Source organism: Streptomyces sp. NPDC047117 (genome assembly GCF_040643545.1).
Classification (GTDB): Bacteria; Actinomycetota; Actinomycetes; order Streptomycetales; family Streptomycetaceae; genus Streptomyces.
In genome coordinates, this window is the sequence record NZ_JBEYUN010000024.1 from 57,672 (window position 1) to 115,168 (window position 57,497).

A 57,497-nucleotide genomic window follows, 5' to 3' on the forward strand; every position below is an offset into this window, starting at 1 on the left:
ACGGTGCCCGACCCATACGCGGGCTGAGCCGCCCCGCACCGCCCGCTTCGCACCGTCCGACCGGCGCACCGCAATGTCCGATATCTCGAACATCGTCCTCCTTCCCGGCCAGCCAGAACGGAGAAGCGTCATGGCCCAAGCCGCAGCCGTGGCCGAGTCACCGCCCAGAAGCCGTCACGGGACGCCCCCGCCGCCCAAGCGCCCCCGCCGCGGCACCGGCACGCACCCCCGCCGGCTGCCCTACCTGCTCATCGCGCCCGCGGCGCTGCTGATGCTGGGCTTCATCGCCTACCCGGTGCTCAGCGTCTTCTGGACCGCCCTCCAGCACGCCAACCCCACCAAGCCGTGGCGGAACGGCTTCGCGGGGCTGGACAACTTCACCGAGATCTTCAGCGGCGACCCGCTGTTCTGGGGCACCCTGACCTTCAGCCTCAAGTGGGTCGTCGTCGAGGTCGGGCTTCAACTGCTCTTCGGACTGGCCCTCGCCCTGATCGTCAACCAGACCTTCGCCGGCCGGGCGCTGGCCCGCGCGCTGGTCTTTTCGCCCTGGGCCGTCTCCGGCGTCCTCACCTCCGCGATCTGGGTGCTGCTCTACAACTCCCAGACCGGCATCAGCCGTTACCTCGCCGACGCCGGCATCGGGGAATACGGCACCTCCTGGCTCTCCGACACCGGCACCGTCTTCCCGGCCGTCGTCGTCGCCGACCTCTGGCGCGGGGTGCCCTTCTTCGCCATCCTCATCCTCGCCGACCTCCAGTCCGTCTCGAAGGACCTCTACGAGGCGGCCGAGGTGGACGGCGCGAGCCGGTTCCGGCAGTTCTTCCACATCACGCTGCCGCACCTGAAGGACGCCATCATCCTCTCCACGCTGCTGCGCGCGGTGTGGGAGTTCAACAACGTCGACCTGCTCTACACACTGACCGGCGGCGGCCCGGCGGGGGAGACCACCACCCTGCCGCTCTACATCGCCAACACCTCCGTCGACGCGCACAACTTTGGCTACGCGTCCGCGCTGACCACCGTCGCGTTCGTGATCCTGCTCTTCTGCTCGCTCGTCTACCTGCGGCTCAGCAAATTCGGAGGTGGCGACAAGTGACCACACTGCTCGTCGGCAGGAAGCGGGCCTGGGACCAGGCGCCCCGCTGGCAGATCCATCTGCCGCTCGCCCTCTACCTCCTCTTCACGCTCGTCCCCTTCTACTGGATCCTGCTCTTCGCCCTCCGCCCGGCCGGCTCCACCTCCCTGGTGCCCTGGCCGGTCACCTTCGAGCACTTCGCGAAGGTGTGGACCGAGCGCAGCTTCGCGACCTACTTCCAGAACAGCGTGCTCATCGGCATCGCCACCCTGGTGCTCACCACGCTCGTCGCACTGGCCGGCGGCTACGCGCTCGCCCGCTTCGACTTCCGCGCCAAGAAGGGCTTCATGCTGGCCCTGCTGTGCTCCCAGTTCGTGCCCGGGGCGCTGCTGCTGGTGCCGCTGTTCCAGATCTTCGCCGAGCTGCGGATGATCAACTCGCTGGGCAGTGTCATCCTCGCGGAGACCGTCTTCCAGCTCCCGCTGTCCATGATCCTGATCAGCGGCTTCATCAAGAACGTGCCGTACGCGCTGGAGGAGGCCGCCTGGGTCGACGGCTGCGGCCGGATGCGGGCCTTCCGCGTCGTCGTCCTGCCCCTGCTGCGGCCCGGCCTGGTCGCCGTGGGCTCCTTCGCCTTCGTACACGCGTGGAACCACTTCCTCTTCGCGCTGATGTTCCTCAGCAACCAGGAGAAGCAGACCATCCCCGTCGGCCTGAACACCCTGATGGGCGCGGACAGCGTCGACCTCGGCGCGCTCGCAGCCGGCGGCGTCATCGCGGCCGTACCCGTGGTGATCGTCTTCGCGTACATCCAGAAGTGGCTGATCACCGGCTTCAGCGCGGGGGCGGTGAAGGGATGACCGCCACCACGCCACCACAACTCCCCGTACCCGTCGTGCTGGTGGGCGCCCGCGGCCACGGCCGGTGGCACCTCGCCCACCTCCGCCGGCTCGCCGCACAGGGCACGGTCCGCCTCGCCGGCGTGTGCGACCTGACCCCGCTCACCGCCGCCGAACTCGACGGTTTCGGGCCCGTCGCGCAGTCCGACGACTTCGAGACACTGCTCGCCGCCACCGGCGCCCGCGTCGCCGTCCTCTGCACGCCCATCCCCACCCACACCGACCTGGCGCTGACCGCGGCGCGGCACGGCGTCCACCTGCTCGTCGAAAAGCCGCCCGCGCCCTCGTACGCCGAGTTCCGACGGCTTGCGGACGGCATCGAAGCGGCCGACGTCGCCTGCAACATCGGCTTCCAGTCGCTCGGCTCGCACGCCCTCCCGGCCGTCCGCCGCCTGCTGGCCGACGGCGCGATCGGCGAACCGGCCGGCATCGGCGCCGCCGGTGCCTGGGTACGCGACGAGGCGTACTTCCGCCGCGCCCCCTGGGCCGGTCACCGCAGGCTCGACGGCACCGACGTGCTGGACGGGGTCCTCACCAACCCCCTCGCACACGCCGTCGCCACCGCCCTCGCCGTGGACGGCAGCACCGCCGCCGAGGACGTCACGCACATCGAGACCGAACTCTTCCGCGCCCACGCCATCGAGTCCGACGACACCTCCTGCGTCCGCCTCACCACCGCACACGGCAGCCGCGTCACCGTCGCCGCCACCCTGTGCGCGGACACGGCAGCGGAGCCGTACGTCGTGGCGCACGGCACCCGCGGCCGCCTCACCTTCTGGTACAAGCAGGACCGCGTCCTGCTCCAGCGCGCCGGACACGCCCCCGAGGAGACCACCTACGGCCGCACCGACCTGCTGGAGAACCTCCTCGCCCACCTCACCGACGGCACACCGCTGCGCGTACCGCCCGCCGCCACCGGCGCCTTCATGCGCGTCCTCGAAGCGGTGCGGTGCGCCCCGGACCCGGCGCCGCTGCCCCCGGACGCCTGGCACACAGCGCCCGGAACGACGGCCGACGGCAGCACCCTGCGCCGCGTCGTCCCCGGCATCGACGGCCTCGTGGCCGCCAGCGCCGACACCCTCTCCCTCTACTCCGAACTCGGCGCCCCCTGGGCGCTCCCGCAGGAGGTGCGCTCGCGATGACCGCGCCCCGCACGACCCCGACCCTCGCCCTGTGCTGCGCGGGGCGACCCGTCGCCCGGTACGCCTACCGGCCGGCGCTCGACGCCCGGCTCGCGCCGCGCCCGTACCTGCACCCCGTGACCACCCTGCGCGGCACCCCCGTCACCGAGCTGATGCCCGCCGACCACCCGCACCATCTCGGGGTGGGCATCGCCGTCCCCGATGTGGCGGGCCACAACTTCTGGGGCGGCCGAACCTACGTACGCGACCGCGGCCCGGCCGAACTGGACAACCACGGCGTCCAGCGCCACACCGCCTTCAACCTCCGCGACCCCGACGGCTTCGTGCAGGAGCTGAGCTGGAGCGTGGCGGAGGACGAGCTGCTGCGCGAGCGGCGCACCGTCGCGGCCACCGCGCTGACCGACACCGCCTGGGCGCTGGACTTCACCTTCTCGCTCACCAACACCACCGCCGGAACGCTGTCCCTCGGCAGCCCCGCGACCAGCGGCCGCGCCGGTGCCGCGTACGGCGGTTTCTTCTGGCGCGCCCCCAAGGAGGCCGACGTGCCCGAGGTGTTCACCGCCGACGCCGAGGGCGAGGCCGCGGTGCACGGACGTCCCGCTGACTGGCTCGCGCTCGGCGGCGCGGGCTGGACGCTGGTCTTCGCCGGTGCCACCGAACCGACCCGTAACGATCCGTGGTTCGTCCGCACCGCCGACTACCCGGGCGTGGGCTCCTCGCTCGCGCACGCCGAGCGCTTACCCGTCGCCCCGGGCGAGACCGTCGTCCGACGCATCGTCACGGTGGTCGCCGACGGGCGTCCGACCCGCGAGGAGGCCGCCGGCCTGGCACGGAAGGCGGTGACGGCATGACCCCCGCCGACCGGCACGCCGCCTGGCTCTCGTCCGACCGCGGCGACGGCACCTACCGCAACCCCGTCCTCGCCGCCGACTGGTCCGACCCCGACCTCGTACGCGTCGGCGACGACTACTACCTCACCGCCTCCAGCTTCGGCCGCGCCCCGGGCCTGCCGCTGCTGCACTCCCGCGACCTGGTCAACTGGACGCTGATCGGACACGCCCTGGAGCGGCTGGAACCGGCGGAGGCGTTCACCGTGCCGCGCCACGACTGCGGGGTGTGGGCGCCCGCCATCCGGCACCACGACGACCGCTTCTGGATCTTCTGGGGCGACCCGGACCACGGCATCTTCCAGGTCAACGCCGAGGACGTACGCGGCCCCTGGAGCCGGCCGCACCTCCTCAAGGCGGGCAAGGGGCTGATCGACCCGTGCCCGCTGTGGGACGAGGAGACCGGCGAGGCCTACCTCGTGCACGCCTGGGCCCGGTCCCGCTCCGGCATCAAGAACCGGCTCACCGGCCACCGCATGCACCCCGAGGCCACCGGCGTGCTCGACGACGGCACCACCATCGTCGACGCCGACCGCATCCCCGGCTGGTTCACCCTCGAAGGACCCAAGCTCCACCGGCACGACGGCTGGTTCTGGATCCTCGCGCCCGCCGGGAGCGTGGCGACCGGCTGGCAGGGCGCCTTCCGCTCGCGCGGCTTCTTCGGCCCGTACGAGGAGCGCGTCGTCCTCGCCCAGGGCGATACCGACGTCAACGGCCCGCACCAGGGCGGCTGGGTACGCACCCCGGCGGGCGAGGACTGGTTCGTGCACTTCCAGGAGAGGGGTGCGTACGGGCGCGTCGGTCACCTCCAGCCGATGCGCTGGGATGCGGGAGGCTGGCCGGTGCTGGGCGAGGACGGCAACCCGGTACGGGCACATCGCAAGCCGGCCCTGCCGCCGCAACGGCCCTCCGCTCCGGCCACCGACGACGACTTCCCCGGCGGGCGGTTCGGCCGCCAATGGCAGTGGACCGCCAACCCCGAGGACGGCTGGGCACCACGCCACTCAGGCGACGGACTGCGGCTCACCTGCGTCCGCGCCGCCGACGCGCACGACCTGCGCCGACTGCCGCACGTCCTCACGCAACGGCTGCCCGCGCGCCCGGCCACGGTGGAGGTCGCACTGTGCCTGGAGAGCGGGGAGCCGGGCACCAAGGCCGGGCTCGCCGTACTCGGTGACGCGTTCAGCTGGATCGGGCTGGAGCGCGGTACGGACGGAACGGTGCGGCTCGTCCACCGGTTCGCGGAGTCGGTGGCCGAAGGGGAACGGGACGCCGCGTACTCCGTGCCCGCACCCGACGGGCAGGCCCGGCTGCGGATCACCATCGGCCCGGAGGCCCGCTGCCGCTTCGCCGCCGACACGGGCGCCGGCTGGACCCCGTACGGGCAGGTCTTCGCCGCCCTGCCCTGGCGATGGGTCGGCGCCCTGCTCGGGCTGTTCGCCACCGCGCCCGCCGACCCGGGAGGCACCGGCGCGGGCCCCGCCGGCACCGCGCTCTTCACACACTTCCGCATCGTTCCGCCGGGCCATTCCTTCACGCGAGCAGAGAAGAGCTGACCATGACCCACACCATCCGCCAGCACTCGCGCGCGACCGCCGCGCTCGCCCTGACGGCGGTTCTCGCGCTGACCGCCACCGCCTGCGGGGACGACGGCAGTGGCGTCGCGGGCGAGTCCGGCGCCGAGGGCTCCGGCAAGGGCACGATCACGTTCTGGGACAACAACGGCGGGGTCCGTACCGATGTGTGGAAGGAGATCATCAAGGACTTCGAGCAGGCGCACCCCGACATCGAGGTCGACTACGTCGGGGTCGCCGCGACCGAGGTGCAGTCCAAGTACGACACCGCCATCCAGGGCGGCGGCCTGCCCGACGTCGGTGGCATCGGCGCGGCCATGCTCGCCGGCATCAGCGCCCAGGGCGCGCTGGAACCGCTCGACGGGCGCCTGAAGGACAGCGCGCTCGACGGCAAGCTCAACACGCGCATGGTGAAGAGCGTCCGCTCGGCCGCGGGCGGCAAGCAGCTCTACACCGTCCCCATGCACGCCACCAACGGCGTGCTCTACTACCGCACCGACCTGTTCAAGGCCGCCGGCCTGCCCGCGCCCACCACCTGGTCGGCGTTCTACGAGGCCGCCGGGAAACTCACCGACAAGGGCGCCAACAAGTTCGGCTACACCATCCGCGGCGGCGCCGGCTCCATCGCGCAGGCGCTGGACGCCATGTACGGCCAGTCCGGCATCACCGGCTTCTGGAAGGCGGACGGCCTCCACACCACCGTCAACGACCCGAAGAACGTCGCGGCGCTGGAGAAGTATGTCGCGCTCTACAAGAAGAACACCCCGGCGGCCGACATCAACAACGACTTCACCAAGATGGTCGCGCAGTGGGACAGCGGCGAGATCGGCATGCTCAACCACAACATGGGCTCCTACCAGGACCATGTGAAGGCGCTCGGCACGAAGAAGTTCCGTGGCATTCCGAACCCCACGCTGGACGACGGGACGCGGGTGATGGTGTCCAACCCGGTCGACGGGCTCGGCCTCTTCAAGTCCGGCAAGAACAAGGCCGCCGCCTGGAAGTTCATCGAGTTCGCCGCCTCGCACGAGTCCAGCAGCAAGTGGAGCGAGTCGGCCGGCACCGTCCCGGCCAACCTCGAAGCCGCCGAGGACGACTGGGTGCAGAAGTCCGAGACCACCAAGCTCGGTGCCGAGGCGCTGAACAGCGACCGGACGAACATCGTCGACCTGCCGTACTACCTCCCCGACTGGAACACCATCTCCAAGGCCGACAACGAACCCGCCTTCCAGAAGGTGCTGCTCGGCAAGACCACGCCCAAGGCGTTCCTGGACGCGCTCGCCGACCAGTTCAACGTGGCCCAGGCCGAGTGGAAGCAGCAGGAAAAGTGACCCTCACCGGACACCGGCCGGCCGCGGCCCTCGTGGCGGCGGTCTGCGCCCTGCTCGCGTTCACCGCGCCCGCCCCGGCCCAGGCCGCCCCGCCCGGCCCGGATGTCCCGCTCGGCCGTGACGTTCTGCCGCCGCGTGACGGCTGGGCGTCCGCCGCCGGTGGTACCACGGGTGGGGCCCGGGCCGATGCGGCGCACACCTACACCGTGACGACCTGGGACGGGCTGCGGGCGGCGCTCGCCGACGACCCCGGTGTCCCGCGCATCGTCCAGGTCAAGGGCGCCCTGGACGCCACCGCCGACGGCTGTGCCTCCTTCGCGGCCGACGGCTACGACTTCGCCCGCTACCTTGCCGACTACGACCCCGCGGTCTGGGGCCGGGACCGGCCCGTCAGCGGCGTCCAGGAGGACCTGCGCGCCGCTTCGCAACGCAATCAAGCAGCCGCCATCACGGCGTACGTGCCGTCGGACACCACCCTCATCGGCGTCGGCGCGCACGCCGGGATCACCGGCGGCAGCCTGCGGATCGAACACGCCGACAACGTCGTCGTCCGCAACCTCACCGTGGAGAGCCCGCTGGACTGCTTCCCGCAGTGGGACCCCACCGACGGCGCGACGGGCGCCTGGAACTCCGAGTACGACGGCGTGGTCGTCACCGGCTCCACCCACGTCTGGCTGGACCACAACACCTTCACCGACGGCGCCCATCCCGACAGCTCACTGCCGTCGTACTACGGCGAGGTCTACCAGCGGCACGACGGCGAGCTGGACATCGTGCGGGGCGCCGACCTGGTCACCGCGTCCTGGAACGTCTTCGCCGACCACGACAAGACCCTGATGATCGGGAACAGCGACAGCGCGGGCGCCACCGACCGCGGCAAGCTGCGCGTCACCCTGCACCACAACCTCTTCCGCGACGTCACCGAGCGCGCGCCGCGCGTCCGCTTCGGCAAGGTCGACACGTACAACAACCACTACGTGGTGGGCCCGGAAGCGGCGTACGCCTACAGCCTCGGCATCGGCATCGAGTCCCGGCTCGTCGCCGAGAAGAACGCCGTCACCCTGCCGGCCGGCACCGGCGCCGGCCGCGTCCTGAAGAAGTGGAAGGAGGCACCGGTCACCGCGGTGGGCAACCGCGTCAACGGCCGCCCGGCCGACCTGATCGCCCTGCACAACGCGGAGTTCCCCGACGAGCCGCTGGCGTCCGGAGCGGGCTGGACGCCCACCCTGCGGACCCGCGTGGACGACCCGCGAGCCGTCCCCGGACTCGTCGGCCACCGGGCGGGCGCGGGCCGACTGCGCTGACGGCTGCCGGGGGCGCGGACACCCGGCCGAGGCCGGTGATTCTGCCGATGTGCCGGGAGCCGCACGGCACGAGAGTGGCAGCCGTCATCGACCGCGACCGAGAGGAACGTCGCCGTGCAGCAGCACAGCAGTGTGTCCGTCAGCGCTCCGGAACGCCGGGGGCCCGGCCGGCTCAGAACCCGCCTGACGCGGTGGGGCCTGGCCGGACTCCTGGCCGCGGGCGGCCTGCTCACCGCCCAGGCGGTGCCCGCCGGGGCCGCGGACAACCCGTACGAGCGGGGACCCGCGCCCACGGAGTCCAGCATCGAGGCCTCCCGCGGCTCGTACGCCGTCTCCCAGACCACCGTCTCCTCCCTGAGCGTCACGGGCTTCGGCGGCGGCACCATCTACTACCCGACCTCCACCGCCGACGGCACCTTCGGGGCCATCGCGATCTCGCCCGGCTACACCGCCTACCAGTCGTCCATCGCCTGGCTCGGCCCGCGGCTGGCCTCCCAGGGCTTCGTGGTGTTCACCATCGACACCAACACCACGCTCGACCAGCCCGACAGCAGAGGCAGGCAACTCCTCGCCGCACTGGACTACTTGACCGAGAAGAGCTCGGTGCGCACCCGGATCGACAGCAGCCGGCTCGGCGTCATGGGCCACTCCATGGGCGGCGGCGGCACGCTGGAGGCCGCCAAGAGCCGGCCGTCCCTCCAGGCGGCGATCCCGCTGACCGGCTGGAACCTCGACAAGTCCTGGCCGGAGATCACCACTCCGACCCTGGTCGTGGGCGCGGACGGCGACACGGTCGCCCCGGTCGCGTCCCACTCCGAGCCGTTCTACGAGAGTCTGCCCGGCTCGCTCGACAAGGCGTACCTGGAGCTGAACGGCGCCACGCACTTCACGCCGAACACCTCCAACACCACGATCGCCAAGTACAGCATTTCGTGGCTCAAGCGGTTCATCGACAACGACACCCGCTACGAGCAGTTCCTCTGCCCGCTGCCCCGGCCGAGCCTGACGATCGAGGAGTACCGGGGCAACTGCCCGCACACCTCCTGACGGGAGGCGGTGGAGCGACCGACGGGGCCGGTGAGCCGGCCGGACGGAGGGGTTCCGTGACCGGTTACACGCCAGTAACGTGACGGACGTGACCGGAACGCAGCCCGCGCACTGTCCTCTCCGGATCCACGGCAGGGACACCGAACTGTCCACCGCGCACACCTTCATGAGCGGCCTGGAGCACGGTACGGGAGGCGCTCTGGTGTGCGCGGCCGACCCCGGCCTCGGCCGTACCGCCTTCCTCGAACGCGCCGTCCAGGACTTCCGGCCGGGCCGCGCCCTGCTGGTGCGGGCCGCCGCCGCGGACGGCGCACGGCCGCACGGAGGAATCCGCACCCTCCTCCGTGCGGTCACCGGCATGTGGCCGCCCGCCCGCCCGGCCGCCGGCACCGGACAGGGCGGCGAACGAAACGCCCTGCTCAGGGCGTTACGCACCGCGGCCGCCGGCCGCCCCCTCCTGCTGTGTGTCGACGACCTCCACCTGTGGGACCCGCCGTCCCGCGCGGAACTGGGCCGTTGCGCCGCTCTCCTCCGTACCTCGCCGGACCCCGTCGGCCTGCTGCTGTCGGTCGCCGACCACCGCGCCCACGACCCCGCCCTCGCCGGGCTGCCCCGCCTCCGGCTCGGCCCCCTCGACGGCCCCGCGGCGGCCGCGCTCCTCGGCGACCTCACCGACGGCCGTGCCGCCCCGGCCGTCCGGGAGGAACTGGCCCGCGCGGCCGACGGAAACCCCCGGCTGCTCGGCGAACTCGCCGCCGGCCTCACCCCGCCCCAGCTCACCGGCCTCGCCCCGCTGCCCCGGCCGCTCGCCGACCCCGCCACGCTCCTCCGCGCCTGCGGAGCACGCCCCGCCGAGCTGCCTCCCGCCACCCGCCGGCTCCTGCTGCTGGCCGCCGCCGCGCAGGAAACCCACCCCGACGGGCCGGGCGCCGACGCGGCACTCGTCCTGCGGGCCGCGGCGGCCGCCGGGCTCGGCGCGCCGGCCCTGGAACCGGCGGAGGATGCGGGGCTGGTGCGTACCGAGGGGGAGCGCCTCCGCTTCGGCAGCGCGCCGCTGCGCCGCGCCCTGTACGAGTCCGTGCCGCTCGCCCGGCGCCGCGCCGCCCACGCGCTCCTGGCCTCGGTGTGCGAGGAGGACGCTGCCCTCCGGCTGCCGCATCTGGTCCACCGCGCCCTGGCGGCCGAGGGGCCCGATGCCGGACTCGCCGGGCGGTTGGCCGCCGCCGCGCGGGCCGAGGGGCCGTATCTCTCGCACGAGGAACGCTCGGTGGCGCTGGCCGTCGCGGCGCGCCACACCGAGGACGGCACCGACCGCGCCACCCGGCTGACCGAGGCGGCCGACCACGCGCGGCTCGCGGGCAGGCCCGCGCGCGCCCGCGAGCTGCTGGTGCCGGTGCGCGCGCTGCCCGCCGCCCTGCCGGTACGCGGCCGGGCCGAACTGGTCCACGGCCTGCTGTCCCTGCGGGACGGCCCGGTCGCCGACGCCAGGGAAGAACTCCTGCTGGCCGCCGCCCTGCTCGGCCCCCACGACGCGGCGGCGGCCCTGACCGCACGTCTCGCCGCCACGGAGGCCGCCTGGGCCATGGGCGACGCGGCGGCGTACGTGGAGGCGCTGGGCGGCGAGCGGAGCGGGGCGGATACCCCGGCTGACGCGCCCGACGCCCGGACCGGGAACGCCGCCCCGGGCGGGCGGCTCCCCGACGACTACCGCACCGGTATGGCCGCCGTGCTGAGCGGGCGGCTCGATGCGGGGGTCGGGCCGCTCCGCCGGCTGCTCGCACACACCGAGCAGGCCGAGGACCCCGAGGTGCTGCTGCGGGCCGGGGTCGCCGCGCTGGTCGTCGGCGACCTCGCGGCGGCCTGCCGGGTCAACGCCCGCGCCCTCGCGGCCGCCCGCGCGCTGGGCCGCGCCACGCTCGTACCACAGGCCCTGGAGCACCTGGCGTACGGCGAACTCCGGGTCGGCCGGCACCCCCGGGCCCGCGTCCACGCCGAGGAGGGGCTGCGGACCGCGCATCGCACCGGACAGCGCAACATCGCCGCCCACCAGCACGCGATCCTGGCCCTCGTCGCCTCCGTCGAGGGCGACACCGACGCGCTCACCACCCACGCGGCAGCGGCCACCGCCGTCGCGGCGCCGCACGGCCTGGTCCAGGTTGCCACCCTCACCGGCTGGGCGCTCGCCCGGGCCGACCTGGGCGCCGGCCGCGTCGACGAGGCCGCTGCCCGGCTCGGCCCGCTGGTGCGCCCGGGCCCGCGCCAGGGCCATTTCGCCGTCCGCATGCTGGCCGTGCCCTGTTATGCGGAGGCGGCGGTGCAGGCGGGCGCGCCCGACGCGGCGCGTGCCGCCGTTGCGGAGTTCGCCGTCTGGGCCGACCTCGGCGCCGACCCCGCGGCCCCCGCCCAACTGGCGCGCTGCCGTGCGCTGCTGGCGGGGGCCGGTGGCGGCCGGCCGGCGGCGGCCGACGCGTACTACGAGGAGGCCCGCGCCCGGCACGAGGACACCGTCAACGACTTCGAGCGCGCCCGGACCCTGCTGCTGCACGGCAAGTGGCTCCGGCGGCGCCGCCGCCCCGGCCCCGCCCGGGGGCTGCTGCGGGACGCGCTCGTCGCCTTCGAGGGGTGCGGCGCCCGCGCCTGGACCGATCAGACCCGCGCCGAACTGCGTGCCACCGGGGACGCGCCGGCCGGCGCGGAACCGCCGGCCGCCGGGCGGGCGGGGCCGCTCGCGGAACTCACCCCGCAGCAGCTGCGGATCGCCCGCTGCGTGGCGGAGGGCGCCACCAACCGCGAGGTCGCCCTCCGGCTCTCGGTGAGCCCCCGGACCGTCGACCACCATCTGCGGAACGTCTTCGCGGTGCTGGGCGTGCGCTCGCGGCTGGAACTGGCCCGCCTGGTGGACCGCGCCGGGGACTCCACCGCGGCCCTGTGACCGTCCGGCCGCCGACCGCCGTCCCACACTCCCCGGCTCAGGCCGCGAACGGCGGGGTGAGGCCGGCCGGTGGCGGGTTGAGCCGGGCGAAGCCCTCCTGGCGCTGGTACGGAAAGTGGGGGTACGGCGCGGTCCGCGCGCTCGCCGCGTCCAGCCGGGCCACCTGTTCCGGCATCAGTTCCCAGCCGACGGCGCCGATGTTCTGGCGGAGCTGCGCCTCGTTCCGCGCGCCGATGATCACGGAGGAGACGGTCGGCCGCCGCAGCAGCCAGTTCAGGGCGATCTGCGGGACGCTCCGGCCCGTCTCCTGCGCCACGTCGTCGAGCGCGTCGACCACCCGGTACAGGTGCTCCTCCTCGACCGGCGGGCCGTAGTCGGCGGTTTCGTGCAGCCGGCTCCCGGCCGGCGGTCTCGGCGCCGCTCTACTACCGCGTGCTGGCCAGCGGCGATCCGCTGGACGAAGCGGCGGCGGCGCGGGCGGCCGGAGCCGCGGCGGCCGCGGCCCGGGCAGGCGTGTACGTACGCGGCGGGAATCCGGAGGTCTGAGGCCGCCGGGCCGGGCCGGTCACCGTACGACGCGCAGCCAGAGGTTGGTCGACATCGGCCTCTCGGACACCTCCAGGCGCTCCAGCCGGACGTCGGCGCCGCCCGGCTGCGCGAAGAACCGCACCCCGTCGCCGAGCAGGACGGGGTGCACGAACACCAGGATCTCGTCGAGCTCCCCCGCGGCCAGGCACTGCCGGGCGAGGTCGGCGCCGAGCACGCTGACGTACTTCTCGCCCGCCGCCTCCTCGGCCGCGGCGATGCCGCTGGGCAGGTCGCCGACGAAGGTCACGTCCGGGACCGCCTCGCGCGGCGGGTGGTGGGTGACGACGAACTGCGGCCCCTCCCAGCCCCCGCCGAACGCCTTCCCTTCTGCCTCGGTGCCCTTGTTCGGATCGTCGCCGTGGAAGGTGCGATTGCCGATGAGCAGCGCGCCGACCTGCGGGATCAGCCGTTCCACGTCCGGATCCGGGCCGAAGAACGGGACCAGCCAGGACATGTCCCCGCCGGGCCCGGCGATGAAGCCGTCCAGCGACATGCTCGCGGAGTACAGCAACGTGGCCATGCCCCCACGCTAGCCCTCGGCGCCTGCCGGTGCCTCGGCGGACGCGCCCGTGTGCCGCGCGACCCCGCCGCACGTATCGCTCCGCTCATCCCTCGCGCATGACGATCCGTCGGGCGAAGTGCAGGGAGTACGTGAAGAGGTCCGCGACCCGGTCGTCGGTGAGGCCGTACCAGCCGTGGTCGGCCCCCGGTTCCCGCCGCAGTTCGGCCGGTGCGCCGGCGGCCCGCAGCGCGTCGGCGAGGGCTTCGCTGTGTGTGCACGACACCATCGTGTCCGCGTCGCCGTGCACGAGGAGGAACGGCGGGGCGTCGGCGTCCACATGGGCGAGCGGACTGGCGTCGCGGGCCCGTTCCGGGCAGTCGGCCGGGGCCGCGCCGAGCAGCAGCGCCTCGGGCGTACCGGCGTCGTGCGGGTCGAAGGGCCCGCGGTGCGTGGTCAGGTCGCTGGGGGCGTACCAGACGACGGCGCCGACGGGGGCCGGGGTGGCGGGGCCCGGGGAGAGGGCGAGGAGGGAGGCCAGATGGCCACCGGCGGACTCGCCCCACACCACCGTCCGGCCGGTGTCGATGTCCAGTTCGGCGGAGCGGAGCGCGAGCCAGCGCAGCGCGGCACGCAGATCGTCGAGCGGGGCAGGGAAGGCGGCCTCACCGCTGAGCCGGTAGTCGGCGCAGGCGACGGCGAGGCCCGCCGCCGCGAGGCGCGTGAACGGCCCCGGCTGCCAGTCGCGCGTCCGCATGCCCATGTCGTCGCGTCGGCCGCGCCGCCAGGCGCCACCGTGCACGAACAGCACCAGCGGGGCGGGCCCGGCCCCGCTGCTTTCCGGCAGCCACAGGTCGAGTTCGAGCGCACGGCTGCCCGCGAGTTCGCCGTAGGGCACGCCGCGCAGGACACGTACTCCGGGCGCGCACGGGGCGGCCGGCGGCAGCGGGGCGACGTCCGGGTGCGGCGCGGGGATCAGCTCCCGGACCGTCGGGGCGGCGCCCGTCACCGGGCCCGCCACTGGTGGTCGGGGAGGAACCGCACGTCGTACTCCTGCGGGACGGTGCCGAACTTGTGCGGCGCGGGGACGACCGGCTCCCGTGGCAGCCCCGGCTGTTCGGTGGGCGCACCGAGGGTCTCGAAGAACCGCTCGAAGGTGCCGCCGGGGCCCGCCGCGACGCCGACGACCTGGCTGTGGTGGCGCTCCATGCGGTAGGCGTGCGTGCAGTTCTTCGGCACGAAACCGAAGTCGCCCGGGGTGAGCAGCTTCTCCTGCTCCTCGCCCCCGGTGTCCACGACGAAGAGCCGGACCGCGCCGGCGGTGACGTAGAAGACTTCGTAGGTGTCGGCGTGCACGTGGGCCGGGATGATGTCGCCCTTCGGGCCCTCGACGGTGAAGAAGTTGAAGGTGTTCTCGGTCTGCTCGCCGCCCGCGTAGACGGTGATCAGATCGCCGAAGAGGTGGGCCCGGTCGCCCTCGCCCTTCTCGATGAAGTACGGCCTGCCGGGCTCGGGCGGTATGCGGGAGGCGCTCCGGTAGCGGGTGGCGTATTCGATGGTCATCGTCTCTCCTTGGACGCGGCAGACGAGTGTCAGGCAGGCTGACATTCGTTGTGTCAGGTAGGCTGACATAGAAATCCGGGCCATGGCAACCGGCCTCCCGGCGCCCGGCACGAGTCCGACAGGAGAAAGGGGCGGACGTGACGGCGGACCCCCATCGCAGCCTTCCGCAGCTGCTCGGCGACGCCCGGCGCTGGTTCGACGAGGGGCTGCTCGCGGCCATGGCCGCCGACGGCGCGACCCCGGTCTCGCTGCCCCAGCTCCAGCTCTTCGCCGTACTGGACGAGGCGGGCACCACGGTGTCCGAGCTGGCGCGGCGCATGGGTGTCACCCGGCAGACCGCCCACCAGGCCGTGCACGGCCTGGTCGACGCCGGGCTGCTGGAACAGACCGCCCACCCCGCCTCCGCCCGGCAGCGCCTGATCCGGCGCACCCGGGCCGGCGCGCACGCGCACGAGCAGGCGGAGCGCGTCCTCGCACGGCTGGAGAGCCGGCTCGCCGAACGCATCGGCCGGGAGACGGCCGACGCCCTGCGCGCTGCCCTCGAAGCCCCGTGGGGTGACCCGCCCGACCTGGGCCCCGCGTAGGACGAACACGTCCGGGCCCCGTACCCGCTTCCGGTGTCGGCTCCGGCGCGACGCCGATTCCGGTGTCGGCTCCGATCCGGCGATGATCTGTAGCCGTGACGAAGTGGGCGCCGCCCTGTCAGTAGGCATCAAGAAGCGACAAGCCGTGCCCCCGCCCAGGCCGGGATGCTGCGATGGCAGATATCCCGAGAGAGCAGGCAACAGGACGCCTCACCTCGACGAGGAGCGGATGATGCCGGGTGGGACGGTGGGGGCCGCCGGGGGCGGGCAGGGACTCTTCCGGGGGCTCCTGGAGGCGGCGCCGGACGCGATGGTCATCGTGGACGACGAGGGCATCATCCAGCTGGTGAGCGCCCGGATCGAAACACTCTTCGGGTACGCGCGCGCCGAATTGCTGGGCCGGCCCGTCGAGACCCTGGTACCGGAGCAGTTTCGCGCCCGGCACTCCGTACACCGGGGCGCCTACGTGGACCGTCAGGAAGTCCGCGCCATGGGCGCCGGGATGGAGGTGCACGGACTGCGCAAGGACGGCAGCCGGTTCCCCGTCGAGATCAGCCTCAGCCCGCTGGAGACCACCAACGGGCTGCTCATCTCCGCCACCGTCCGGGACGTCAGCGAACGCAAGGCCGCCGAGGCACGCATCAACGAACTCGCGGACCTCGTCGAGTCCTCGCACGACGCCATCCTCGCCAAGACCCCCGACGGCCGCATCACCTACTGGAACGCCGCCGCCCAGCGCCTGTACGGCTATACCGCGGAGGAGGTGATCGGCCGGCACGTGTCATTGCTCGTCACCGAGGAACGCAAGGACGAGATCGCCCGGATCCTGCACCGGCTGCGCCGCGGCGAGAAGATCGAACACTTCGAGACCATCCGGGTCAGCAAGAGCGGTCGCCTGCTGGACGTCGACGTGACCGTCTGGCCGACCCGCGACGCCGACGGCACGGTCAACGGCGCCTGTGCCATCGCCCGGGACATCAGCGACCGCAAGCGGACCGAGGAAGAACTCACCAGGCTCTACAAGCAGCAGCGCGACATCGCCCTGACCCTCCAGCACAGCCTCATGGGCACCCCGCCCGAAGTGTCCGAACTGGACACCGCGAGCCGCTACCTCCCGGCGACGCAGGGGGCCGGAGTGGGCGGCGACTGGTTCGACCTCGTACCGCTGGGCGCCGGGCAGGTCGGCGTGCTCATCGGCGACGTCATGGGCCGCGGGCTGGAGGCGGCCGCCGTGATGGGGCAACTGCGGTCCGCCGCCAACGCCCTGGCCAGAACGGGCATGGCACCGGACCGGCTCATGCAGGTGCTGGACACGGTCGTCGCCGACCTCCCCGGCCAGCTCGTCACCTGCTGCTACCTGGTCATCAGGCCGGACGCCGGGCAGCTGACCATCTGCTCGGCCGGACACCTCCCCGTCCTGCTGGCCGCGCCAGGCGAGGGTGTGCGCACGCTGCCGGCCCCGGTCAGCGTGCCACTCGGCGTCGGCGGCATCCCGCACCAGCAGGCCGCCATCACCGTCCCGCCCGGCTCCGTCCTCGCCCTCTACACCGACGGTCTGATCGAGACCCCGGGCAGTGACATCGAGGACCGGCTGGGCGCCCTGCACGAGGAGTTCGCCACCGCCTTCAACGTGGCGCGGGACCTGGAGGCCGCCGCCGACCGGCTCCTCGGCGCGCTGCTGCCGGGCGCCAAGCCGGACGACGACGATGCCACGCTGCTGCTCCTGCGGTTCCCGGCCGGCCCGCTGGCCAGCGTCGTCACCGAGCTGCCCGCCACCCCCTCCGCGGTCTCCGACGGCCGGGCCTTCCTCGCCTCGGCCCTGAGCCGGTGGGGCCGCACCGAGGCGGCCGACGAGGCGTGCCTGCTCGTCTCCGAGCTCCTCACCAACGCGATACGGCACGGGGAAGGACCGCTCCTGCTGCGGCTGCGCATGAGCCGCTCCGAACTCACCGCGGAGGTCAGCGACCGCAGCCCACGCCGGCCACGGCTCCGGCTCGCCGGCACGGACGAGGAGTCCGGCCGGGGCCTCTTCCTCGTCGACGCCCTCGCCGACAGCTGGGGCACCCACCCGACGGACGACGGCAAGACCATCTGGTTCACCCTCCGGCTTCCGCAACGCCGTTGACGGGCGGATCCGGCCGCCGGCCGCGGCGCAGGCCCCGCTTCCGCTCCTGCGGGCCGCTGCCCTCGGGGAGAGGGAGCGCGGACAGTATCCGACGGGTCTCGACCAGCAGTTCGCCCATCGCCGCCGCGGACGGGCCGGTGTGCTCGCCGTAGGCGTCCGCCAGGTCGTCGTAGAGCTGCCAGGCATCCCGCGCCGCCCGGTGCTGCCGCTCCCGTACCGACGGTGTGTCCCCGGCCTCGTCGAACAGGTCGGCCTCGGCCGCGCACGCCTCCGCCGTCCGCTCGGCCAGCTCCGCGTACCGGTCGAGGAACGCGGGCGTGGGACGGGCGAAATGGCTCTCCTCGTCCACCGACGTGGCCAGTGTCCGGGTGATGACCGACAGGTGCTCGGCGATGCCGTGCCAGCGGGCGTCCTCCGACTCCGGCGGGGGATGCGGTCCGGTCCGCCGGAGGTTCCAGGCCGGGTTCAGCCGCAGGCTCTCGTCGGTCCACTGCCGGGCATCGGCCAGCTCGCGCAGGATCGGCTGGAGGCGCCGCGCCCGGTCCCGCCACTCCTCGGCCTCGGCCGTGCCCCAGTCCTCCCGCAGCTCCGCGGACATGTGGCGGAGCAGGTCGGCGCTGTCGCGCGGCAGGCGCTGCAACTGCTCACGGACGTTGCGCAGATGGACGGGCGGGAAGACGAACGCGTTCACGGTGATGCCGATGACGGCGCCGATGCAGGTCTCCAGCATCCGGTGGCCCACTTCGCTGAGCGAGTAGGCGCCGTACGTGATGACGAACAGCGCCGTCGTCGCCCCGTAGACGCCCTGCGCGCCGAAGCGGCGGTAGGTGCCCACCAGGGCCAGCACCGGCAGCGCGATCATCATGGCGCCGAGGGTGGAGCCGTTGGCCAGTGCCATGGCCAGGGACGCCCACACGGCGCCGATGACGATCACACAGATCTGCTGGAGTCCGGAGCGCAGCGAGCGGTAGACCGTCGCGTCGACCAGCGCGAGCGCCGTCCACGGCGCCATCAGCGCCAGCGGGGCCTTCAGCCACCACCCGGCCAGCGCCCACGCGGCGATCGCCGCCCCCGCCATCTTCAGCGCCTGGACCATCGCGTCGCGCTCCGGGCCCGAGGCGCGCAGCGCGAAGCGCACCGTACGCCCGACCGCGGCGACCTCCCGCCGCAGCCATCGCCACCCGGCGGCGATCCGTTCCCACACCGTCAACCGCTCCTCTCCCCGCTGTCCTGCGCACCGGCCGCACGCACGCCGCCTGCCTGGAAGGCAGGCGGCGGCTCCGCACGGGTGCACACATTCCCGCCGAACAAACGGAAGCAAAGCGGCAAAAGATGCGCCGGGCGGGTGCCGGTTTCGGGGGGCGGCCCGGCGGCCGGCCGGTCCGAGCCGATCAGGGCCGGAACGGGGACGGTCCGAGTAAGATCTTTGGACATGTCGATCCCCGATGAGCTGCTCGTCGACATCGCCGCCAGGGTGGAGTCGGAGCAGAGCAATCAGATGTCCCTCACCGTGGTCGTCCGAGGTGCTGTCGTCACCGGCCGGCTGGCTCCCGAAAAGGTGTGGCGACAGCGCGTGGCCGAGGTGCTGGAGGAATCGCAGCAGCTGGGCACCTTCGCCGCCCTCTTCAGTGCGGAGGGCCATGCTTCGGCCGGCCGCGACGGGGCCCCGCCCGACGGCGACGCGGCCCCCACCCACCTGCACTTCCACCTCGCGCGGATTCTGCAGGGCAGCGTGGGCATCCCCGAGACGGGGGGCATGTACCGCGTCGCCATCAAGGACGTGGGCGCCTGGACGGTGGGGGACTTCAGCTACTCCGATCACTGAGCCCGCGAAGGGGTGGCGGGCGGCGGCGCATCGCCGTCGCCCGTGCCCCACGCGGAAGGCTCCGGCCCGGTCGTGAAGGACAGCGTGCCGCCGCGGCGGATGTCGTCCGTCGTCAGCCAGGTACGGGACAGGCCGGCGCCGCCGAGCGAGGCCGACTGCACGTACCGGTCGGTGTCGCTCGTCCCGGTGGCGGTCACGGTGAAGCGGCCCCGCGGGTAGTACGCCCGGTCGAGGGTCAGCTCCACCCTGTCGAAGACCGGCGTGGACAGGCCCCAGGTGTCGGTCCCGGGGAAGACCGGGAACACGCCGATGGCCGAGAGCACCATCCAGGAGGACATGGTGCCCAGGTCGTCGTTGCCGGTGACGCCGTCCGGCCCGTCGGTGAAGAGTCCGAGCGCCGCGTGCACCACGTCGGTGGTCTTCCACGGCGTGCCGGTGGACAGGTAGGTGTACGGCGCTATCAGGTCGGGCTCGTTCTGCGGGTTGTACTTGTCCGCGTTGTAGTAGTCGTACGGGCCGTTGACCCACACCTCGCGGGCGGTCTTCGCGGGGTCCTTCAGCAGCTGGTCGTGGGCGAAGAAGGAGTCGAGGCGCCGCTCGGTCGCGTCGCGGCCGCCGATCAGCGACATCATGCCCGGCAGGTCCTGCGGCACCAGCCACATGTACTGCCAGGCCGTGCCCTCGTGGAAGCCCACGCTCTTGGCCGGATCGGCGGGACCGGTGAACTTCCCCGCGGCGTCACGGGCGCGGAAGAAGCCGGTGTCCGGGTCGAAGACGTCGCGGTAGTGCTGTGCGCGCTTCGCGTAGCGCGCGGCGTCGGCGGAGTGCCCCAGGTCCTTCGCCATGCCCGCCAGCGCGGCGTCGGCGAGCGCGTACTCCAGGGTGGCGGAGGCGCCGTGCTCGAAGTCGGAGTCGCCGGGCTTCTTCGCGTGGTCCGGCTGGTACGGCACGAAGCCGTTCTTCAGGTACTCCGCGTTGCCCATCCGCCCGGAGTAGGGCGAATCGGTCGGCGGCACCCCGTCCGCGTTCTTCTTCAGCGCCCGGTACGCCTCCTCCTCGTGGCCCTTCAGCAGGCCCTGCCGGTAGGCGTTGGTGAGGAAGGGGGTGACCGGATCGCCGGTCATGATGTTGGTCTCGGCCGTGCCGTAGCCCCACTTGGGCAGCCAGCCGCCCTGCTTGTCCACGTCCAGCAGCGACAGCGCCATGTCGCGGGACTCGCGCGGCGCGACCAGGGCGAGCAGCTGGGCCTGGGTGCGGTAGGTGTCCCACAGTGACCAGTTCTGGTAGTACGTGTGGCCCTTCGCGCGGTGCACCTTCCGGTCCCAGCCGGTGTAGCGGCCGTCCACGTCCTGGCCGGTGTTGGGGTGCAGCAGCGCCCGGTAGAGCGAGGAGTAGAAGACCCGCCGCTGTTCCTGGCTGCCGCCGCTCACCCGCACCTTGGCCAGCCGCTCCTGCCAGGCACGGCGCGCCGCGGCGCGGGCCTCGTCGAATGAACCGCGGCCCTCGGCTGCGAGGTTGCGGGCCGCGCCCCGCTGGTCGACGTACGAGATCGCGGTGGTGGCCTCGACGTCCCGGTCGCCGCCGCGGGTGTCGAAGCGTACGTACGCGCCGCGCCGGCCGCCGCCCTCGGAGGACCGGCTGCCGGCCGTCACCGTGTCGCCGCTCCAGGTACCGGCGGACGTGAACGGCCGGTCGAAGCGGGTAAGGGTGTACACCGTGTACGGCTCGGTGTCCTGGCAGAAGCCCCGGCCGGTGATGGCGGCGGCGACGGTGCGGTCGTCGAGGATCCGTACGCTGCTGTCGGTCACCTTGTGCAGGGCCTGCCCGGTGTTCAGCAGGACGTTGGCCTTGTCGGTGGCGGGGAAGGTGTAGCGCTGCTTGCCGGTGTGCCGGGTGGCGGTCAGCTCGGCGCCGGTCCCGCCGTAGCCGTCGAGCGTCACCTTGTACGAGCCGGGGCTCGCGCTCTCCTTCTCGTGGTCGAAGGGCGCGGCGTAGGCCGCGTTGTCGGTGCTGGTGATGTCCCCGGTCGTGGGCATGACGGGCAGATCGCCGCCCAGGCCGCAGCCGACGCCCGAGAGGTGCACGGCGGAGAAGCCGCGGATGCTCTTCTCGTCCCAGTCGTAGCCGGTGCTGTGCCCGGTGTCCGGTGAGAGCTGGACCATGCCGAACGGGACGGCGGCGCCGGGGAAGGTGTTGCCCTCGTTGCGGGTGCCGATGAACGGGTTGACCAGGCCGGTGAGGTCCTCGGCCGCGCCGGGCGGGGCCTGCGGCGCCGCGGTGGCGGGCGGCGTGGCGCACAGAAGGCCCGCGCAGACCACCGTCACGAGCGGTCCGGCGAGGCGCCGAACGCGTGGGGCACGTATCACTTACAGCCTCCGTACGAGGGTAGACAACGTTGTCAGGAACGGCCTTTACAGCGTTGTCATGCCCACCGTCGATGTCAATACCGCGGACCCGCCGGCGCCCGTGTCTCACCCGGCCGGGCGCGCACGGGCGCCATGTGACGCGGTCTCATCCCGCCTGCGGTGACCGAGCGTTGCGCGGACGGAACCCTGGACACCCCTCATGAGGCTGTGCTGTCATTCCGACGGCCCCCTCTTCCAACGTTGTACAAGCTCGGTGACGAGCTGCCCCCGTTCTCGGCAATGGAGGAACCATGCGCACCAGACGCCTGGGCAGACAGCTGGCGTTACTGCTCACCACGGCCCTCGGCGTCACCGGCCTCGCCGCGGTCCCGTCCGCGTCGGCCGCCGGAGACCCGGCCGAACCCCAAGGCCTCAAGGGCGAGTACTTCACCCAGTCCGCGCCCGGAGCCTTCGACTTCCACGAGCTCAAGGCCACCGGCTTCGACCCGGCCATCGACTTCGACAACCTGGAGCCCCGGCTCCAGTCCGCCACCGGGCAGGCCGACGACGTCAGCATCCGGTGGACCGGCAAGGTGGTCCCCGAGAAAACCGGCCCCACCACCTTCTCGATCACCGGTGACAACGGCTTCCGGCTGTGGGTGGACGGCAAGCTCGCCATCGACCACTGGACCGACGACTGGGACAAGGAACAGACCTCCCAGCCCGTCGAGTTGACCGCGGGCAAGGCCTACGACATCAAGGTCGAGTACTTCGAGCACTACGGCGGGTCCAACCTCCACCTGCGGTGGACCGAACCCGGCCAGGCCAAGGAGGCCATCCCCTCCTCGGCGTTCCGCCTGCCGGACGGCTACGAGTACAACGGCGCGCTCTCCGCCGACGTGCTGAAGGACGGCCGCACGCTCCGCCTCGACTTCGCCCAGCCGCTCGCGAAGACCCCGGCCGGCCTCACCGGCCACCTGCGGGCCGTCATCGGCGGCGCCGAATGGCCGCTGGGCACGGCGAAGGCCGACCCCGCCGACCCCACGGCCCTGCTGGTCGGCCTCAAGGAGCCGGTCGTCGGCAAGAAGGGCGGCGGCGCGCGCGGCCTCGCCGACGTCCGCTACGACGGCGAGGGCGGCCTGGACGGTACGGACGGTACGGCCGTCGGCGCGTTCTGGGCGAGCGGCCCGAACCATTCCGAGTACGAGCTGCGCACCAAGTGGGCCGACAAGGTGGGGCCGGGCAATGCCCTTCCCGAGTACCCCCGCCCCCAGCTCACCCGCGACAAGTGGCAGAACCTCAACGGCCGTTGGGAGTTCCAGGCCGCCGAGTCCGGCGAGCAGCCGCCGGTCGGCAAGCGGCTCGACGAGAAGATCCTCGTGCCCTACCCGGTCGAGTCCCAGCTCTCCGGCATCGAACGCCACGAGGACCGGACGTGGTACCGCCGCACCTTCACCGTCCCCAGGAACTGGGACGTCGGTGACGGCAAGCGGCTGCGCCTGAACTTCGGCGCCGTCGACTGGCAGTCCGAGGTGTACGTCAACGGCAAGAAGGTCGCCGCGCACAAGGGCGGTTACGACAAGTTCAGCGCCGACGTCACCGACGCGCTGAAGCCCGGCCGTACCCAGGAGCTGATCGTCGGCGTCTACGACCCGACCGACGCCAAGAACGGTGAGAACCCGCCGGTCGGCAAGCAGCGGCTGGACCCCAGCGGCATCTGGTACACCCCGTCCTCCGGCATCTGGCAGACGGTGTGGATGGAGCCCGTCGCCGCCGACCACGCCGACTCGCTCAAGACCGTCCCGGACGTCAAGAACGGGCAGGTCACCGTCGAGCCGAAGGGGGTGCGCGACGGCGTGCCGGTCACGGCCGCCGCGTACGCGGGCAAGAAGAAGGTCGCCGAGGTGAGCGGCCGTACCGGTACGCCGCTCAAGCTGAAGATCACCAAGCCGCACCTGTGGTCGCCGGACGACCCGTTCCTCTACGACCTCAAGGTCAAGGTCGGCAGCGACCGCGTCGGCAGCTACTTCGGCATGCGTTCCATCGGCGTCGAGAAGGTCAACGGCACCCCGCGCACCGTCCTCAACGGCAAGCCCACCTTCCTGATGGCCACGCTCGACCAGGGCTTCTGGCCGGACGGCCTGCACACCGCGCCCACCGACGAGGCCCTCGCGTACGACCTGAAGATGCACAAGGCGATGGGCTTCAACTCCGTGCGCAAGCACATCAAGGTGGAGCCCGACCGCTGGTTCTACTGGGCCGACAAGCTGGGCCTGATGGTCTGGCAGGACATGCCCGCCATGACCGCGGGCGTGAACCCGAATGCCGCCTCCCGCGCCGAGTACGAGCGGGAGATGAAGGAGATGATCGACGAGCACATCAGCAGCCCGTCGGTCGTCATGTGGGTCACCTTCAACGAGGGCTGGGGCCAGTACGACATCGGCCGCGTCGCCGAGCAGGCCAAGGCCTGGGACCCGACGCGCCTGGTGAACAACCAGTCGGGCCTCAACCTCGGGGCCGACGGCAACGCCGGCGACATCATGGACGAGCACGGTTACCCGAGCCCGGCCCTGCCGCCGCACCCCGACGGCGAACGTGCCCTGGTCGCCGGCGAGTACGGCGGTCTCGGACTCGCGGTGCCGGGCCACGCCTGGTCGGTTCAGCAGTCCTACGTGGACGTCGACCCCACGACGTACACCGACGACTACCTGACCAAGCTCGACGAGGTGCACAAGCTCGCCTGCAAGGGCGGTAACGGCGCCGTCTACACGCAGATCTCGGACGTCGAGGGCGAGCTCAACGGCCTGCTGACGTACGACCGCAAGGTCGTCAAGCCGGATGTGAAGCGGCTGAAGGCGGCCCACGAGGCGCTGATCCACGACGCGTCGCAGGCCGTCCCGGCGGGCTGCCAGGCGTCCTGATCCACCGGCGTCACCGGGCGACCGCGGCCCAGGGTGCTCCGGCCCGTCCTCCGTGCAGCAGAATCGGGGGGCGGGCCGGGGGACCGGGCCGCGGTCCATCTCTTTTCACCTGTCGCCGGAAGGAAACTCGTGCGGGTCAGCCTCAAGGACGTCGCCGCGCATGCGGGCGTGTCGATCAAGACCGTCTCCAACGTGGTGAACAACTACCGGCACGTCACTCCGGAGATGCGCGACCGCGTGCAGCGGGCCATCGACGAGCTGGGGTACCGGCCCAACCTGACCGCACGCCATCTGCGCAAGGGCCGCACCGGCATGATCGCCCTCGCGCTGCCCGAACTGGGCAACCCCTACTTCGCCGAGCTCGCCGCCGCGGTCATCGACGCCGCGGCCGAGCACGACTACATCGTGCTCCTGGACCACACCGGCGGCCGGCGCGCACAAGAGGTCCTGGTCAGCCAGGGTTTCCGGGCCCGGGTGATCGACGGCCTGATCCTCAGCCCCATCGAGCTGGAGGCGGAGGACCTCCGCGACCGGACCGAGAACGTGCCGTTCGTCCTCCTCGGCGAACGCCACTACGACCTGCCGTACGACCACATCGCCATCGACAACGTCGCCGCCGCGCGGCTGGCCGTCCGCCATCTGACCGGGCTGGGGCGGCGCGAGGTGGCCTTCATCGGCGCCCGCCGCGGCAACAGCAGGCCGGCCGAGCTGCGCGTACGGGGCTGGCGCGAGGAGCTGACCGCCGCGGGCCTGTCGAGCGACGAAGGCCTGGTCGCCACCACCGACGGCTGGGGCCACGCGGACGGCGCGGCGGCCATGCACCGCATCCTGGAGACCGGGCGGCGCCCGGACGCCGTGTTCGCCTACAACGACCCGGTGGCGATCGGCGCGATGCGTGCCCTGTCCGAGCACGGACTGCGAGTGCCCGAGGACGTCGCCGTGGTGGGCTTCGACGACGTGGAGGAGGGCCGCTTCGGCACGGTCACCCTCACCTCCGTCTCCCCGGACAAGGAGGCCATCGCCCGGCTCGCGGTCCAGTCGGTACTGGCCCGGCTGAGCGGCGAGGCGCCCGAGCCCCGGCGCGTCTGGGCGGACTACCGGCTGATCGAACGCGAGAGCACACTGGGGCGCCCGGCCCCCCACTGAACTCCGACCCCACCGAACGGGCCCGCCAGCCGTGCGTACGGCCCGCGCGCAGCCGTCGCAGCGGCTGCGTCCCCTGACGCGCGGCCGGGCCGTCGAGCCCCGTAAGCGCCGTTCACTTTCGACACGGAAAACGTTACGGGCTTCCGCGGCCGGAAAAAGCCTTTCCTTCTTAGGGTTCCATAAATTGCGCGTGAGGTGATTTCTTAGGGTTGCTGGGGAATCGTAGGACCGCTCACGCGGAATTTATTACGCCGCCCACTCAGTATTTACCGAGGTAATTGACATGAATTGCGGCCGCCGCGGAGAAGGCGCTCGCGGAGCGCTACGGACCCCTACGGACCGACGGACTCCCGGGCGAGCAGGTCCTCCTGCGTCCGGGGGCGGTGCAGGACCAGGAGGGCCTGGTCGTCCTGGGGGGCGCTGCCGCTGTGCCGGCTCACGTCGCGGGCCAGGAAGTCCAGGACGGCCGCCGGCTCCGGCGGATAGCCGGTCTGGCGCAGGTAGGACCGCACCATGGCCGGGACGCGGTCCGCCGGGTCGTAGAAGACGCCGGCCCGGTCGCGGGCCTCGGTGACCCCGTCGGTGAAGCACAGCAGCATCGCCCCGGGCGGAAAGTCGTACGTCTCCACCGGCGACCGCCACGCGCCCAGCGCGGTGATGCCCAGCGGTGGCGCCTCTTCCGCCGGCTCCAGCACGCGCGCCTGCCCGTCCGCCTGCAGCAGCAGGGGAGCGGGATGGCCGCGGTTGACCAGCTGCACCCGGTCCAGGTCCGCGGTGAACTGGACGATCAGGGCGGTGGTGAACCCCTCCGTCTCGTCCAGCCCCTCCCTGCGCTGCCCCTCGCGCAGCAGTGCCTCCTCCATGCACTGCACCAGAGCGGGCAGGTCGGCCGAGTGGTCGGCGGCGTACCGGAACGCGCCGATGTCGATGCTCACCGCGGTCACGGCGGCCAGCCCCTTGCCGCGTACGTCGCCGACCATGGCCCGGACCCCGTACGGCGTGTCCTGCACGACGAACAGATCGCCGCCGATCAGCGCCATGTCCTCGGCCGGTACGTAGCGGGCGGCGATCCGCAGGGCGCCCAGCCGGCTCGGCGGCCTGGGCAGCACCGCGCGCTGCGCCACCTCCGCCGCGTACCGCGCCCGGCTCGCGCTGACGTGCTGGGAGTGCAGGGAGCGGTTCAGTCCGATGGCCAGTGCGGTGACGGCCGCAAGGGTGACCTGGTTGGCGACGCCGCGCTGCCAGCCGAAGGTGTCGCCCACGTAGGCCAGCGCCGCGTGCACCACCATCGCCAGGAGGCCGGTGCACAGGATGCCGGGCGGCCGGAGGAGTGTCACCGCCGCCACCGGCGCCACGGCCAGCAGGGGAGCGGAGGACACGGAGGGAGGCGTCAGCAGGTCCACCACCGCGGCGAGCACGATCACCAGGGCGGGGATCCACCGACGTGTGTGCGACCAGGCCATGAACTTGCTCACCAGGCCATTTTGCCCTCCAGGTACGCACCCGGCAGCTCACGGCGCGGCGACGGACCGGTCACCGTATTCTTTCCTCGGTAACGCGTGTCACCGGAGAACTGTTGTTCCCCCGCACCTCACGAGAAAGGCTCGTGATGCCGCTGCACACCGCGATCGCCTCGAAGCTGCACCTGCTGGAAGATCTGCCCAAAGGTTTCGACGGCCCCTTGACCCCGGAGCAGGAAGCGCGACTCGCGCAGTTCCACGAAGCGCCCGACTACACGCCGCCCGCGGCGGAAGTGGAGCCGGTAACCCTTCCCGGACGGCACGGGGAAGTGCCGGCGCGCGTCTATTCCGCCGCCGGTTCCACGCCCGTTTCCGACCGCTGCTTCGTCTGGGTGCACGGGGGCGGCTGGGTGTTCGGCGACCTCGACATGGCCGAGGCCGACTGGACGGCGCGCGAGCTGGTGGCGCGGAGCGGCGCCATGGTGGTGAGCGTCGACTACCGCAAGGCCGTCGACGGCACCGCCTACCCGGTGCCGCTGGACGACGTCGCCGACGCGCTCGCCTGGGTACGGGACCACCGCCGCGAGCTCGGCGCGGGGACCGTGGACGGGTCGTTGTCCGTCGGCGGGGCCAGCGCCGGAGCCAACCTCGTCGCCGGTGCCGTGCTCCGGCTGCGGGACGAGGCGGGGTGGGTCCCCGCGCACGTGGTGCTCGCCTACCCGGCCGTCCATGCGGTGCTCCCGGCACCGTCCTCGCAGCTCACCGAGTTGATGGCCGGTGTCCCGAGCGCCGCCAGGCTCCGGGATGACTTCGCGCGGGTCTTCGAGAACTACCTCGGCGGCCCGCTCAGCACCGCCGACGGATACGCGGCGCCCGCCCTGGCGGACCTCCGGGACTTCCCGCCCACCACCGTCCTCAACGCGGAGTACGACGACCTCCGCCCGTCGGGCGAGGCCTTCACCGCCGCACTGGCCACGGCCGGCACCGACGTCGGCCAGGTACTCGTACGGGGCACCCTGCACGGCTTCCTGACCCGCCCCGGCACCGAGGAACCCACGGACCTCGCACTGGAGGTGATGGCACACCACCTGACGACGGACCGGACACCCCGCCCCCGCTGAAGCCCGGCCCGTACGTCGCCATCGGCACGTCACTCCAGCCCCGTGATCTGCCTTCGTGAGTTCAGCCCCAGCTTGTTCAGGATGTGCTCCACATGCGCGTCCGCCGTCCGCTTGGAGACGACGAGCCGCTCCGCGATCTCCTTGTTGGTCAGCCCCTCCGCGACGAGCGCGGCCACCTGCCGCTCCCGGTTCGTGAGCTCGCCGGGACGCCCGGTGCCCGCGCGGTCCCGCCCTCGTGGAACCGCCGCAACGGGCGCGTCCGGCACCCCGAGGGCGGCGTCCGCCACGGGGGGCTCCACCGCGGCGCCGGCCGGCGGGCCCGGAAGCACGTCCCGCTCCTCCACCGCGTACGCCACCGCTTCCGCGAGGTCCAGCGCCGCCCCGCGCGCGTGATGGTCCGCGTACGCGGCGGAGCCCAGCGCGGTACGCGCCGTGGCCACTGCCGCGTCGTGCTCCGCGATCAGCTCCGGCACGTTGAACAGCCACGCGCCGCCGATCCTGACCCAGACCGTCTCGGCGGCACCCAGCAGCCAGGCGGCCCGCTCACACCGCTCCGACCGGGCCGCCGACCAGGCCAGCAGTTCCATGGCGATGGCCGCGCCGAGCCGATCGTCCACGGCCAGCTTCAGGGCCAGCGCCTCGAGGCCGAGCCGGTCGCGCTCCTCGGCCCGGGACTCGTCGTGCGACATCCACAGCGCCAACTGCCGGTACAGCAGGCAGTAGCTGCGCGTCCAGCACTCACCGGTGGCCGTCTCCAGCGCGTCCAGTGCCTCCCCGGACACCTCCCACGCCCGCGCGACATCGCCGACCAGGGCCGCACCGAACGTCTGGATGAAACAGGTGATGGCCAGCCCGTCGCCGTCGCCGAGCTGACGGAAGCCGCTGCGCGCCGCGTCGAAGTCGCGGTTCGCCTCGTCCAGCCGCCCGCTGAGCAGCCGCAGGGTGCCGCGGAACTCGATCGCGTACACCGCACCGCGCCGGTCGCCGATCCGCTCGGCCATCGCCAGCGACTCCATGACGTACGGCTCGGCGTCGTCGTGCCGGCCCAGGACCGTCAGGATCCAGGTGAGGCGGTGCAGCGCCTCGACCCGCTCCGGGCAGTCGTGTGCCACCTTCGCCAGGCCGTGCTCCAGCCAGCGGGCGCCCTCCCGCAGCCGCCCAGTCATGATCCAGTGCGTCCACAGCCGGGTGGCCAGGTCCAGGCCGCGCAGGGTCAGCTCGGGGACGTCGGTGCCGGTGCCGTACTCCAGGGCGACCCGGAAGTCCTGGAGCCTGCGGGCGATGGCCGTCAGGTGCTCCGCCTGCCGGTCGCTGTGGAAGGGGCGGTCGGCGCGCTCCGCGAGCGCCGCGAAGTAGTCGAAGTGCGCGCGGCGGTACGCGTCCCCCTCCCCACTGGCGGCCATCCGCTCGGCGCCGTACTCGCGGAGGGTGTCCAGCAGCCGGTAGCGTGCCCGGTCCGCCTCGACGCGCAGCACCACCGACTTGTCGACCAGTCCGATGAGCTGCTCCAGCACCTCCTCGGCGGGCAGTTCACCGCCCCCGCACACGGTCTCGGCGGCCTCGGCGTCGAACTCCCCGGCGAACACCGTCAGCCGCCGCCACAGCACCCGCTCCTGCGGGGTGCACAGGTCGTGGCTCCAGTCGATGACGTCCCGCAGCGTCCTGTGCCGGGGCACGGCCCCGCGACGGCCGCCGGTCAACGCCTGGAACCGGTGCTCCAGCCGGGCCGCCAGGTCGCCCAGCGGCAGCACCCGCAGCCGTACCACGGCCAGTTCGATCGCCAGCGGCATCCCGTCCAGCCGGCGGCAGACGGAGGTCACGTCCTCGCGGTTGGCTTCGGTGAGGGCGAAGCCGGGCACCACGGCGGCGGCCCGCTCGGCGAACAGCTGCACCGCCTCCCGGTCGGTGGGCAGCGGAGCGATCGCATAGGCGAACTCGCCCGGTACGTCCAGGGGTTGGCGGCTCGTGGCCAGCACCGTGACCCCGGGCGCCATCCGCAGTAGGAGATCGGCAAGCATGGCGCACGCGTCCAGCAGATGCTCACAGGTGTCGAGGACGAGCAGCATCCGCTTGGGTGCGAGGTAGCCGACGAGGAGGCCGACCGGGTCGCGTTCGCCCTGCTCGGTGAGGCCGAGCGCGGCGGCCACCGTGTGCGGCAGCAGCACCGGATCGCGCAGCGACGACAGCTCGACGAAGCAGGCGCGGTCGGGAAAGCGCGGCAGCGCGGCGCGGGTGGCCCGCAGCGCGAGCCGCGTCTTGCCCACCCCGCCGGGGCCGGTGAGCGACACCAGCCGCCCTTTGTCGAACAGCGCGCCGATTTCCCGGAGTTCCTGTTCGCGTCCGATGAATCCAGTGACTTCGAGGGGCAGCCCGCCGGTCTGCTCTCTGACGTGTCCCAGCACCATCCTGTGCTCGCCCCTCCGCCTGTTCTGCGCCGGAGTGGGATTACCTACGCTACGCCTCGGCAGCTCACCGATGTGGTTCCTGACCGAGTGGTCTCGACCGTGTGGTTCCCCGCCGCGTGGTGGCCGCGACCGGCCCTCGCGCGGCGTCTCGACACACGGGCGGAGGTGAGCGGTTCGGAGTCGGGTTCGGGGAGGCCGCGTCGCCTCCGGAGCGGAAGAGCTGGGGCATGACCGGGACCGTCTCGCTGGCAGCACCTGGAGCGAGTCCACCTTAGCCACCCGCCGTCGCGCGGCGCGTGCATACGGCGAATCACGGTGCTGGTCAGGTGTCGCGCAGCAGCCAGGCCAGGCAGCGCCGCCGGAACTCCGGTTCCTCACCTAGCCGGCTCAGCCACTCCGCCCGTGTGCCCGGGTGGGCCACGGCATCCGGTACGTGGCGGCCTGCTGCCCCTTGGGCCGGATCAGCACGTGCAAGCCGGGGCAGCGGCCGACGAGTTCGGTCAGGGGCTCGGCGCAGGCCTCGGCGAGGTGCTCACAGGTGTCCACGACCAGCAGCGCCCGCGTATCGCCCAGCGCTCCGGCCGGCGCCTGGAGGGCGGCCGGCCGCCGGACGTGTCCCCCAGGAGGGCCGTGGCCAGCCGGTCCGCCGGCAGCTTCGCATCGTGCAGCCGGGCCGGGTCGGCCCGCCCCACCGCTTCCCACCGTCCGGGCCGCATGCGGCGGGCCGGTTCGGTGACGAGCGCGGTCTTGCCCACTCCGCCGGGCCCCGACACGGTGACCAGCCGTTCGGTCCGCAGCAGTCGCCCCATCTCCGTCAGTGCCGTGTCCCGGCCGATCAGGTCGTTCGCCTCCCGGTCGCTCGCCCCCGACATGGCTTCCTCCAGCAGTGTTCCGCCCGCGCGCCACCCATGTCCGCGAGTGCGCCCCACTCTGCGCCGTGCCACCGGGCCGGACATCGGTGACCGGCCGGGATCGGTATACGTCGGTACACCGAACTCCCCGGGCCGGCCGGTGACCCGACCGGTGGCCCCGGTGGGATCACCTTCGTCGCACCGCCTGCGAAGATGATCAACTGCGGGAGACACCGAGACGTACCCGGCCGCCACGGCGCGTACGGGACAGGGGAGGGCGGAGGACGTGCGCACGAGGCTGCGGGACCGGGTGCGGTACTGGTTCGACGGCACGATGGACCGCGGCACACCGGCCCTCATCGGCTGGCTGGCGCTCGCTTCGGTGGTCCTGGTCGCCCTGGTGTCCGGTCTGGTGGTGGCCCTCACCGACGAGGACACCGAGAAGAACGGCGGCTGGGCGGGCGTCGCCTGGATGAGCCTGCTGCGAACCCTCGACCCGGGCACGATGGGCGGCGACACCGGCCGGCCGGTGTTCCTGATCCTCATGCTGGCGGTGACGATCGGCGGCATCTTCATCGTCAGTGCGCTCATCGGCGTCCTGACCACGGGTCTTGAGGACCGGATACGCGAGCTGCGCAAGGGCAAGGGACGCCTTGTCGAGCGCGGCCACACCATCGTGCTCGGCTGGTCGGAGCAGGTGTTCACGGTGATCGCGGAGCTGGTGGAGGCCAATCAGAGCGAGCGGCGCTCCTGCGTCGTGATCCTGGCCGACCGCGACAAGGTCGACATGGAGGACGAGATCCGGCGCCGGATCCCGCGCACCGGCCGGACCCGGGTGATCTGCCGTTCCGGCAGCCCGCTCCGGCGGGAGGACCTGGAGCTGGTCAGCCCCGACTCCGCCAAGTCGATCATGGTGCTGCCGCCGGTCGGGGACGACGGCGACATCGACGTCATCAAGATGCTGTTGCTGCTGAGCAGCCGGGAGTGGCGGGGGCGGCTGCCGAACGTGGTGGCCGCGGTGCAGAGTTCGGAGAACCTGGCGGCGGCCCGGCTGGCCGCCGGCCGGACGGCGCTGGTGATCGACGCCGACGACATCGCCGTACGGCTGATCGTGCAGTCCCACCGGCAGGCGGGGCTGTCCGCCGTCTTCAACGAACTGCTCAGCTTCGTCGGCAACGAGATCTACCCGTGGCACGAGCCCTCCCTCGTCGGCTCGGCCTTCGGCGACACCCTCGACCGGTTCGGCCTCGGCATACCGATCGGCCTGCGCAGGGACGGTGACATGCTGGTCAACCCGCCGATGGACACCGTCATCGCGGCGGGCGACCGGCTGCTGATGGTCGCGGAGGACGACCTGCTGATCCGGCTCTCGGGAGCCCGGCCCGAGATCGTCCCGTCCGCGATCGCGGCGGCCTCGGCCCCCCCTTCCGTACCGGACCGCACGCTCGTCATCGGCTGGAACTCCCGCGCCCCGAAGATCATCAGCCTGCTGGACCGCCTCGTGGAACCGGGGTCCGTGGTCGACATAGCCGCCGCCCGGCGCCCACCGGAGGGCCTGTGGCGGGACCGGCTGGAGAACCTGACGGTGGGGTACCAGCACTGCGTGCCGACCCGCAGGTCCTCGCTGGAGGCCGTCGGCATCGACAGCTACCGCCATGTCGTCGTGCTGACGGACGACGGGATCGACCCCGGACGCGCCGACGACCACACCCTGGTGACCCTGCTCCACCTGCGGGACATCGAAGTGCGGCTGGGCGATCCGTACTCCATCGTCACCGAGATGAATGACGACGCCAACCGCGAGGTCGCCCAGGTCACCGAGGCCGACGACTTCATCGTCTCCACCAAGGTGATCAGCCTGCTGCTCACCCAGCTCACCGAGAACCGCCATCTGTACGCGGTGTTCGCCGACCTCTTCGATCCCGAGGGCTCGGAGATCTACCTCAAGCCCGCCGCCGACTACCTCGTCCCCGGGGCGCGGGCGAACTTCGCCACGGTCATCGAGGCGGCCCGCCGGCGCGGCGAGACGGCCATCGGCTACCGCCTCGCCCGCCACAGCGACGAGCCGCCCACGTACGGCGTGCGGCTCAACCCCGACAAGGCCGCACCGCTGAGCCTGGGGGAGGAGGACGCCATCGTCGTCCTCGCCGAGCAGTAGGCCGGCCGGCCCGGTACGCCGCGCGGTGGACCAGTAACCCGATACCCGGTCAGGGGCTGCCGTCGGGCCGTTCCCGCGTCGGAACCGGCGGTGCGGGCTGTGCGAGCGGCTCAGGCGGTGCGGACGGTGTGTCGTCCGTCTTCATCGCCTTGGCCTCGCTCTTGAGGATGCGCAGTGACTTCCCCAACGAGCGGGCGGCGTCCGGGAGTTTCTTGGCGCCGAACAGCAGGATGAACATCACTGCCACGATCAGCAGATGCCACGGCTCCAGTCCGTTGCGCAACATTCCGCTCACCTTCCTCGTGTCGACGGTGGGCCCGCCCCGGGTGTGCCCCCTGGGGAAGCGCCCGATCTTTTAGTTGCTACATTGCGCAACTGTACAACTGTTGGTGGGGCCGGCCGTGCCGCTCGCCCTGCCGCGGGAACCAGACGGGTGAGGGCGCAGACATGACGACAAGCCATCGGACGGCAGCACCGCGCCACGGTGGCGCACGGTCCGCCGCCCGCAGCCGGCGGCGGAAGCGCGGCTGGGCACGGCGCACGCTCGTCATCGCGCTCTCCCTGCTGATGCTCGCGGCGGCCGGGGTGGGCTGGCTCTACCTCAAGCTCGGCGGCGACATCTCCGCCTTCGACGCGGACGGGCTGTCCAGCGACCGGCCGGACGCATCGTCCAAGGGGCAGAACGTCCTGGTCATCGGCTCGGACGCGCGGACCGGCAACAACCAGGCGCTGGGCGGCGGGAAGAAGGGGGACATCGGCCGGTCCGACACGGCCTTCCTGCTGCATGTGTACGCCGACCACAAGCACGCCCTCGCGGTGTCGGTACCGCGCGACGCGCTCGTGGACATACCGGCCTGCCGGCTGCCGGACGGCTCATGGACCGCGCCGCGGCACCACGCCATGTTCAACTCGGCGTTCTCCGTCGGCGAGACCGCGCAGGGCAACCCCGCGTGCACCCAGAACACCGTCGAGAAGCTCACCGGCGTACGCGTCGACCACACCGTCGTCGTCGACTTCCAGGGCTTCGCCGCGTTGACGGAGGTCGTCGGCGGGGTGCGGGTGTGTCTGCCGCAGGACGTGTACGAGAAGGACCTCAACCCGCATCGCGCCGAGCGTGGCAAGCGGATCTTCGCCAAGGGCGAGCAGGACGTCTCCGGGCAGCGGGCGCTGGACTACGTACGCCTGCGGCACGGCATCGGTGACGGCTCCGACATCGGCCGCATCAAACGGCAACAGGCGTTCGTCGCCGCCCTCCTCAAGAAGGTGAAGAGCGACGGGCTCACCCCCGGCAAGCTGCTGCCGCTCACGGACGCCGCGGTCGGGGCGATGACCGTCGACCCGGGTCTGGACTCGGCCGACAAGCTGCTCTCCTTCGTGCTCTCGCTGAAGGACATCGACCTGCGGAACACGAAGTTCGTCACGGTGCCCTGGCGGTACGAGGGCGCGCGGGTGGCGATCGTCGAGCCGGACGCGCACGCGCTGTGGGCGGCGCTCCGGGAGGACCGGACGATCGACGGCGAGGACGCCGGCGGCAAGAGCACAGGTTCCTCGTCGCCCTCGTCCTCGTCCTCGCCGGAACCGGTGTCCGGCGCGGGTGTCGAGGTGGCCGTCTACAACGGCACCACCGTCCCCGGCCTCGCCGCCCAGGGCGCGCAGGCGCTGAAGGACCACGGGTTCACCGTCACCGGCACGGCCACCGCGAGCAGCCAGGACCTGGCCGCCACCCGCATCCGGTACGGACCCGGGGAGGAGGACCACGCCCGCACCGTCGCGCGCCTCTTCCCCGGCGCGGAACTCCGCTCCGGGAGCGCACCGGGCATCAGTGTGACCCTGGGCCGGTCGTACGCGGACGACCCGTCCGCCGCCTCCGGCGAGTCTTCCGACGTACCCGCGAAGGTGCCGTCCGAGGTGGCCGACGACGCCCGCTCGGCCGCCGACTCGCCCTGCTCCCGGCTCTCCTACGGCTGAGCCGGGGAGCGGCGGCGCTCCCGAAGGTGTGCCCGGGTCCGCCCCGGGCACTGCGCGCCGGGCCGGCCGCAGCACAATGGGCGCATGCGTATCCGAGCGGCCCGGGCCGACGAACTGCCCCTCCTCCAGGACATCGAGCGAGCCGCCGGGCGGTGCTTCCGCGACATCGGCATGCCGGAGATCGCCGACGACGCACCGCCCCCGCTCGCCGTACTCGGCCGTCACCGGCGGGCGGGCCTGGCCCGGGTCGCCGCCGATGGGACCGACACCCCGGTGGGCTATCTCATCGCCTCGCACGTCGACGGCAACCTGCACGTCGACCAGGTCTCGGTGCACCCGGACAGCGCGCGCCAAGGCATCGGCCGTGCTCTGCTCGACCGCCTCACGGAGCACGCGGTGGACCGGAAGGTGCCCGCCCTGACCCTCACCTCCTTCGCCGACGTCCCGTGGAACGCGCCGTACTACGCGCGCTGCGGCTTCCGCATCCTCGACGACGCCGAGATCGGCGCCGGCCTGCGGGAGATCCGGCGCCAGGAGGCCGCCCAGGGCCTGGACCGGTGGCCGCGCGTCTGCATGCGCAGAGACGTCTGAAGCCCTCAGCCGTCCCGCAGGCTCCGCTCGTGGCGCGCCCGGGCGGCCAGCAGGGCGAGCGCGTACAGCGTGAGGACGGCCGTCAGCAGCAGGTAGTACGCGGGCGGCAGCGCCGCCATGTCCAGTGCGGGGCCGAGCGGCGTCAGCGGGAAGAGGACGCCGATCGCCGCGAGCGCGGCGGCGGCCCACCGTACGGGGCTCGGCGCACGCCCCTCGGCGGCGCTGCGGCCCGTGCGCAACAGCACCATCACCAGGGCCTGGGTGAGCAGGTTCTCGGTGAACCACCCGGCGTGGAACGCCGCTTCGCCGCCGCTGCCCGCCGAGTGCCCGGCGAGTGCCAGTACCGCGAAGGTGGCGAGGTCGGCGACGGCGTTGAGCAGCCCGAAGCCGGTGATGAAGCGGAGGAGCGCGCGGGGCAGCAGTTCGGTGGGGCGGCGCAGCGCGGAGCGGGGCGGCCGGTCGTAGGCGAAGGCCAGCTGGGCGGCGTCGAAGAAGAGGTTCTGGACGAGGACCTGGGCCGGGAGCATGGGCAGGAACGGCAGCAGCAGCCCGGCCGCGAGCATCGCGATCACGTTGCCGAGGTTCGAGGAGAGGGTGATGCGCAGGTACGTCGCGATGTTGCCGCTGCTGTGCCGGCCCGCGGTGATCGCGTGGTCGATCGCCGTCAGGTCCTTCTCCGCCAGCACGGCATCGGCGCTGTCGCGGACCACATCGACGGCGTCCCGCGGGCAGATGCCCACATCGGCGGCGTGCAGGGCGGGCAGGTCGTTGACGCCGTCACCGAGGAAGCCGGTGGTGTGCCCGCCGGCCCGCAGCGCGGCCACGACCCGGGCCTTGTGGGCGGGCGTGCAGCGCGCGAAGACGGTCGTACGACGGGCCGCCCCGGCCAGTTCCGCGTCGGTGAGCGCGTCGATGCCTTCCGCCGTGAGCACGGCACCGGGCGCCAGGCCCAGGTCCCGGCAGACCCGGACGCCGGTGCCGGGGTGGTCGCCGGTGAGCACCTTGACGGCGAGGCCGCGCCGGGTCAGGCCGGCCAGGGCGTCGGCGGCAGTGGGCGCGAGCGCGTCGCGCAGCGCGACGAAGCCGCGGAAGTCCAGTCCGCGTTCGTCGGCCGGGGGCCGGTCGCGGTGCCGGGCCGGCCGTTCGGCGGTGGCGACGGCGAGCAGCCGCAGGCCGCCCGCGGTCTCGCGGGCCGCGAGCGCGCGCAGCCCGTCCCGCTCCTCGTCGGGCAGTGCGCACCGCTGGAGGACGTCCTCGACGGCGCCCTTGACCACGAGCGTGTGGACGCCGAGCCGGCCGGGGCTGCGGACGACCGCGGTGGCGAGCCGGCGTACGGGGTCGAAGGGGAGCGCCGCCACCCCCTCGTACGAGGTCAGCGCGTCCTCGTCCACCGCGTCGAGGAGCGCCTCGTCCAGTGCGTCGGGTACGGGCAGGTCGGCGAGGTGCAGGGTCCACCAGGAGTTCACCGCCGCCCACCGGAGCACCTCGGGCGCGTCCCGGCCGTCGGCGTCCAGCGCGCGATGGAGCACCGGGCGGTCCTGGGTGAGCGTGCCGGTCTTGTCCAGACACAGCACATCGATCGCGCCCAGGTCGTGCAGCGCCGGCAGCCGCTTGACGATCACACCGTGGTCGCGGGCCAGCAGGGAAGCGCCGCGCGCCAGGCAGGTCGTGACGATGACCGGCAGCATCTCCGGCGTCAGTCCGACCGCCACCGCCACCGCGAACGGCAGCGTCTCCAGGCCGCGGCCGCGCAGCGCCGCGCCCGCCATGAGCACCAGCGGCGGGGTGAGCAGCATGAACCGTACGAGGAGCCAGGAGACCCGGTGCACCGACCGGTCGAACGCACTGGCCGCGCGGCGTCCCGGACCGCCGTGCGCGGTGGCGAAGCGGGTGCGCGGCCCGGTCGCCACGACGACCGCGGTGGCGCTGCCGGACGCCACGCTGCTGCCCTGGAAACACATCTGCGGCCGGTCGAAGACGCCGGCCCGCGGTGGCTCCGGCGCGTCGACCGGATGCTTGGCGACCGGAGCGGACTCACCGGTGAGCGCCGCCTGATGCACTGTCAGGCCGGTCGCCTTCAGAAGCCGGACATCGGCCGGTACCAGGTCGCCGGGGCCCAGCCGGACGACGTCCCCGGGCACCAGGAGGCCGACGGGTGTCTCGCGGTCCCGCGCCGGCGCGTCCCGCTCCGTACGGCGCAGCACCGTGGCGGTGGTGGCCACCAGCTCACGCAGCGCGGCCATGGAGCGGTCGGCGCGGTACTCACCGGAGGAGCGCAGGACGCAGCTGACCACCACCAGTGTCAGGATCACGCCCGCCGTGCCCCAGGCCGTCACGGTGGCGGACACCAGGGCCAGACAGAACAGCACGGCGGTGAAGGGGTCGCGCAGGCTCCGTACGAAACGGCGCGGCCAGGACGCGGTGCGCCACTCGGGGAGGGTGTTCTCGCCGAACCGGGCCAGCCGCTCCTCGGCCGCGCGCTCGGTCAGGCCGCGCGGTCCGGTGTCCAGGTGCCGCAGCAGTTGCATCGTGGGGAGGGCGTCCGCGCCGGACGCCTCGTCCGGTGCGGGGACCTCCCGGGCGGCGTGCGGTGTGCCGCGGGCCCCGTCGGTCTCAGGCGCCGAGGTCACGGCGACGCCGGGCCGGTGCCTGCGCGGTACGGTCCGAGAGCTGGCCGACGATCAGCCGCACCGCGGTCACCATGTCGGGGTCGTCGACGAAGTACACCTGCCGCCGGCCCTCCCGCCGCGACCGTACGAACCCGGCCAGCTTCAGCTTCGCCAGATGCTGGCTCACCGCGGGCAGCGCACCGCCCACCCGCTCCGCGAGCCCCGTCACATCGCTCTCGCCCTGCGCCAGCACCCAGACGATGTGCAGCCGCGCGGGCGAGGCCAGCAGGCCGAAGACGGCAGCCGATTCGGCGAACACCTCGGCGGACGGATCCTCGAAGTCCCCGGCTCCTGCCGCCACGATCGCTCTCCCGTCCTGCCCGGTCCGTGCCGCCCGGCACGGTTTTGCGCCCCTCAGTTTAGGGGCAGGCGGGGCCGCGACGCCGCTCACCACCTGCCGTGCCGGGGTGGCCGATAATGATCGCCGCCGCAGCCGTATCTACAGAGCTGTAGAACTTTCTCGTAGCCTGTCGCCTGACACCCCTGCCGCCTCCCGCGGCAGGCACTCACGACCACACGGAAGACCCGGGCATGGAAATCTCAGGCATCATCAGCGCGATCGTCATCGGCATCATCGTCGGTGTGCTCGGCAGGCTCGTCGTGCCGGGACGCCAGCGCATCGGCGTCCTCTGGACGATCGTGGTGGGCATCGTGGCCGCGTTCATCGGTACGGGCATCGCGGCCGCCTTCGGCGTCGCGGACACCAAGGGCATCGACTGGATCGAATGGATCATCCAGATCGTCCTGGCCGGCGTCGGTGTCGCCGCCCTGGACCGCATCAAGGCACGCGGCTGACCGGCGCGCGGCCGACAAGACGACGACTCACACGGAGGAGAGACATGGCTTCGATCGACCTCACCAAGGTGCTCGACAAGGCCTGGGCGGAGAAGGACCTCGCGGAGGTGCTCGCCGCGCCGGCGTCGGCGCTCAAGGGCGTCTCGGACCGCCAGGGCGCGTTGCTGGAGGAGGCGTTCGGCATCAAGACCGTGTCCGACCTCGCCCACCTGAAGTACTTCCACTGGGCGTCGGCCCTGGCCACGCTGGACGCCACTGCCAAGTAGGCCCCGGCGGCACAGTGGTGGCCCCGGCGCGGGGCCACCACCCGACCGACCCCCTCCTCGTCCCCCATCTGCTCAACCAACTGAACAATTGAAGGAGAACGCCGCGATGGTGTTCAAACGGCTGCTCGGCGCGATCGGCGTGGGAGCCCCCTCGGTGGACACGGTCCTGGACGGCGGCGCCGTCCGGCCCGGTGACAGCCTGTCCGGACAGGTGCATCTCGAAGGCGGCAGCGCGGCCTTCGACATCGAGCACATCACCCTCGAACTCGTCGCCCGAGTCGAGGCCGAGCACGACGACGGGGAGCGCGAAGGCGCCCTGTCCTTCGACCGGTTCACGGTCGGCGGCGGCTTCCGCCTCGCCGCGGGCGAGCGCCGCAGCGTCCCGTTCACCGTCCGGCTCCCCTGGGAGACGCCGGTCACCGAGCTGTACGGGCAGCCGCTCGGCATCGTCCTCGGCGTACGCACCGAACTGGCCGTGGCAGGCGCCAAGGACAAGGGCGACCTGGACCCGCTGCGGATCGAGCCGCTGCCCGTCCAGGAAGCGATCCTGGAGGCCCTCGGCCGGCTCGGCTACGGCTTCCGCTCCGCCGACCTGGAGCTCGGGCACATCCGCGGCACGGGGCAGACGCTCCCCTTCTACCAGGAGATCGAGCTCACCCCGCCCCCGCAGTACGCGCACGCCGTCAACGAGATCGAGGTGACCTTCCTCGCCACACCGGGCGGGATGGAGGTCGTCCTGGAGGCGGACAAGCGCGGCGGCCTGTTCTCCGGCGGCCACGACGTGGTCAACCGGTTCACCGTCGGCCACGACGGCGTCGAGCACATCGACTGGAACGCGCAGGTGGACTCCTGGGTGCGGCAGCTCGTGGACAGCCACGGCACGCACGCCGCCGGCCCGTACGCACCCCACGACGACCACGCCGCTCCCCACTTCGCCGGTCACCACCACGAGAGTCGCCACGCCGACGCGCACCATCACGACAGCGGCCACCGCTCCGGTCCGAGCACCGGGGCCGTGGTGGCGGGCGTCGCCGCGGGTGCCGCGGTCGGCGTCGTGGGCGGCTTCGTCGCCGCCGAGGTCATCGACGAGGTCTTCGACGACGACGAGGACGAAGGCGACGACGAGGGCTGAGCGCCCGCACCGGAGCCGCCCTCGGGGGTCAGCCCGCCGTGGGCGGCTCCGGCGCGTCCGCACTGCCGAGGACGTACAGCTCGGGGAGGTTCACCACGATCGCCTCCTGCGTGCTGCGGGCGATCACGACCACTGCCTCGTCGTCCGGGCTCGGATTCTCCTCGCGGTGCGGCACGTAGGGCGGTACGAAGATGTAGTCGCCCGGTGAGGTGCGGATGCGGACCTCTTCCGGGGTGCCCGTGGAGTCGTCGAGGAAGACGAATTCCGGGTGCCCCTTGACCACGTGGATCGCCGTCTCGGAGGCGCCGTGGTGGTGGTTGGAGGAGGCGGTGGACGGGGCGACGTGGGTCTGGCCCATCCAGATGCGCTCCGACCCGACGGTGCCGCCGCTGATCGCGGCGAACCGCCGCATCCCGCCCGTCTGCGCGGTGTCGCCGTCCAGCGCGTCGGCCCGTACGTGGTGCAGCCGGGCGCGCAGCGGGAGCTGTTCGCCGTCGTGGTCGTGGTGCGGCAGGTCGGGGTGGAAGGCGTCGTGTCCCGTTGCGGAGTCCGGCTCGGCGGAAGGCGCGGTGCCGGACGGATCGGTCTGTGAGGGCATGGTGTTCCCGCTGGTCGGAACGGCACCGGCCGACGAGGCGGGCCGGTCTTCCGGCCCGACCGTAGAGAGCGCGGTGAAAGGATGTCAAGATGTGTCCATTGCCGTCCCGGTCGGCCGCCGGCCGGACGGCAGGCGCGGAACGACAACGGACCACCACGTGGAAGACGGTGCACATGCAGATCTCGGCCAAGGCCGACTACGCGGTGCGGTCGCTCGTCGAACTCGCCGCGGACAGCACGCGGCCGTTGACGTGCGAGAGCATCGCCTCGTCGCAGGACATCCCGTTCCGGTTCCTGAAGTCGGTGTTCCGGGACCTCCGCGCGGCCGGCCTCGTGCGCAGCCGGCGTGGCTGCGAGGGCGGCTACTGGATCGGCCGGGACGCCGCGTCGATCACCGTCGCCGAGGTCATGACGGCCGTCGACGGCGAGTTGTTCACCGTACGCGGCGAACGTCCCGAGGCGTTGCACCACCCGGGTCCCGCCGAGGGCGTTGCGGAGCTGTGGCGCGATGTCGCGGCGGTGGCGGACGCGCTGCTGCGGCGTACGACGATCGCGCAGCTCGCGGCCCGCGGCGGCACCGCGCGCACCGCCGCGACGGCCGTACCGGCATGAGCGGGCGGTACGGGGCAGGCGTTCCGCAGCTGCGCGTCACCGAGTTCACCGACGCGGCCTGCCCGTGGGCCTGGGGCGCGGAGCCCGACTTCCGGCTGCTGCGGCAGACGCTGGGCGACCGGGCCGAATGGCGCCAGGTCTTCGGGATCCTCTTCGACGAGGACGACGACCCGCCGCCCGACCCGGACGCCGAGGCCCGCTGGTACGAGCGCTTCATCGCGGACGTCGCCGCGCACACCGGCGCCCCGTACGCGTCCCGGCTGCACTGGCTGACGCGCACGAGCTTCCCCGCCTCGCAGGCCGTGACCGCGGCGCGGGCGCAGGGGGAGGAGGTCGCGCAGCGGGTGCTGCGCCGGCTGCGCGAGACGACGTTCGTCCTCGGCGCCCCGGCCGACACACCGGACGGGGTGTACGACGCCGTGCGGGGCGTGCCCGGTCTCGATGCCGGCCGGCTGCTGCGCGACCTGGCCTCGGAGGAGGTCCGGGCCGCGGTGCGCGCGGACCGCGCCGAGACCCGCCGGCCGCTGCCCGAGGTGTGGGAGCTGGACGGCCCGGGGCCGCATCCCGGGCGCGCCAAGGAGCTGGACGACGGGCACCGTTACGCGCTGCCGACGCTGCTCTTCGAGGGGCCGGGCGGCCGGGTCGTCGCGCCGGGCCGCCGCCCGTTCGCCGCGTACCTCGACGCCGCCCGCACGGCCGCCGGTACGGCCCTGCCGGATCCGGTGCTCGTGTCGCCCGATGCCGCGCTCGCGCGCTGGCGCAGTCTCACCGGGCCCGAACTCGAAGCCCTGACCGGTACGTCGGAGCCGCCCGCCGGCGCCGTCCGGATCGACACCGCCAACGGCCCCGTCCGGCTGCATCCGTACGAGGCCCGCACACATCCGGTGACGCGGGCGCGCACCGCCGAGTGAGGCCGTGCCGCCCGCGAGGCTCCGGCCGTGCAGGTCTCGGGCAATGAGACACCTTGAGGTGTCCATTGACAGCGCACAGACGGTACGGTGAGGATACGGAGCATGCACCCGATGCACCCCGGCGTGGTCTGTCGTTACGTCGACTACCTGCGTACCTCCAGCGCTCTCTGTCGCTGACCCCAGGCGTTCCGCTCGCGACGCCCGGCGGCCGGCCCGCACCAGCGGTGCCCCCGGCCGCGGATTCTTCCCGCTGAGCCCGGACACCTCCCCGCTCTTCCTCCCGCCTGCGCGTACGGGGCGTACGGCACCCCCTGTCGTGGTGCCTGCCCGTCGTCCCGTCCCTCGCGATCGTCCTGTGTGCGTGTGCCGCCCCCGCCTCGCACGCGCACCCCCCTGCCCTGGGCCCGCTCCCCGGTGCTCCACGGTCCGTCGGCGTATCCACCACGCCCGCCGCGGCCGAGGAGGCCGAGGGAGCCGAGAAAGGCTGCCTCGCCATGCCGCATTCCCCGTATCCGTCCGCCCCCGAGCACCCGGAACCCCCCGGCCGCCCGTCCGCCCTGGGCCGCCGCTCCTTCCTCGGGCTCGCGCTCGGCGCCGGCTCCGCGTTCGCGCTCTCCGCCTGCGGCGGCCGGGCGACCACGGCGGCCGCGGGGGAGGCCGCCACCCTGAAGTGGGGCTGGGACCTGCCCACGTCCTGGGACCCGGTCACCTCCTCCGCCGGCTGGGACGTGCACGCCCTCTCGCTCGTCTACTCCGGGCTCACCAAGCTCGACGAGAAGGGCAACGCCGTACCGGCCCTGGCCCGGTCCTGGAAGTACAACGACGACGGCACCGCCGTCACCTTCACCCTGCGCAAGGGCCTGACGTTCAGCGACGGGACGCCCCTGGACGCCACCGCGGTGAAGAAGAGCATCGAGCGCGGCCGCGACGCGCCCAAGTCGCTCATCGCCTCCCAGCTCGTCGGCGTCCGGAAGGCCGTCGCGCGGGACGCCCGCACCGTCGAACTCCAACTGGTCGAGCCCGACTACCAGTTCCCCGCTCTGCTGGCCGGCAAGACCGGCATGGTCGTCAATCCGAAGGCCTTCGAGAAGGACGCCGGCTCCCTCGCCACCCGGCCGGCCGGTTCGGGCCCGTACACCCTCACCTCCTACGTGCAGAACTCCCGGGCGCTGCTCCGCCGCAACCCGCGCTACTGGGACGCCGGCAGCATCAAGGCCGAGAACTTCGAGCTCTACCCGCTGCCCGAGGAATCCACCGTCGTCGCGTCCCTCACCTCGGGCCAGTACAACGTCGCCCAGATCCCCGGCAGCCAGGTCGAGGCCGCCCGCGCCGCGGGGCTCCAGGTCCAGGTGATCCCCTCGATGGTGGTCCGGGTCCTGGACGTGCACATCGGCAAGGAGCCGCTCACCGACCCCGACGTGGCACTCGCGCTGAAGTACGCCGTCGACCGCGAGGAGCTGCTCAAGACCGCCGCCTTCGGGCACGGCGAGGTGACCCGGCAGTTCTTCCCCAAGGGCTACGCGGGCCACGACGAGGCCCTGGAGAAGCTCTTCCCGTACGACCCGGAGAAGGCGAAGCGGCTACTGGCCAAGGCGGGGCACGCGGACGGCCTGGAGATCACCCTCACCACCCAACAGGCCGAAGGTGCGGCGGAGTTGATCCAGGCGCAGCTGAAGAAGGTCGGCATCACCGCGAAGATCGAGACCATTCCCGCCGCACAGGCCACCCAGATCGTCTACGTCCAGCGGAGCAAGGCGCTCTACTTCGACCAGTTCGCCGGGCGCGACGCCGCCACCCAGGCCTTCCAGGTCCTCTTCGGCAAGGAAGGCCTGATGAACCCGGGCCGCACCACCTCGCCCGAGCTGGAGAAGGCCCTCGACACCGTGCGCCGCACCCCGCTCGACGCCCCCGAATACCCCGAAGTTCTCCAGAAGGCCACCGGCATCGCCGTACGCACCATGCCCAACGTCTTCCTCTACACCGTCCCGCGCATCCTCGCGCGCAACGCCCAGGTCTCCGAGATACCGGCCTACGCCGTGGTCCAGCGCTTCGAGGGGGTCACCGTCTCATGACCACCGCACCCCCGCGCACCGAATCCGAACTGCCCGCCCGCCCCTCGCGGTTCGCCCCATTCGCACGGCAGCTGGCGGCCGCGCCCCGACCGCTCGGCCGCGTACTCGCCGTGACCGTCACCGTCTTCCTCCTCGCCTCGCTCCTCACCTTCGCGCTGGGCGCACTGTCCGACGCCAACCCGGCCGCCGCCGTCCTCGGCGACCTGGCCACTCCCGCCGACATCGCCCGCATGGAGCACCAGTTCGGCCTCGACCAGCCGCTGTACCAGCAGTACTTCAGCTGGCTCGGCAACGCCCTCACCGGCGACCTCGGCACCTCCTGGTTCACCGGGATCCCCGTCGCCGACAGCGTCGCCGAGGCCATCCCCGTGGACCTCTCCATCGCCGGGCTCGCGCTGCTGCTCTCCGTCCTCCTCGGCGGCGGCGCGGGCATCGCCGCCGCGCTCAACCGCGGCGGACGCATCGACCGGACCGTCACCGTCATCTGCTCGACCCTCGCCACGCTGCCGCCGTTCCTCATCGGCATCGTGCTGATCGTCCTCTTCGCGGTGCAGCTGGACCTGCTGCCCACCGGCGGCTACCAGCCGCTGAACGCGGGCGTGGGCCAGTGGATCCAGTACGCGATCCTGCCCGCGTTCGCCCTCAGCCTGGACGCCGCCGCCTCGCTCGCCCGCCAGCTGCGCACCTCTCTCGTCGGCGCGCTGCGCGAGAACTATGTGACCGGCGCCGAAATGCGCGGCTTCTCAGCGCGGCGGGTGCTGTTCGGGCACGTCCTGCGCAACGCCGCGGGGCCCGCGCTCACCGTCCTCGGCATGAGTGTGCCGCTCATCATCGGCGGCGCCGTCGTCACCGAGAAGATCTTCAACCTGCCCGGCATCGCGCAGCTCTCCCTCCAGTCCGCCGAGCAGCACGACGTACCTGTCGTACAGGGAACCCTGCTGGTCACCGTCGCCGTGGTGCTGGCCGCCAACATCGCCGTCAACGCGGCGCTGGCTGCCCTCGACCCCGCGGCCCGTCGGCGCACCACGGGCCGCCGGCCGGCCACCGCCGAAGGGAGCACCGCATGAGGACCCTGCGCCGCGCCGTCCGGCTCCGCTCGGCCCGCCTCGCCCTCACCGTCCTCGCCCTGGTCGCCGTGCTCGCCGTCGCCGGCAGTGCGCTCGCCCCGCACGACCCACTGGCCCAGAACCCCACCGACATGCTGACCGGACCCAACGCCGCGCACCTGCTCGGCACCGACTACCTCGGCCGCGACGTCCTCAGTCGGCTGGTGGCCGGCACCGGGCTGTCGGTGGCCGGTGCGCTGGAGGCCGTCGCCGCGGCGATGCTGCTCGGCGTCCTGCCCGGCCTGGCCTCCGTCTGGCTCGGCAGGACCGTGGAGTGGAGCCTGCAGCGGCTCGCCGACACGCTCATGATCATGCCGTTCACGGTCTTCGCCATCGCGGTCGTCGCCGCCCTGGGCAACGGCATGCACCAGGCGATGCTCGCCCTCGGCGTGCTCTACGCCCCGCTGTACTTCCGCATCACCCGCGCCGCCGCGCTCGGCCTGAAGCGGGCGCAGTACGTCGAGGCCGCCGAGCTGATGGGCGCCTCCCGGTGGTGGATCCTGCGCACCCACGTCTGGGCCAAGATCCTGCCGACGGTCGCCGTCACCACGGCTCAGGCGGTCGGCCAGGCCCTGCTCGTCGTCTCCTCGCTGACGTTCCTCGGCCTCGGCGTCCAGCCGCCCGCTCCCACCTGGGGCGGCATGCTCGCCTCCGACCTCGGCTACCTGGCCCAGCAGCCCTGGGCCCCGCTCCTCCCGGGCCTCGCCATCATGCTCACCGTCGGCGCGCTCAACCTGCTGGCCGACGCGATCCGTGACAGCGGCACGGGCACGGCGGCGCTGCCGTCCGCCACCGGTACCACCGCACTTCCGGTGGCTGCCGGGACCGAGCCCGCACTGCCGGATGCCGATACCGATGCGGCATCCGGAGCCACCCCTGCGCACACCGTCGTGCCCACCGCCCGCGAGGCGGTCGCCGTCACAGCCACCGTACGTACCGAGGAGGCCGAGCACCGTGTCACGACCGGCTGAGCACTCCGGCAGCAGCCGCATCCCGGCCCCCGGGTCGGCGGCCGGCGCGCACCCCTTCGACGACCCCGTCCACGCACCCGGCACGCGGCGGCCCCCGCGCGCCACGCCCGAGGCACGCCGCGAACCGGTGCTGACCGTCTCGGGTCTCGACGTCACCATCGGTGGCGCGGTCCCCGCCGTACGCGACGTGTCGTTCGCGCTCGGCCGCGGCGAAGCCGTCGGACTGGTGGGAGAGTCCGGCAGCGGCAAGAGCCTGACCTGCCGCTCCGTGCTCGGCGTGCTGCCGCCCGGCATCGCGGTCTCCGGCGGCCGGATCACCCTCACGGGCCCCGAGGGCGGCGAGCCCGCCGACCTGACCGCCCTGGACCGCCCGCAGTGGAACGCCGTACGCGGCCGCCGCATCGGCGCCGTCTTCCAGGACCCCGCCTCCTACCTCAACCCCTCGCTCACCGTCGGCCGCCAGCTCGCCGAACAACTCCGGGTCGGCCGCGGGCTGTCCCGCACCGCCGCGCACGACCGGGCCGTGGAACTCTTCGACGCGGTCGGACTGCACCGCCCCGCCGAGCTGTACCACCGCTACCCGCACGAGCTCTCCGGCGGCATGCTGCAACGCGTCCTCATCGCCATCGCCGTCTCCTGCGGACCCGAACTGCTCATCGCCGACGAGGCGACCACCGCACTCGACGTCGTCATCCAGGCCGAGATCCTCGAACTCCTCCAGAACCTGCGGGAGTCGCGCGGGCTGGCCCTGCTCCTGGTCACCCACGACCTCGCCGTCGTCGCCGAGAGCTGCGACCGCGTCATCGTGATGTACGCCGGGGAGATCGTCGAGGACGGCCCCACCGCCGAGGTGCTCGCGGCACCCGCCCACCCGTACACCGAGGCGCTGTTGCGCGTCGCGTCGACCGAGGAGCGGGGCAGTCTGGACATCATCCCAGGGCGGCCGCCCGAGACCGGCGCCGCCCTGCCCGGCTGCCGCTTCGCCGACCGCTGCGCGTACGCGACCGAGGAGTGCACCGCCGGACCTGTCGCGCTGCGCCCCGTGGGCGACGGGCGGCGGGCCCGCTGCGTGCGTCCCGCCCGGGACCTGGAGGATCCGCCGCCGCGCTCCGGCGGCGCGGCCCGTACGACCGTCACGCAAGGAGCCTCCGTATGACCACGACATCGACCGGCACGGCGGGCGACGCCCCGGCCGAGGACGCGCCGCTGCTGGACATCGCGGACCTGTCCGTCTCCTTCGGCCGTACGCGCTCCGGTGGTGCCCACCGCGTCCTGGCCGGCGCGGATCTGGCCGTACGGGCCGGGGAGATCGTCGGCATCATCGGTGAGACCGGCTCCGGCAAGACCACCCTGGCCCGCGCCACCGTGGGCCTGGTCCGGGCCGACACCGGCCGGATCGCCTTCGCGGGCCGTGACCTGACCCGGCTGCGCCCCCGCGAACTGCGCGCGTGCCGCCGTGCCGGAGAGCTGCAGTACATGTTCCAGGACCCGCTGCGGTCCCAGGATCCCGACCTGACGGTACGTCGGATCGTCGCCGAGCCGCTCGCCGCCGTACGCGCACTCGGCCGCCAGGAGCGCGCCGCCCGCGCCGACGAGGCACTCGCCCTGGTCGGCCTGGAACCGGAACTGTTCGGCGACCGTACCCCCGGGCAGATCTCCGGCGGGCAGCGGCAGCGGGTGTCGCTGGCCCGCGCCGTCGTCACCCGCCCCCGGCTGCTGTTCACCGACGAGCCGGTCAGCGCGCTCGACGCCTCCCACCGCAACCTTGTCCTCAACCTCCTGGACCGGCTCCGCCGCGAACTGGGTCTCGCCGTCGTCGTCATCTCCCACGACCTCGGCTCGCTGGCGGGCATCGCCGACCGCGTGGCCGTCCTCTACCGCGGCCGGCTGGTCGAACAGGGCCCCGTCGGCGAGGTCCTGGAGCGCCCCCGGCACCCGTACACCGCCCTGCTGACCGCCTCGGCACCGAGCGTGCGGCGCACACACCGCCTCCTCCCCGCCGACCTGCGTGCCCCGACGGACCGCGAGCCCTGGCCGGACGACGTGGGCTGTGTCTTCGCTCCGCGCTGCCGCTTCGCCACGCCGGAGTGCCGTACGGAGCCGAGCGCCGGGCCCGTGCCCGACCCCACCGAGGGCCGGGCCCCCGCCCACCGCGTCGCCTGCCACCACGCCGCCACCTGGCGCGAGCGGATACCGCAGCCCGCCGGGACGGCATCGTGACGCCCGGCGCGAGGAGCTGCGCGCCTGCTGCTGCTCATGGCCAACCAGCCCGACACCCGCCTGCGCAGCCAGTACGACGTCGGCGCACGGCAACCCCGACACCCTCATCGCCGACATCCCCAACTCCCGGCTCAGCGAGGGCTGTACCGGCCGGCACGCCCTGGCCGGGGCCGAGAAGTACGAAGGAGAACCGCCGCCCGTGACAGTGCATCAGCCGCCGCCCCTGCTCGCCCGCGCGTCCGCCCCGGAAACCACCGTCGCGCTGCCCCGCCCGGACTACGACCGTCTGCCCGACGTACGCCGGACGCTGGCCGCACGCGCCGCCGAACACGACCGCGACGCCACCTTCCCCACCGAGGGCTTCGCCCTCGTGCACGAGGCCGGACTGCTCACCGCCACCGTCGGAACCCGGCACGGCGGACCCGGCGCCGGCCTGGCCGACACCGTACGGATCCTGCACGCACTCGGCGCGGGCGACCCCGCCGTCGCGCTGGTCACCGCCATGACCCTCTTCGTCCACGCGAGCGAGGCCCGCACCCCCGGCTGGCCGCCCGCCGCGTACGCCGGGCTCCTCGCCGCGTCGGCCGACGCCCCGGCACTCGTCAACGCACTGCGCGTGGAGCCCGAACTCGGCAGCCCCGTACGCGGCGGACTGCCCGCCACCACCGCCCGCCGCGACGGCGACGACTGGCTGCTCACCGGCCGCAAGGTCTACTCCACCGGTGCGGTCGGCCTCAGCCACCTGCTGGTCTTCGCCCGCACCGACGAGGATCCCGTACGCGTCGGCACCTTCCTCGTCCGCGCGGGCAGCCCGGGGCTCCGCATCGAGGAGACCTGGGACCACGTCGGCCTGCGCGCCAGCCGCAGCGACGACGTACTCCTCGACGCCGTACGCGTCCCGGGCGGCGACGTGATCGGCCTCGACGTACCCGGTGACGTCCCCGGCGCCCGCCCCGACACCGTCACCGGCGCCTGGAACGCCCTCGGGCTCACCTCCCTCTACCTCGGCGTCGCGGAGGCCGCCCGCGACTGGCTCACCGCCTTCCTCCACGAGCGCGTCCCCACCGGGCTGGGCGCGCCGCTCGCGACCCTGCCGCGCTTCCGGACCGCCGTCGGCGAGATCGAGACCCGCCTCACCGGCGCCCGCACCCTGCTGCACGCCCTCGCCACCGCCGTCGACGCGGGCGACACCGATGCCGCGGAACAGGCCGCGGGCGCCAAGGTGCTGGGCACCCGCGCCGCCATCGAATCCGTCGAGCAGGCCGTCTCCCTCACCGGCAACCACGGCCTGACCCGCGCCAACCCGCTCCAGCGCCACTACCGCGACGTGCTCTGCTCCCGGGTCCACACCCCGCAGGACGATTCCGTACTCGCCGCCGCCGGCCGGGCCGCCCTCGCCCGCCGCGCCGCTCCCACCGCATAGAGACCTCATCCACACCGCACGGAAAGGCCCCCTCATGACCACCCCCTCCGTCGAGTTCATCGGCATGATCGGCACCCGGGACGCCTCGGAGACCCGGCCCGCCACCGGACCCGCGATCGACCCCGCCTACACCGTCCGCTTCGCGCGCGCCCACGAGGACGCCGGCTTCGACCGCATCCTCATCGGCTACAGCTCGGGCCGCCCCGACGGCGTCCAGGTCGCCGCGCACGTCGCGGCGCGCACCGAACGCCTCGGCCTGCTCATCGCGCACCGGCCCGGCTTCATCGCCCCCACCCTCGCGGCGCGCACCTTCGCCACCCTCGACCAGTTCACCGAGGGACGCGTCGCCGTCCACACCATCACCGGCGGCAACGACACCGAACAGCGCCGCGACGGCGACTACCTGAGCAAGGACGAACGCTACGACCGCACCGACGAGTACCTGGGCATCCTCCGCCGCGCCTGGTCCTCCGCCGAGCCGTTCGACCACACCGGCCGGCACTACCGCTTCGAGGACTACGGCTCCGAGGTGCTGCCCTACCGCGAGGCCGGCATCCCCCTCTACTTCGGCGGCTCCTCCGAGGCCGCGTACCGGGTCGGCGCCCGGCACGCCGACACCTTCGCGCTGTGGGGCGAACCGCTCGCCGAGACGGCCCAGCAGATCGCCTCCGTACGCGCCGCCGCCGAGGCCGCGGGCCGCGCCGAACCGCCCGGCATCAGCGTCTCCTTCCGCCCCATCCTCGGCCCCACCGAGGAACTGGCCTGGGAACGGGCCCACCGCATCCTCGACACCATCAAGGCCGGGGCCGGACGCCCCTTCTTCGACCAGGCACGCCACCACCAGAACGTGGCGAGCCCGGCCAACGTCGGCTCGCAGCGGCTCCTCGCCGCGGCCGCCAAGCAGGACCTGCACGACCGCGCCCTGTGGACCCCCACCGCCACCGCGAGCGGGGCCGGCGGCAACACCACCGCGCTGGTCGGCACCCCGGAGACCGTTGCCCAGGCGCTCCTGGACTACGTCGACATCGGCGTCACCACCCTCCTCATCCGCGGCTACGACCCGCTCGACGACGCCATCGACTACGGCCGCCACCTCCTCCCGCTCGTCCGCCAGGAACTCGCCCACCGCGCCGCCAGCCAGGGCGCCCTCACCCCCGCCGGGACCACCCGATGACCGACCTCCACACCCCGCCCGCACCCGCGGAGACCGCCACCACCTGGCAGCCGCCGGCCGCGGTCGCGCCGCGCGGCACCCTCGTCGTCCTGCCGGGCCGCGGCGAACACGGCCTCGTCTACGAGCGCTTCGGCCGCCGCCTCGCCGCCGACGGCTACGTCGTGCACGCCCTGAACACCGCCCCGGACCTGACGCCGGAAGAGGTGAGCGCCGCCGTCACCGCCGCGGTGGGCTCCGCGGCGGACGACGTGGTGGGCGCCGCCCCGGCCACCCCGCTCGTCCTCGTCGGCAGCGACACGGGCGCGCTCCAGGCCCTGCACACGGCGGCGGGTGACGCCCACCACGGCCTGCCCCTCGCAGGCGTCATCCTGGCCGGCATCGCGTCGAGCGATACGACGGCCGCCGACGTGGGAGCGCGTACCGGTACGGCCGAAGGGGACGACGGCTGGGACGCCGAACTCGCGGCGCGTACCGCCTGCCCGACCCACCGCGCCCGGCTCACCGACGACCGGGCCTTCACCCGCGGTGCCCTCGCCGCGCCCGTACCGGCCCATCTGACCGTCCCCGCTTCGACGGAGCTGCCCGCTCTCGTCCTGCACGGGGCCGCCGACCCCGTCACGCCCCTGGACCGGGCGCGGGCGCTGGCGGCGGGGCTGCCGCGCGCCGCGTTCGGGGTGCTGCACGAGGGCGTGCACGACGTGCTCAACGATGCCTCGCACCGCAGCACCGCGGCCACCGTCGTCCTCTGGCTCGAACGCCTGCGGGCCGGTGCCGACCTGCGTCCGGTACTCACCCTCGAAGACCCCACCGGAAGGACCGCGGCATGACCGCCCCCACCCACACCCGCCCGCATCCCCTGCCCGGCACCGCGGCGGAACGCGTCCCGGACGCCGAGACGCTGCGCCGCACCCTGCGCCGGCACGCGGCGGGTGTCACCGTCGTCACGGTGCCGGGACCGGCCGGTTTCACCGCCACGTCCTTCACCTCGGTGTCCCTCGACCCGCCCCTCGTCTCGTTCTACCTGGGCCGTACCGCCTCCACCGTCGAAGCGGTACGCGCGGCCGACCGCTTCGCCGTCCATGTCCTGGGGCCGCAGAACGCCGCGCTCGCCGCGCAGTTCGCCCGCAGTGGCATCGACCGGTTCGCCGGGGTGCCCTGGACGCCGGCCGACGACGGCCTTCCCGTGCTCGACGCCGCCCCGGCCTGGCTCACCGCCCGCATCACCCTCCGCCAGACCATCGGCGATCATCTGCTGGTCGTCGGCCAGGTGGACGGCGGTGGGGGCGACGGCACCACCGCCGGCTTGGTGTACCAAGCAGGTGCCTTCGCCACGCCCGCCGCGCTCGGGACTGCATCCGGTGACGGACGCGACTGATCAGGCGTCGGTCACCACGGCGACCGGGGCGTCGGCGAAGTGCAGTACGGCGTGTCCGACCGCGCCGATGTGCCGGCCGCCGGGCCGGCCGCGCGCTCCCACGACCAGCAGTTGTGCGTCGGAGGAGGACGACAGCAGGACTTCCGACGCACCGCCGAATTCGAGCACCGGCGTCACCGAGACCTGCGGGTACCGCTCCCGCCAGGGGGAGAGGGTGTCCTCCAGCGTCTGCCGCTCCAGCTCTTCGAGGCCGCCGTGCTCGTCGGCGCGCCGCATCGTCGACGGCCGGAAGGAGAAGACGGTGGGCAGGCTCCAGGCCCGCACCGCACGGACCGCCGCACCGCGGGACGCGGCCGCTTCGAAGGCGAACGACAACACCGAGGCGGCCGCCTCGCCCGCGTCCTGCACTCCGACGACGATGTCACCGCTGCTGTTGCCGCCGCCTTCCGCCCCGCCCTCGCGCTCACGGCCGCGGACCATGACGACCGGACACCGGGTCCGCTTGAGCACCTTGAGGCCGATCGAACCCACCAGGAACCCCAGCACCGGGCCGAGCGCGCGCGACCCCAGCACGAGCAGTGCCGCGTCCTCGCTCCGCTCGGCCAGCCCGGCGGCCTCCGGGCCCTGCACCAGTTGGCCCGTGACCCGTACGTCCGGATGGCGCGCGCTCACCCGCTCCTCGGTGTCCCGTACCAAGCGGGCGGCGACGGCCTGTTGCGCGTCCGGCGCCATGGCGAGCGACACGTTCGCCAGCCGCTGCGGGTCCCAGGCGTGCACCAGGGTGAGCGGCAGACCGCGGCGGAGCGCCTCCTCCGCCGCCCAGTCGGCGGCGGCCGTGCTCTCGGCGGTGCCGTCGATACCGACGACGACGGTCGAAGCCATCCCAGAGACCTTCCGATGAGGAGGAGCGTGCCGGGCGGTGTGCACCGTGACAGTGCGTCAGGTGCGACCTCGTTCAGTATGCGCGGGAGTGCGCTGTCGTTCAGTAGCGCAGGAGGGCGGCCACGCCGTCCGTACAGCGCATCGGCGGGAGGATCTCGGTGAACCCGGCGTCGCCGAGCACGGCCGAGCGGAGCAGGAGCGCGCCCGCGGGACCGCTGAAGACCTCGGCGTCGTCCCCGAGCGCGGCACCGTCGGTGCCGAGCACCATCGGGTCGCGGCGGGAGGCGTACAGCTGCGGGTCACCCGTGCGGTCGGCGGCCAGGAACAAGGTTTCCACCCTGCCCTGCGTCAGCGCCTCCTTCACGGCGGGAATGCCCTCCAGAGCCTGCTCATGTCCGCTGGCCAGCTTGGACTTCAGCTCCTCCAGCACCTCGCGATGGCTGGCGTCCATGGCCTCCCGCACGGCCTCGTCCACGCTCGCGCGCAGACCGGCCTGCGCGGACGCGTCCGCCCGGCCACCCTCCACGTACACCAGCCGCCCCGCCGGCGGCCGCTCGGTCAAGTGCTCGCGCAGCAGGCCCAGGGCCTTGGGGTCCCCGGCGATCAGGACCACCGCGGCGTCGACCTCGGCGGCCGCCGCCCTTACGTCGTCGGCGGCCTGCGCGGTGTTCTCGCTCCACACGTTCACGCTGCGCCGGTGGAAGGAGGACTGCGCCTCGGCGCCGGCCCGGACCCGGGAGATGTGCAGGGTGCTGCCGTGGAAGGTACGCCGGAAGGACGGCTCGTGCGCTGCCGCCGGGTACGCGTCGACGTCCGCGCCCTCTCGGTCCACCGCGACCACGACATGGGGCAGTTGGTGATCGCGGTCGATCACCAGGTCGAGCGGATCGGCCACGGGCAGGACGGTGGCACTGTCGGCGCGCGGCGGCTCCGCCATGGTGTACACACCGAGCAGTTGCCCGGCGGAGGCGAACAGTGCTTCGCCCTGCGGCCCCGGCACGTCCGGTACGCCGCCGGCCGCATCGTCGAGCACGGTGAGGGTCTCCTCGTCCGCGCCCTGCTCGGCCAGCATGCGGCGCGCCGCCCGCCAGCGCAGTTCGATCTGCTTGTCCGAGTCGTGGGCCTCGCGCGTGGTGTCCAGGTGCACCGATGCGACGGCGCTGTCACCCTCGTAGAGGGGACGGAGAAACTGCAGGTCCATGGCTGTGTCCGGGCGCCTTCGCCCCGCTGCCTTCCCTCTCGGTGCTGCCGAAGCGGTCACGGCACACTAATTCACGTACTGCCCGAAACCCCTCGAATTGCGCCGTGCGAGGCGTGTCAGCCACCCGCGTCAGCCACCTGCCCCCGCCCCCTTTCTCCATCACCTCTCACTCACACGGACAGGGCGATGCGGCGCGACGGTGGCGAAGGCGTCGAGGTTCACCTCGCCCAGGTTGGCGGAGCCGTCCTTGAGCGCGAAGTAGACGTCGTCGTTGGGCACCGTGCCGTGCTCGACGACGCCCTGATCCACCGCCCGTTCCAGCAGCTCACCGGTGGGCGTTGTGGACCACCGCCACCAGCGCACCCGCTTCGCGCCGGATCTCGCGGAAGTGGTGGTCGGGGGTGAGGCGCACTCCGGCCCGGTAGAAGTTCTCCAGGTACGCCGGGTACAGCGTCCCGTGCACCTCGTGCCCCACCACGCGGTCGGGGGCGACGATCTCGACCTCCGAGCCCGCTTGGACGAGCCGCTCGGCGCGCCGCCACCGGCCCCTGGCCCGCCCGAGCAGCTCTGCATCTACAAATCAGATCGCCTGCAACGAAAACAACTGTTGGACAGAACTTCGGGCGCGTCTGAGGATCTCTCGTGCGGTAGCTCGGTCGGCTCGGCAGCGGGCATGGAGCACCGCCTGATTGGAGGTCGAATTGTCGAGCGAAGAGACTGAAGTAGTCGTCGTCGGGGCGGGCCAGGCAGGCGTGGCGATGAGTGAGCACCTGGGAGCCTGCGGGATACCGCACGTCGTCCTGGAGCGGCACCGTATCGCCGAGCGGTGGCGTTCGGAGCGGTGGGATTCCCTGGTCGCGAACGGACCCGCGTGGCACGACCGGTTCCCGGGGCTGGAATTCTCCGACGTCGACCCCGATGCCTTCGCTTCGAAGGAAAAGGTCGCGGACTACTTCGTTGCGTACGCCGAGAAGATCGGTGCGCCGATCCGGTGCGGGGTCGAGGTGACCTCGGTGCGGAAGCACACCGGGCGGCCCGGCTTCCGCGTCGAGACGTCGGAGGGCGTCATCGACACGCGCTTCGTCGTGGCCGCGACCGGACCGTTCCAGCGGCCCGTCATCCCGCCCATCGTCCCGGACGGCGCCGTCCCCGTGCAGCTCCACTCCAGTGGGTACCGCAACCCGGAGCAGCTGCCCGAGGGCGCGGTCCTCGTCGTCGGAGCCGGTTCCTCGGGCGTCCAGATCGCCGACGAGCTGCGCCGGTCCGGTCGCCGGGTCTTTCTCTCCGTCGGCCCCCACGACCGGCCGCCCCGCGAGTACCGCGGCCGCGATTTTTGCTGGTGGCTCGGTGTGCTCGGGCGCTGGGACGCCGAGACGCCGCCGCAGGGCGCCGAGCACGTCACCATCGCGGTCAGCGGCGCACGCGGCGGCCACACCGTGGACTTCCGTGCCCTGGCCGCCGACGGCATCGAGCTGGTCGGCCTGACCGCGTCCTACGACGAGGGCGTGCTGAGCTTCGCGCCGGACCTCGCGTCGAACATCGCGCTCGGCGACGCCAAGTACCTCGAACTCCTCCGGGCGGCCGACGCGTACGTCGAGCGCAATGGGCTCGACCTGCCGGAGGAGCCGGAGGCCCACGTGCTGGGGCCGGACCCGGCATGCGTCACCGAGCCCCGGCTGGAACTCGACCTGGCCGAGGCCGGTGTCACCTCGATCGTCTGGGCGACGGGCTTCGCCGCCGACTACAGCTG

General features: G+C 73.0%; 50 protein-coding genes and 1 pseudogene (2 of these 51 cut by a window edge). 34 read left to right on the forward strand and 17 right to left on the reverse strand.

Translation table 11 applies throughout. The annotated features are described in order from the left end of the window. The 10 genes from araD to ABZ840_RS33265 all read left to right on the forward strand — a co-directional run. Window positions 1-27 carry the final stretch of an L-arabinonate dehydratase gene (gene araD / locus ABZ840_RS33220; RefSeq protein WP_361566267.1) on the forward strand. 1,695 nt of this gene lie to the left of the window's left edge, so the window shows 27 of its 1,722 coding nt (coding positions 1,696-1,722); the start codon falls outside the window, past its left edge; its stop codon occupies window positions 25-27. 103 nt (window positions 28-130) lie between these two features. Beyond that, window positions 131-1,096, forward strand: coding sequence for a sugar ABC transporter permease (locus ABZ840_RS33225; RefSeq protein WP_361566270.1), 966 nt, complete (start codon window positions 131-133; stop codon window positions 1,094-1,096). Further along, complete coding sequence (locus ABZ840_RS33230) at window positions 1,093-1,935, forward strand: carbohydrate ABC transporter permease (protein ID WP_361566273.1); 843 nt, start codon at window positions 1,093-1,095, stop codon at window positions 1,933-1,935. Before ABZ840_RS33225 ends, ABZ840_RS33230 begins: the two co-directional genes overlap by 4 nt. Beyond that, on the forward strand, window positions 1,932-3,116 hold the full coding sequence (locus ABZ840_RS33235; RefSeq protein ID WP_361566276.1) for a Gfo/Idh/MocA family oxidoreductase: 1,185 nt from the start codon (window positions 1,932-1,934) through the stop codon (window positions 3,114-3,116). Before ABZ840_RS33230 ends, ABZ840_RS33235 begins: the two co-directional genes overlap by 4 nt. Further along, window positions 3,113-3,967 (forward strand): PmoA family protein, encoded by an 855-nt coding sequence (locus ABZ840_RS33240; protein ID WP_361566278.1) that lies wholly within the window; start codon window positions 3,113-3,115, stop codon window positions 3,965-3,967. The genes ABZ840_RS33235 and ABZ840_RS33240 overlap by 4 nt, the downstream gene beginning before the upstream one ends. Beyond that, a complete protein-coding gene (locus ABZ840_RS33245; RefSeq protein ID WP_361566281.1) occupies window positions 3,964-5,559 on the forward strand; it encodes a family 43 glycosylhydrolase in 1,596 nt (531 codons plus the stop codon). The genes ABZ840_RS33240 and ABZ840_RS33245 overlap by 4 nt, the downstream gene beginning before the upstream one ends. A 2-nt stretch (window positions 5,560-5,561) precedes the next feature. Further along, on the forward strand, window positions 5,562-6,908 hold the full coding sequence (locus ABZ840_RS33250; RefSeq protein ID WP_361566283.1) for a sugar ABC transporter substrate-binding protein: 1,347 nt from the start codon (window positions 5,562-5,564) through the stop codon (window positions 6,906-6,908). Then, complete coding sequence (locus ABZ840_RS33255) at window positions 6,905-8,212, forward strand: pectate lyase (RefSeq protein ID WP_361566285.1); 1,308 nt, start codon at window positions 6,905-6,907, stop codon at window positions 8,210-8,212. Before ABZ840_RS33250 ends, ABZ840_RS33255 begins: the two co-directional genes overlap by 4 nt. 210 nt (window positions 8,213-8,422) lie before the next feature. Next, window positions 8,423-9,259: an alpha/beta hydrolase gene (locus tag ABZ840_RS33260; RefSeq protein ID WP_361566407.1), complete on the forward strand. Its 837-nt coding sequence runs from the start codon at window positions 8,423-8,425 to the stop codon at window positions 9,257-9,259. A gap of 88 nt (window positions 9,260-9,347) precedes the next feature. After that, the gene (locus ABZ840_RS33265; protein ID WP_361566288.1) at window positions 9,348-12,191 is read left to right on the forward strand and encodes a helix-turn-helix transcriptional regulator; all 2,844 of its coding nucleotides are present in this window, start codon (window positions 9,348-9,350) and stop codon (window positions 12,189-12,191) included. Window positions 12,192-12,228: 37 nt separating this feature from the next. Here the strand turns inward: ABZ840_RS33265 and ABZ840_RS33270 are convergent. The 4 genes and pseudogenes from ABZ840_RS33270 to ABZ840_RS33285 all read right to left on the reverse strand — a co-directional run. Next, a pseudogene (locus tag ABZ840_RS33270) lies at window positions 12,229-12,597 on the reverse strand (aldo/keto reductase); the annotation flags it as partial. Window positions 12,598-12,756: 159 nt separating this feature from the next. Then, a complete protein-coding gene (locus ABZ840_RS33275) occupies window positions 12,757-13,299 on the reverse strand; it encodes a dihydrofolate reductase family protein (protein ID WP_361566290.1) in 543 nt (180 codons plus the stop codon). 85 nt (window positions 13,300-13,384) lie between these two features. Next, entirely contained in the window at window positions 13,385-14,287 is a 903-nt protein-coding gene (locus tag ABZ840_RS33280) for an alpha/beta hydrolase (protein ID WP_361566292.1), read from the reverse strand. Continuing rightward, window positions 14,284-14,841 (reverse strand): quercetin 2,3-dioxygenase, encoded by a 558-nt coding sequence (locus ABZ840_RS33285; protein ID WP_361566295.1) that lies wholly within the window; start codon window positions 14,839-14,841, stop codon window positions 14,284-14,286. The genes ABZ840_RS33280 and ABZ840_RS33285 overlap by 4 nt, the downstream gene beginning before the upstream one ends. Window positions 14,842-14,978: 137 nt before the next feature. On the opposite strand from ABZ840_RS33285, the gene ABZ840_RS33290 reads away from it, so the two are divergent. Beyond that, a complete protein-coding gene (locus tag ABZ840_RS33290; protein ID WP_361566298.1) occupies window positions 14,979-15,425 on the forward strand; it encodes a MarR family transcriptional regulator in 447 nt (148 codons plus the stop codon). Window positions 15,426-15,657: 232 nt separating this feature from the next. Then, window positions 15,658-17,550 carry a PAS domain S-box protein gene (locus tag ABZ840_RS33295; RefSeq protein WP_361566301.1) on the forward strand — a complete coding sequence of 631 codons (1,893 nt, stop codon included), beginning with the start codon at window positions 15,658-15,660 and terminating at the stop codon, window positions 17,548-17,550. Here the strand turns inward: ABZ840_RS33295 and ABZ840_RS33300 are convergent. Beyond that, window positions 17,522-18,754, reverse strand: coding sequence for an FUSC family protein (locus ABZ840_RS33300; protein WP_361566410.1), 1,233 nt, complete (start codon window positions 18,752-18,754; stop codon window positions 17,522-17,524). The genes ABZ840_RS33295 and ABZ840_RS33300 overlap by 29 nt on opposite strands. A 228-nt stretch (window positions 18,755-18,982) precedes the next feature. On the opposite strand from ABZ840_RS33300, the gene ABZ840_RS33305 reads away from it, so the two are divergent. Next, entirely contained in the window at window positions 18,983-19,375 is a 393-nt protein-coding gene (locus ABZ840_RS33305) for a hypothetical protein (protein WP_361566303.1), read from the forward strand. On the opposite strand, the gene ABZ840_RS33310 is transcribed toward ABZ840_RS33305, so the two are convergent. Next, a complete protein-coding gene (locus ABZ840_RS33310; RefSeq protein WP_361566412.1) occupies window positions 19,369-21,675 on the reverse strand; it encodes a GH92 family glycosyl hydrolase in 2,307 nt (768 codons plus the stop codon). The genes ABZ840_RS33305 and ABZ840_RS33310 overlap by 7 nt on opposite strands. A gap of 356 nt (window positions 21,676-22,031) precedes the next feature. Here ABZ840_RS33310 and ABZ840_RS33315 point away from each other — a divergent pair, with 356 nt between their 5' ends. Further along, window positions 22,032-24,641 carry a PA14 domain-containing protein gene (locus ABZ840_RS33315; protein WP_361566306.1) on the forward strand — a complete coding sequence of 870 codons (2,610 nt, stop codon included), beginning with the start codon at window positions 22,032-22,034 and terminating at the stop codon, window positions 24,639-24,641. A gap of 129 nt (window positions 24,642-24,770) precedes the next feature. Beyond that, a complete protein-coding gene (locus ABZ840_RS33320) occupies window positions 24,771-25,787 on the forward strand; it encodes a LacI family DNA-binding transcriptional regulator (RefSeq protein WP_361566309.1) in 1,017 nt (338 codons plus the stop codon). A 332-nt stretch (window positions 25,788-26,119) separates the two neighbouring features. On the opposite strand, the gene ABZ840_RS33325 is transcribed toward ABZ840_RS33320, so the two are convergent. Then, window positions 26,120-27,250, reverse strand: coding sequence for a PP2C family protein-serine/threonine phosphatase (locus ABZ840_RS33325; RefSeq protein WP_361566414.1), 1,131 nt, complete (start codon window positions 27,248-27,250; stop codon window positions 26,120-26,122). Between the two features lie 146 nt (window positions 27,251-27,396). On the opposite strand from ABZ840_RS33325, the gene ABZ840_RS33330 reads away from it, so the two are divergent. Beyond that, entirely contained in the window at window positions 27,397-28,368 is a 972-nt protein-coding gene (locus ABZ840_RS33330; protein ID WP_361566311.1) for an alpha/beta hydrolase, read from the forward strand. A gap of 29 nt (window positions 28,369-28,397) precedes the next feature. Here ABZ840_RS33330 and ABZ840_RS33335 read toward each other — a convergent pair whose 3' ends face one another. Together ABZ840_RS33335 and ABZ840_RS33340 are read right to left on the reverse strand one after the other, a co-directional pair. Then, window positions 28,398-30,773, reverse strand: coding sequence for a LuxR C-terminal-related transcriptional regulator (locus ABZ840_RS33335; RefSeq protein WP_361566314.1), 2,376 nt, complete (start codon window positions 30,771-30,773; stop codon window positions 28,398-28,400). 500 nt (window positions 30,774-31,273) lie between these two features. Beyond that, complete coding sequence (locus ABZ840_RS33340; protein ID WP_361566316.1) at window positions 31,274-31,645, reverse strand: hypothetical protein; 372 nt, start codon at window positions 31,643-31,645, stop codon at window positions 31,274-31,276. 265 nt (window positions 31,646-31,910) lie between these two features. Here ABZ840_RS33340 and ABZ840_RS33345 point away from each other — a divergent pair, with 265 nt between their 5' ends. Beyond that, the gene (locus tag ABZ840_RS33345; protein ID WP_361566319.1) at window positions 31,911-33,782 is read left to right on the forward strand and encodes a potassium transporter TrkA; all 1,872 of its coding nucleotides are present in this window, start codon (window positions 31,911-31,913) and stop codon (window positions 33,780-33,782) included. Between the two features lie 49 nt (window positions 33,783-33,831). On the opposite strand, the gene tatA is transcribed toward ABZ840_RS33345, so the two are convergent. After that, window positions 33,832-34,068 carry a Sec-independent protein translocase subunit TatA gene (tatA, locus tag ABZ840_RS33350; RefSeq protein ID WP_361566322.1) on the reverse strand — a complete coding sequence of 79 codons (237 nt, stop codon included), beginning with the start codon at window positions 34,066-34,068 and terminating at the stop codon, window positions 33,832-33,834. A gap of 161 nt (window positions 34,069-34,229) precedes the next feature. Between tatA and ABZ840_RS33355 the strand changes: the two genes are divergently transcribed. After that, window positions 34,230-35,750, forward strand: coding sequence for an LCP family protein (locus ABZ840_RS33355; RefSeq protein ID WP_361566325.1), 1,521 nt, complete (start codon window positions 34,230-34,232; stop codon window positions 35,748-35,750). Window positions 35,751-35,834: 84 nt separating this feature from the next. Further along, window positions 35,835-36,341: a GNAT family N-acetyltransferase gene (locus ABZ840_RS33360; protein ID WP_361566327.1), complete on the forward strand. Its 507-nt coding sequence runs from the start codon at window positions 35,835-35,837 to the stop codon at window positions 36,339-36,341. 5 nt (window positions 36,342-36,346) lie between these two features. Here the strand turns inward: ABZ840_RS33360 and mgtA are convergent, their stop codons facing one another. Next, window positions 36,347-38,971 (reverse strand): magnesium-translocating P-type ATPase, encoded by a 2,625-nt coding sequence (mgtA, locus tag ABZ840_RS33365; protein ID WP_361566330.1) that lies wholly within the window; start codon window positions 38,969-38,971, stop codon window positions 36,347-36,349. Beyond that, complete coding sequence (locus ABZ840_RS33370) at window positions 38,955-39,314, reverse strand: metalloregulator ArsR/SmtB family transcription factor (protein WP_361566417.1); 360 nt, start codon at window positions 39,312-39,314, stop codon at window positions 38,955-38,957. Before ABZ840_RS33370 ends, mgtA begins: the two co-directional genes overlap by 17 nt. A gap of 227 nt (window positions 39,315-39,541) precedes the next feature. Between ABZ840_RS33370 and ABZ840_RS33375 the strand changes: the two genes are divergently transcribed. From ABZ840_RS33375 to ABZ840_RS33385, 3 genes are all read left to right on the forward strand, one after another. After that, window positions 39,542-39,805 (forward strand): GlsB/YeaQ/YmgE family stress response membrane protein, encoded by a 264-nt coding sequence (locus tag ABZ840_RS33375; RefSeq protein ID WP_361566333.1) that lies wholly within the window; start codon window positions 39,542-39,544, stop codon window positions 39,803-39,805. 44 nt (window positions 39,806-39,849) lie between these two features. Next, complete coding sequence (locus ABZ840_RS33380; protein ID WP_361566336.1) at window positions 39,850-40,071, forward strand: hypothetical protein; 222 nt, start codon at window positions 39,850-39,852, stop codon at window positions 40,069-40,071. A 106-nt stretch (window positions 40,072-40,177) separates the two neighbouring features. Then, complete coding sequence (locus ABZ840_RS33385; protein ID WP_361566339.1) at window positions 40,178-41,203, forward strand: sporulation protein; 1,026 nt, start codon at window positions 40,178-40,180, stop codon at window positions 41,201-41,203. 28 nt (window positions 41,204-41,231) lie between these two features. Here ABZ840_RS33385 and ABZ840_RS33390 read toward each other — a convergent pair whose 3' ends face one another. Then, window positions 41,232-41,801: a cupin domain-containing protein gene (locus tag ABZ840_RS33390; protein ID WP_361566342.1), complete on the reverse strand. Its 570-nt coding sequence runs from the start codon at window positions 41,799-41,801 to the stop codon at window positions 41,232-41,234. 173 nt (window positions 41,802-41,974) lie between these two features. Here ABZ840_RS33390 and ABZ840_RS33395 point away from each other — a divergent pair, with 173 nt between their 5' ends. The 11 genes from ABZ840_RS33395 (at window position 41,975) to ABZ840_RS33445 (ending at window position 53,664) form a co-directional block, all read left to right on the forward strand. Next, a complete protein-coding gene (locus ABZ840_RS33395; RefSeq protein ID WP_361566344.1) occupies window positions 41,975-42,412 on the forward strand; it encodes an Rrf2 family transcriptional regulator in 438 nt (145 codons plus the stop codon). After that, window positions 42,409-43,323, forward strand: a complete 915-nt coding sequence (locus tag ABZ840_RS33400; RefSeq protein WP_361566347.1) for a DsbA family protein — start codon at window positions 42,409-42,411, stop codon at window positions 43,321-43,323. Before ABZ840_RS33395 ends, ABZ840_RS33400 begins: the two co-directional genes overlap by 4 nt. Before the next feature lie 494 nt (window positions 43,324-43,817). Then, a complete protein-coding gene (locus tag ABZ840_RS33405) occupies window positions 43,818-45,395 on the forward strand; it encodes an ABC transporter substrate-binding protein (RefSeq protein WP_361566350.1) in 1,578 nt (525 codons plus the stop codon). Next, window positions 45,392-46,462, forward strand: coding sequence for an ABC transporter permease (locus tag ABZ840_RS33410; protein WP_361566352.1), 1,071 nt, complete (start codon window positions 45,392-45,394; stop codon window positions 46,460-46,462). The genes ABZ840_RS33405 and ABZ840_RS33410 overlap by 4 nt, the downstream gene beginning before the upstream one ends. Then, window positions 46,459-47,472 (forward strand): ABC transporter permease, encoded by a 1,014-nt coding sequence (locus tag ABZ840_RS33415; protein WP_361566355.1) that lies wholly within the window; start codon window positions 46,459-46,461, stop codon window positions 47,470-47,472. Before ABZ840_RS33410 ends, ABZ840_RS33415 begins: the two co-directional genes overlap by 4 nt. Then, window positions 47,456-48,628, forward strand: coding sequence for an ABC transporter ATP-binding protein (locus ABZ840_RS33420; RefSeq protein WP_361566358.1), 1,173 nt, complete (start codon window positions 47,456-47,458; stop codon window positions 48,626-48,628). The genes ABZ840_RS33415 and ABZ840_RS33420 overlap by 17 nt, the downstream gene beginning before the upstream one ends. Continuing rightward, a complete protein-coding gene (locus ABZ840_RS33425) occupies window positions 48,625-49,692 on the forward strand; it encodes an ABC transporter ATP-binding protein (RefSeq protein ID WP_361566360.1) in 1,068 nt (355 codons plus the stop codon). The genes ABZ840_RS33420 and ABZ840_RS33425 overlap by 4 nt, the downstream gene beginning before the upstream one ends. Before the next feature lie 199 nt (window positions 49,693-49,891). Beyond that, on the forward strand, window positions 49,892-51,115 hold the full coding sequence (locus ABZ840_RS33430; protein WP_361566362.1) for an acyl-CoA dehydrogenase family protein: 1,224 nt from the start codon (window positions 49,892-49,894) through the stop codon (window positions 51,113-51,115). Between the two features lie 34 nt (window positions 51,116-51,149). Continuing rightward, window positions 51,150-52,289, forward strand: coding sequence for an LLM class flavin-dependent oxidoreductase (locus ABZ840_RS33435; RefSeq protein WP_361566365.1), 1,140 nt, complete (start codon window positions 51,150-51,152; stop codon window positions 52,287-52,289). Next, window positions 52,286-53,116: an alpha/beta hydrolase gene (locus tag ABZ840_RS33440; protein ID WP_361566368.1), complete on the forward strand. Its 831-nt coding sequence runs from the start codon at window positions 52,286-52,288 to the stop codon at window positions 53,114-53,116. The genes ABZ840_RS33435 and ABZ840_RS33440 overlap by 4 nt, the downstream gene beginning before the upstream one ends. Continuing rightward, window positions 53,113-53,664 carry a flavin reductase family protein gene (locus ABZ840_RS33445; RefSeq protein ID WP_361566371.1) on the forward strand — a complete coding sequence of 184 codons (552 nt, stop codon included), beginning with the start codon at window positions 53,113-53,115 and terminating at the stop codon, window positions 53,662-53,664. The genes ABZ840_RS33440 and ABZ840_RS33445 overlap by 4 nt, the downstream gene beginning before the upstream one ends. On the opposite strand, the gene ABZ840_RS33450 is transcribed toward ABZ840_RS33445, so the two are convergent. The 4 genes from ABZ840_RS33450 to ABZ840_RS33465 form a co-directional block, all read right to left on the reverse strand. After that, the gene (locus ABZ840_RS33450; RefSeq protein ID WP_361566373.1) at window positions 53,665-54,546 is read right to left on the reverse strand and encodes a universal stress protein; all 882 of its coding nucleotides are present in this window, start codon (window positions 54,544-54,546) and stop codon (window positions 53,665-53,667) included. It abuts the gene before it with no gap. Between the two features lie 100 nt (window positions 54,547-54,646). Further along, window positions 54,647-55,747: a hypothetical protein gene (locus tag ABZ840_RS33455; RefSeq protein ID WP_361566376.1), complete on the reverse strand. Its 1,101-nt coding sequence runs from the start codon at window positions 55,745-55,747 to the stop codon at window positions 54,647-54,649. A gap of 159 nt (window positions 55,748-55,906) precedes the next feature. Continuing rightward, the gene (locus ABZ840_RS33460) at window positions 55,907-56,056 is read right to left on the reverse strand and encodes a hypothetical protein (RefSeq protein WP_361566378.1); all 150 of its coding nucleotides are present in this window, start codon (window positions 56,054-56,056) and stop codon (window positions 55,907-55,909) included. A gap of 16 nt (window positions 56,057-56,072) precedes the next feature. Next, window positions 56,073-56,225 carry a hypothetical protein gene (locus ABZ840_RS33465; protein WP_361566381.1) on the reverse strand — a complete coding sequence of 51 codons (153 nt, stop codon included), beginning with the start codon at window positions 56,223-56,225 and terminating at the stop codon, window positions 56,073-56,075. 223 nt (window positions 56,226-56,448) lie between these two features. Here ABZ840_RS33465 and ABZ840_RS33470 point away from each other — a divergent pair, with 223 nt between their 5' ends. Continuing rightward, window positions 56,449-57,497 carry the 5' portion of an NAD(P)/FAD-dependent oxidoreductase gene (locus ABZ840_RS33470; RefSeq protein WP_361566384.1) on the forward strand. Its footprint extends 238 nt past the window's final position, so 1,049 of the gene's 1,287 nt are visible here — the first part of the coding sequence; the start codon lies at window positions 56,449-56,451; its stop codon lies off the right edge, out of view.

Coding starts and splice junctions, on each gene's coding strand:
- ABZ840_RS33360 (WP_361566327.1), top strand. CDS start 35,835: ATGCGTATCCGAGCGGCCCGGGCCGACGAACTGCCCCTCCTCCAGGAC.
- ABZ840_RS33325 (WP_361566414.1), bottom strand. CDS start 27,250: ATGGCCTGGTCGCACACACGTCGGTGGATCCCCGCCCTGGTGATCGTG.
- ABZ840_RS33355 (WP_361566325.1), top strand. CDS start 34,230: ATGACGACAAGCCATCGGACGGCAGCACCGCGCCACGGTGGCGCACGG.
- ABZ840_RS33425 (WP_361566360.1), top strand. CDS start 48,625: ATGACCACGACATCGACCGGCACGGCGGGCGACGCCCCGGCCGAGGAC.
- ABZ840_RS33240 (WP_361566278.1), top strand. CDS start 3,113: ATGACCGCGCCCCGCACGACCCCGACCCTCGCCCTGTGCTGCGCGGGG.
- ABZ840_RS33385 (WP_361566339.1), top strand. CDS start 40,178: ATGGTGTTCAAACGGCTGCTCGGCGCGATCGGCGTGGGAGCCCCCTCG.
- ABZ840_RS33440 (WP_361566368.1), top strand. CDS start 52,286: ATGACCGACCTCCACACCCCGCCCGCACCCGCGGAGACCGCCACCACC.
- ABZ840_RS33295 (WP_361566301.1), top strand. CDS start 15,658: ATGCCGGGTGGGACGGTGGGGGCCGCCGGGGGCGGGCAGGGACTCTTC.
- ABZ840_RS33415 (WP_361566355.1), top strand. CDS start 46,459: ATGAGGACCCTGCGCCGCGCCGTCCGGCTCCGCTCGGCCCGCCTCGCC.
- ABZ840_RS33395 (WP_361566344.1), top strand. CDS start 41,975: ATGCAGATCTCGGCCAAGGCCGACTACGCGGTGCGGTCGCTCGTCGAA.
- ABZ840_RS33335 (WP_361566314.1), bottom strand. CDS start 30,773: ATGGTGCTGGGACACGTCAGAGAGCAGACCGGCGGGCTGCCCCTCGAA.
- ABZ840_RS33405 (WP_361566350.1), top strand. CDS start 43,818: ATGCCGCATTCCCCGTATCCGTCCGCCCCCGAGCACCCGGAACCCCCC.
- ABZ840_RS33455 (WP_361566376.1), bottom strand. CDS start 55,747: ATGGACCTGCAGTTTCTCCGTCCCCTCTACGAGGGTGACAGCGCCGTC.
- tatA (WP_361566322.1), bottom strand. CDS start 34,068: ATGTTGCGCAACGGACTGGAGCCGTGGCATCTGCTGATCGTGGCAGTG.
- ABZ840_RS33445 (WP_361566371.1), top strand. CDS start 53,113: ATGACCGCCCCCACCCACACCCGCCCGCATCCCCTGCCCGGCACCGCG.
- ABZ840_RS33340 (WP_361566316.1), bottom strand. CDS start 31,645: ATGTCGGGGGCGAGCGACCGGGAGGCGAACGACCTGATCGGCCGGGAC.
- ABZ840_RS33390 (WP_361566342.1), bottom strand. CDS start 41,801: ATGCCCTCACAGACCGATCCGTCCGGCACCGCGCCTTCCGCCGAGCCG.
- ABZ840_RS33380 (WP_361566336.1), top strand. CDS start 39,850: ATGGCTTCGATCGACCTCACCAAGGTGCTCGACAAGGCCTGGGCGGAG.
- ABZ840_RS33305 (WP_361566303.1), top strand. CDS start 18,983: ATGTCGATCCCCGATGAGCTGCTCGTCGACATCGCCGCCAGGGTGGAG.
- ABZ840_RS33250 (WP_361566283.1), top strand. CDS start 5,562: ATGACCCACACCATCCGCCAGCACTCGCGCGCGACCGCCGCGCTCGCC.
- ABZ840_RS33285 (WP_361566295.1), bottom strand. CDS start 14,841: ATGACCATCGAATACGCCACCCGCTACCGGAGCGCCTCCCGCATACCG.
- ABZ840_RS33450 (WP_361566373.1), bottom strand. CDS start 54,546: ATGGCTTCGACCGTCGTCGTCGGTATCGACGGCACCGCCGAGAGCACG.
- ABZ840_RS33315 (WP_361566306.1), top strand. CDS start 22,032: ATGCGCACCAGACGCCTGGGCAGACAGCTGGCGTTACTGCTCACCACG.
- ABZ840_RS33275 (WP_361566290.1), bottom strand. CDS start 13,299: ATGGCCACGTTGCTGTACTCCGCGAGCATGTCGCTGGACGGCTTCATC.
- ABZ840_RS33400 (WP_361566347.1), top strand. CDS start 42,409: ATGAGCGGGCGGTACGGGGCAGGCGTTCCGCAGCTGCGCGTCACCGAG.
- ABZ840_RS33225 (WP_361566270.1), top strand. CDS start 131: ATGGCCCAAGCCGCAGCCGTGGCCGAGTCACCGCCCAGAAGCCGTCAC.
- ABZ840_RS33375 (WP_361566333.1), top strand. CDS start 39,542: ATGGAAATCTCAGGCATCATCAGCGCGATCGTCATCGGCATCATCGTC.
- ABZ840_RS33245 (WP_361566281.1), top strand. CDS start 3,964: ATGACCCCCGCCGACCGGCACGCCGCCTGGCTCTCGTCCGACCGCGGC.
- ABZ840_RS33435 (WP_361566365.1), top strand. CDS start 51,150: ATGACCACCCCCTCCGTCGAGTTCATCGGCATGATCGGCACCCGGGAC.
- ABZ840_RS33235 (WP_361566276.1), top strand. CDS start 1,932: ATGACCGCCACCACGCCACCACAACTCCCCGTACCCGTCGTGCTGGTG.
- ABZ840_RS33410 (WP_361566352.1), top strand. CDS start 45,392: ATGACCACCGCACCCCCGCGCACCGAATCCGAACTGCCCGCCCGCCCC.
- ABZ840_RS33330 (WP_361566311.1), top strand. CDS start 27,397: ATGCCGCTGCACACCGCGATCGCCTCGAAGCTGCACCTGCTGGAAGAT.